The sequence below is a fragment of the Pediococcus sp. genome (genome assembly GCF_003533255.1).
Classification (GTDB): Bacteria; Bacillota; Bacilli; order Lactobacillales; family Lactobacillaceae; genus Pediococcus; species Pediococcus parvulus.
The window spans coordinates 131,134-176,778 of record NZ_DOEM01000021.1 but is presented as its reverse complement, the minus strand read 5'-3'; the positions used below and the strand labels follow the sequence as shown (position 1 = coordinate 176,778).

The window sequence follows — 45,645 nt, the reverse complement described above, 5'->3', positions numbered from 1 at the left end:
GATTTGGTGGAGAAGGCTAACCGCCGTACTAACCATCACTGGTCAAACAAGCATCGACGTTTAGCTGGTAAAAGTATTGAGGAACGTCCTAAACGTGTCGACAAACGCAAGGAATTCGGCCACTTTGAGATTGATACTGTAGTTGGTAAACGCAGTGGACATGAAAGTGTATTATTGACCTTCACGGAACGTAAAACTCGTTATGATATTGTTCGCTTGATTGAAGGCAAAGATGCTGATTCGGTATCGTATGCACTTAAGGGGATTTGTGCTGAATTTGGTGATCTTATTAAATCTGTTACTGCTGACAACGGAACGGAGTTCACAGCCTTGAATGAAGTCTTAGACGGCGTAGCTGACATCTATTATGCCCATCCGTATAGTTCCTTTGAAAGAGCAACCAATGAAACTCATAACCGCATGATTAGACGATATTTACCTAAGGGACACTCATTAGATACGATTGGTCCCAAGACGGTTTCAATGGTTGAAAGTCGTCTTAACCAATTACCGCGACGTATCTTGAAGTATCAAACCCCAAAAGAAGCTTTTCAAATTGAAGCAGCACGTATTCGTAAAGCATGTAGTGCGTAGCCATTATCTTGACCTTCAATAGATATTCTGACTTGTTCTTGCAATTTCCGAAGAAAAAATTTTAAAAAAGTTATTTTAAACAATAATAAAATATTTTTATACAAAGCAACCTCTGAGGAAATCGAAAAGTTTATTGCTTATCTTATGCAATTTGATAATAAAATTGTAACCATCTATCTATCAAAAAACTGTTATCTAATGGCCTCATTAGCATTTCAATCATACAATTCACGAGACTATTTCACTTTTGGAGAAATCGTATTGCTATTAGACAAGTTTGATTTTTCATTAATTGTTCAAAAAACATTAAACTATGTTTTTACTCTAAACAAGAGATCAGATGGTCAGTTTGGCTTCTTAGATATAGTAACAAAAGATGAAGCGCTTGAACGAAATTCAATTTTAGAAAAACAGTATATTTCTCAGACTACGTCCGTCTTTTCGTCTATTCATACTTTATTGGAGGGATACTCATGAAAAAAAGTAAACTCATACAATTATTAAAAGGTCTATCAATTAGTAAATCTCAAATCATATTTGCCAGTACTTTATCAGTTTCTTCAGCAGCAATTCTTTTGTATATGCCACTTCAGGCAAAACAGCTAATCGATAATTTTGAAAACAAATTTAATTTACCTAACATTTTAGCTCTGGGAGCAACGCTAATTATTCAAGCAATTCTATCTGCCATTTCTTATTACTTGTTAACTCGTTTAGCTGAACGAACTGTTAAACAAATTCGTGAAAAGGTTAGTAGCCACCTTCTGAATGTAAAACAAGAATATCTGGAAAACAATCTTTCTGGTGATTTGGCTAGTAGCGTCGTCACGAACACCGAAACGATCAGTCGCCTTTTATCCAGCTTACTGCCAAATGTAGTTAGTGGCTTAACTTCCGTAATTGGTGCTTTATTTTTCTTGTGTATCATGAGTTGGCAGTTAACTTTAGTTGTTTTTGGCGCCTTAGTCCTTCTAATGATCGTGATTTCACCAATTTCAAATGTTACCAATCAAACTTATGAAGCGAGCCAGGCCAAGTCCAATGGTTTAGTCGGTCAACTGACCAACTATTTTTCCGAAATTAAGCTTTTGAAAAGTTCCAATGCTCAACAAGAAACTACAGGTAAGATTAAGCAAGAAGTGACTGCTCTCTATCTTTTCGGAATCAGAATTGCGAAGATTAATTCCATTATGGATCCGCTCGTCACCACAGTCATCATGGCGACTATTTTAGTTATTTTTGGATTTGGTGGTTATTTAGTTTCAGTCAAAACAATTACAATTGGCACTTTAATTTCATTTCTTTTGTTTGTCTTTCAGATCATCACACCATTTGCCAACGTCGGAAACGTTATAAATGATTTTCAAGCTAGCAATGGAGCTGCTAAACACTTGATTGACTTGCTAGATTTAAAGGAAGAAAATTACTCAGGAAAAATCAATTTTAGCTTGAAAAACAGTTCAATTAATTTTCAAAACGTGAACTTCTCATATCATGCGGCCAAAGAAACTTTGAAAGACCTAGATTTAACTTTTAAAAACAACAAGTTAACTGCGTTAGTCGGGCCCAGCGGTGGTGGGAAATCAACTATTATTTCGCTTCTAGAACGTTTTTACGAGCCAACTTCAGGTGAGATTCTCCTTAACAATTGCAATATCGACAAGCTGAACTTAAAGAGCTGGCGTGCAAAAATTGGCTATGTCCCTCAACAGACAAGTGTTATTGGTCAAACTCTGCGCGAAAGTTTACTCTTTGGTTTAAATGATCATCAAATTTCGGATGCGGAAATTCAGAACGCTCTAAGACAGGCCTACCTATCTGATTTCATCGCTAAATTACCTAAGGGTTTAGATACACCGATTGAAGAACATAGCGCAAATTTATCCGGTGGTCAAGTACAGCGCTTAATGTTAGCACGAGCCCTCTTGCACCGACCCGAATTACTGATTCTGGATGAATTCACGTCCGCATTTGATAGTGACTCGGAAAAATTTATCAAACAGTCTATCAATAATTTACGTAGCCAAATAGGAATTGTGATTGTAGCACATCGACTCTCAACTATTAAAGATGCAGATCAAATTTACTTTATCAAAGATGGCACTGTAGCTAGATTAGGAACCCATGAAGAATTGATAAAACATTTACCACTATACCGTAAATACGTGGAAGAACAACAACTATAAACGAATAAACTACATTTCAAAATTCTTAGCTAGATTCATGGAAAAGTTTGGCAGCCGGGGTTGCCAATGCTAAAAATATATGATAATATACTTAAGTCGGTTAATGATATGGGTGGTTAGCTCAGCTGGCAGAGCAACGGACTCTTAATCCGTGGGTCCAGGGTTCGATCCCCTGACCACCCATAAATACCAATTAATCAGTAATCATGCTGCTATTCGTAGCCGTGATTGCTGTTTTTTTATACTCGTACTGTTATACAGGAACACAAGTGATTATGCAAATATTTGCTTTGAGCCAAAAAAAGAAGGAGAAATAATTTCTCCTTCTTTTTTAATCTTGATGAAGCATTGTACTAATAAGGCTAATGATACCAATTGAGGCACTTGGGAAAGCAAAAATCTTTTGGTTCAGTTGATTGGCTGATAAACGATCATCAATGATAAACGCAATTAAATTAATTAATTCAGGAGCATCATTTCCATAAATGCTAGCTCCCACCAAGTAGTTTTCTTGGTCAAAAACCAATGTAATCTCAGCATCTAACTCATTTTTATATTGAAATAAGAGTTGTTTCCCATAAGGTAACTTTTGCGTATGGTAATGGGGCGACTGCTCAGCTCCTTTAGGTGTAACTCCCATTTGGGCAATTCTTGGTAAACTATAAACCACACTTGGAATAGCGGGGTACTTAATTTCCTCTGTACTTCCTAATACTTGTTGGGCAATATAATTAGATTCAAAAGTTGCTGTCGGGGTTAAACGCGGAATCTTTTTATCAATCACATCGCCGCTCGCATAAATATTTTTAACGGCTGTCCGTAAATGATCATCGACCACAATGCCACCACGGGTTGTTTTAATACCAACGTTCTCAAGACCGAGATTTTCAACATTAGCAATCCGGCCAGTGGCATCAACCACGTAATCGGTAGTAATGGTACGCTCTTTATTCGTCAAAACTTTGTACTGATCACCATCTTTTTTAACTTCAGTAACTGCTTCATTGAAGTTAAATTGAACTCCGTTTGATTTCAATTTTTGAATAAGCTTAGCCACAGATTGTTGATCAAACGCACCTAAAGCATGGTCTGTGAATTCCACAATTTCTACGGTAGCTCCTAGTTCACTTGCCATTGTTGCAAATTCGATTGAAATAACACCAGCGCCAATGAAAGTAATATGTTGTGGCATCTGTTTAAGATCCAAGAAATCACGATTATCATGCAAATAATTTTGACTAGGGATATTCAGTTTAGCCGCCCGCTGACCAGTCCCAATCACAATATTTTGAGCTTCAAATTCTTGATCGTTAACTGACACAGTATGTTCACCAGTTATTTTTCCTTCACCCATTAAAACATCGATACCCAATTGTTTAAATAAGCCTGCCATTTGAATAGGCAATGGATCAATTGCCTTATGTTTATAATCCATTAGAGCTGACCAATCTACTTTAGGAGCATCCGAGATCCCAATCCCTTGGTACTGCTTTAACCGATCTAAAAGTTCAAATGGGCCATCTAGTAAAATTTTAGGATCACAGCCATAGTTTGTACAAGTTCCTGCAATTTTATCCTTTTCAACAATGGCGACTGTTTTACCAGCCTGACTTAAGGTAACCGCAGCATGCCAATTTGCATGTCCGCTTCCAACAAAAATAATGTCATATTTTTTCATAAAAATTCCTCCTAGCGTTAATTTAATCGTGCACGACTAATCTGATGTAGAAAAAAGAAATTTATGCCAAAATTGCTTTCAGTTGATCAACTAGCTTATTATTTATTTTTAAGGCGTCTTCGTATTCCTTAATATCAAACGCCTCGTGACTTGCACAATCGCCAATTGCCTTATAAATAGCCATTTCCTGTTGCTTAGCAAGATTCGTTAATTTAATAACCAATTGGCGATGATCATCATCCGGTTGGATCCGTTGTACCCAGCCTGAGCCTTCAAGTCGTTTCAAAAGTGGCGTTAATGTATTACTGCTCAAATGCAGCTTATCCCCCAACTCATGTAAGGTTTGCGTGTCTTGTTGCCAAAGGGAAAGTAACACTAAGTATTGTGGGTAGGTTAGTCCAAACGGTTTCAACGCTTTTTGATAGAATTTTGTAAATAATCGGCTCGCATTGTAAACCGAAAAACAAAGTTGGTTAGTTAGTTTCATTTCATCATCAATCAATTTTATTACCCCATTTCAGTCGTGCACGATCATTATAGTCTTTACTTCATTTATTTACAACTTAGCTTCATTTTAGAATAAGTCATCTGTATTTAATAATTCTTGGGTTTGTCGTTGATTCAATAAATTCTTTGTATAGGCATGTCCATACATAATAGAGAACAAAGTATCCAAAATATATTCAAATGCGATTTGAGAAGCAAACGTACCAATTTTACTTTCATTTTCGTTTTCATCTTGCGTAGAAACAATGGTTAATTTATTTTTGGTACGTACTTTAATCTGGCGATTGCCAGTCAATAAAATTGTCGGTACCTGCTTTTTTTCCAAAAAAGCCATAATCTGCGTATATTCTGGAATGTTTGCCCCATATGATATAAACAAAACACAATCCGTTTTGTGAATGTTGGAAACGACCCATTTCTCATCCACATACTCTTCGGCAATGACGGGAAAAATATCAAGCTTAATTAATTTATTTTGAAAACTGCGGGCTCGAATCTGGGAATCACCACGACCGAAGAAGAAAAGGCGTTTAGCATCTAGTAATCGCTGGGCCGCCTGCTCAAGTTGTCGCGGGTCAATCTGGGCTTGGGCACGTTTGATCGCTATGCTGGTTAAATTTGCCATATTTTTAGCAATCGTCGTAACCGAGTCGGTGGGATTAAACGGAAAATTAGCGTCTACTGCCCCTAAAGAAACCAATTGCTGAGTCAGGCTATCGCTAGCAGCCAGTTTTAATTCCCGAAAACCTCCATAGCCCAGTTTTTTAGCCAACCTCACAATGGCAGAATGCGACGTGTAAGTGTCAGCGGCCAACTGTTCAACCGTGATGGCTGGAATATCCGTCAAATGGCTTTCAATGTACGTCTTAATTCGTTTTTCGTTGTCTGTTAAATCAGGTTGTTGATCTAATCGCTCAAGTAGCGCCAAATTAACCACTCCTTTTTTAATTTTACAGTTACTAAAGTTCCTAATTTTTGGCCCAAATGTTTAATAAACTGGCTCCTCATCTCAATAATACTGATACTTTCGGCCAATCTGCCAATATCAATAGCTTTTATTCAGCTGAACTCCCTATACTGAATTTATCAAACTTAGGAGGTCATTTTAAATGATTAATGTTGCTTATATTGGCAATGGTAAAAGCACCAATCGTTACCATCTACCTTTTATTTTAAAACTCAAGGATCGATTTAACGTCAAAACAATTTATTCACCCAGTGGCAGAATTCGGTGGACTAAAATTCCTGATGTGCACTACACCACCAGTTTGGACGATATTTATAACGATCCAGAAATTCAATTGGTTGTCGTCACAACTCCTAGTCAGTTCCATTATGCCACAGCAAAGGACGCTTTGAGCCATGGAAAAAATGTCGTCGTGGAAAAACCTTTTGCCGAAACCGCAGACCAAGCCCGCGAGTTATTTGATTTGGCCAAACAAAAACATCTCTTTATTCGATGTTACCAAAATCGACGGTTTGATTCAGATTTCTTGACGGTTCAAAAAGTCATCAACAGTGGCCTTCTGGGCGACTTATTGGAAGTTGAGTCCAACTATGACTATTACCGTCCAGAAGTTCCTGAGCAAGCTCCTGGGTTCAGTAAAATCAATAGTTTTCTTTATGGGCACGGGTGTCACACTTTGGATCAAGTTCTCAGCTTTTTTGGTAATCCCGATACCGTTCATTATGATGTGCGCCAGTTGTTAGGGAGCGGTCATATGAATGATTACTTTGATATCAGCATGTATTATGGTCAAATGAAGGTTCGTGTGGCTTCCAGTTACTTTCGGATTAAACCCCGACCAAGTTTTGTTGTTTATGGTAAAAAAGGCATGTTTGTCAAGGAACGTATGGATCGCCAAGAGGAACATTTAAAGCTATTTTACATGCCGAATCACGAAGATTTTGGGATTGACCGTCCAGAAGACTATGGCACTTTGACTTACTATGATGATAATCAAAACTACCATGAACAAAAGGTCGTCACCATCAACGGCGATTACAGTCGCGTCTATGCTGGCGTTTACGCAACTTTGGCTGAAGGTCAAAAGAAACTCATTAAAGATGAAGAAACTATCCAACAAATCAAGATGTTAGAACAAGGAATTAAACAATGTCATTAGGAGGATTCAAATCATGAAACTAGCAATTTTTGGTGCCGGTAAAATCGTCAATGATTTTGCATCTATTGTAGACGATCTACCTGGACTTGTCGTCAACGCTATTTTTGGTCAAGAAAAAGATGTGCCTGCCATGCAAAAATTACAAAAAACAGCTCATATTGATGAAATTTATACCGACTTAGATAAGTGCTTAGCAACCGATACAGATACTGCTTATATTGGTTTACCTAATGCCTTACATTTTCAGTTTGCCAAGGCCGCGTTGGAGGCCGGAAAAAACGTCATCTGTGAAAAGCCATTTACGTTAAACGAGCAACAGTTAACTGAATTAATTAACCTGGCAGAATCAAAACACTTAATTCTTTTAGAAGCGATCACAAATCAATACTTAGCTAACTACAAGCAGCTTAAAGCCGATTTATCGAAACTGGGAAACATTAAAGTTATTTCTTGCAATTACTCGCAGTATTCCTCGCGTTATGATGCTTTTCGTAAAGGAACCGTATTGCCAGCTTTCAATCCCAAACTGGGTGGTGGGGCCTTAATGGATCTTAATATTTATAATATTTATTTCATTGTTGGCCTACTAGGGGCACCTACCGAAGTTCACTATCTAGCTAACGTCGAACGTCATATCGATACTTCCGGCGTTTTAATAATGAACTACCCAAAAACTAAAGTTGTCAGTATCGGGGCAAAAGACGTGGATGCGCCTGTGACAACCACGATTGAAGGTACTGAAGGATCCATCGTGGTAAGCGGCCCTACTAATGTTTTGGACCACTACACCATTAAATTACGCAATCAGCAATCACAAATCGTCGACGTTAAAGTTCATCCACATCGTATGTTCCAAGAATTCCTGCAATTTACGAAGATTGTGGATTCTCACGACTTAAAATTTGCCGAACAACAGTTACGCCAAGATGAAGTTGTCATGCATGTAATTGACCAAGCCCTAGCTGAAAGTAAAATCAAGTTAGGTTGAGGTTCAACTATATTCATAGTATACAAAAAATCGTCCTTTCTAATGAAGGACGATTTTTTAGTGGTTATATTTTTATCTTAGTACCAGCCATTTGCTTGCCAGAATGCTTTAGCAGCTGACCATGAACCGTAACGTGAAGATACGTATAAGTTAGCAACTTTTTCTTGGTTTGCAGCTGAATAATCACCATTTAAGTATGAAGCACTTAATTGGTATTTACCAACGTACTGGCCATTACGTGCTGTATATGAACCGCCTGATTCTTTGTTAGCGATCCATGCTTTAGCAGATGATGAGCTACTTGTTGTACTACTCGAACCTGTGGTAGTTGTTGTTGAAGCAGTCTTTTGTGTTGCGGGAACAGTAGCAACTTCTTTCTTAGTAGCTGCTTTAATTTCGCCGTCGCTCTTAAGCAATAACTTTTGACCAACGTAAATTAAATCAACGTTCTTAATTTTGTTTGCTTTTGCTAACTTGTTGTAGTTAGTATCATTATTAAACTTATATTCAATACCTGAAAGTGTGTCGCCTGATTTAACTGTATAAATTTGATCGGCGTGGGATACTGTAACTAGCAATGTAAGACCAAAGAATAATGCGGCCATAAAGGCTACTGCGAATTTTGTTACGTTATTTCTTAATGTCATATGTGTTTGCTCTCCTTGTGTTTTTAATCTACCTAGTACAATACACTCCAATTGTTTCAGTTATGTTTCAACAACATTTATATTCATTGACCTTCACGCAGGTTCATGTCATCTTTTTGTAATATAAGTCCCGAAAACATTTAATTTAAGTGAAGTTAATCATACTTCGTCCTTACTCACACTAAGGCTAATAAAGCTAACGATAATTTTCAATATGTTAGCATAATATTGTGTACTTTTTTAATTTTTTTAGAAAAGTTTCTTTATTAAAATAAAAATCTCATATTTGGTAAAACTTTTCAAATGGACGTTTCGGTAACGTGTCTAGTCCCTTTATAGTAAAAAATTGTGCTTCAATTTAACATCAGCAGGAAGGATTTAAACTATAAATGTATTTGGATATACTTAATTTCTTTATTTCACTCTTATATAATTTTCATGATATTTTTCACCAAATTCTCTATAATTGGATGTATACCTTTTATTAAGTTAGGAGTCCTTTCATGATATCAACAATTGCTGTTTTAGTTAGTCTAATTATTGCTTTAGCACATATTTACTTTCTATATATAGAACTATTTGCTTCCTACGAAGTCGTTGGTAAATTTTTCAACATCCCAGTAAATATTGTTAAAAATGCTATGATACAAAGATTTATTCAAAATCTTGGTTTGTTCAGTGGCTTTATTGGATTAGTTATTATCTTGACCTTGATCATTGTCCCTAGTGGCCCAATGAAGTATATGTTAATTTTCTTAAATCTATTTGTACTTCTAAACGGAATTTACGAAGGTTTTGTTTTTTCAAAACGTTTCTTCTGGTACGAAGCGTTACCGGGAGCCATCGCCATCTTGTTGGCAATTTTTATGTAATTAAAAATGATTTGCAAAGAAGAGCCAAACTGAACTTTGCAAATCATTTTTTTAATTTTAATTACTAAATCACATGGCCAGAAAAACTAGGCATAAAGCCACTGCTAAGTGACTGAACTGACACGTATTGGCCGGGGGCAGGAGCGGCAACATATTTACCATCACCTATGTAGATTCCCACGTGGTAACTTGCCCCTTGCGATCCCCAGAATAATAAATCGCCCGGTTGTGCTTGTGCAACAGTCTGTTTTGTCACATGACTTTCTTGAGCAACCGTGTAATGACCTAACGATTTTCCAGCCGCATGTGCGTAAACCCAATCTGTGAAACCAGAACAATCCATGCCACTTCTTGATTCGCCACCCCAAACGTAAGGGATATGCATCTTGGCTAAACTTAAAGCCTCTGAAACTACAGCACTGTTTCCGGTGGAACTGGTCTTCACCATTGTTTGTACAGTTTGACTATTTTCGGCAGTTTGAGTAGCAGAATATTGTTGATTACCACCATCGTTCGCATTAGCGCTGGCCACGCTAGCTGATCCTAATGTAATTCCAGCGACTCCAATTGCAAGAACAAGTGCATGTTTAAAATTTGTTTTAATCATAGACGCCCTTTCGGTTAACTTATTTCTTATCATTATAACAAGTAACATATTAACATGCACACAATACGAACATTTTTAAATCTATTTACAAGCTCCTTTCAAAATATTACAAACGATTACAATTATTTGAATCTGCCCACTTCATTGATCTACAATTTCCCCAAATAATTAACTTCATCTGAAACAAAAAAATCAGTACTTTTCAGTACTGACAAAGATTATCAACTTAATTGTATTCCGTTAACTCATGTTTACTCCGCTCAATCATTGCAATATTAACAAACAAAATTAAAGCAATAATTACAGCCGCAACCACAAACAACGAAACAAATGAGAGGGTATCGATAATTAGACTTCCTACTAGCGGACCCAATGCACGGCCAGCTGATGGAAACGAACTTGCCAATCCTTGATAGCGTCCCTTCATCCCATATGGTGATAAGAGATTAGCAATTGCCGGAATTTGTGGAAAGGTAACTGCTTCGCCAATTGTCAAAATAATCATTGCAAGCACAAATGCAATATACTGTTTGGCGAAAACCAAAATGACAAAAGAAGCAATTAAAAATAACATACCAAAATAGACTTGATGAAAAGGATCTTTGAAAATCTTTCCACCTTGCCAACTTAGTAAAGCTTGCACAATTAAAATGAAGAACCCATTCACTGTCCATAAGAAACTGTAATTTTTTAACGGAATATGCAGACTCAACATGTAAACCGAAATATTACTGTTCCACTGTTGATAAAAAATCCAAATTAAAAATAGACTAATAAACAAGGTATACATCACAACTGAATTGATATGCGGTAACTTTTCGGTCTTGGAAGCCACTTTCGCATCAGGATCCATTTGATGCTGACTCTTTGGAATTTCCCGTTTCACATGATAATTTAGCGCAGCTACGAAGAAGAAAACAACATATAAGGCAGTGGCCACTGCAAATAACGGCGCAACATTATCTTTAAACATAATTCCAACAATTGCAGTACCAACCATGACGCCCAGGTTTTGGACAAAATAAATCATATTAAACACAAAGCGCCCATCGCGGCTATGCACCGTGGTTCCTAGAGCGTTGACAAATGCCATAATCCAACCGGTTCCTAAGCCAATCAAAACAAGCATAATTGGATAGACTGGCCATTTATTTGAAAACACAAGTACCAACATGCTTAATGCCGTGAAAACAATCCCACCCAGTAATAGGTAGTAACCATCATGTTTATCAAACAATTGTCCCGCTGTAAAAGAACCAATGATACTTGCAACTGAGTTTAGTAAGAGCACAATTCCCACAATTGTGAGTGAATGACCCAAGATGTTATGCATGTAAACCGTTGTCAGGGGCCACACAAAACTCATCCCAATACTATCTACCATGGATCCCAAGAGTAAATACCGTAATTTTAATTCCTTCATCGTCCTCTCCTTTCCTGTAAAAACTAACTTAAATTAACTTAAAAAAGTGCATAAATGAACAGTTTCACATAAGGTTCCGAAGAGCTACGCAAAACTGTTTTTTGTGACTACTTAATTATTATCTGGTACATACGCAATTGGGGCAAACTTATTATATGATTTCACAAATAACAGTTTTACGGTTCCTCGCGCCCCACTTCGGTTTTTCTCAATAATGACTTCAACCGGTCCGACATCAGGTTCACCCTCTTGTTGTGGAGCTGAATTCTGATTGTCGCTATCGTCGTCTTCATCCCGATCGTAATAATCTTCACGATATAAGAACGCCACGATATCCGCATCTTGTTCAATTGATCCAGATTCACGAATATCAGACAAAACAGGTCGTTTATCCTGACGTTGTTCCACGCCACGAGAAAGCTGTGAAAGTGCCAATACAGGTACTCTTAATTCTTTAGCCAGTTTTTTTAGTTGTCGCGAAATCGCTGAAACTTCCTGTTGTCGGTTTTCTTGACCAGAGCCTTCAATTAATTGCAAATAATCAATAACAACTAAACCCAAGTTGCCCTGTTCCTTGGCCAAGCGACGACATTTGGCTCGAATTTCTGCCATTTTGATTCCCGGAGTATCGTCAATATAAATATTGGCTTTTGCAAGGCTACCCATAGCAATGACTAAGTTTTGCCACTCTTCCTCATTTAGTTGGCCAGTACGCAAATGGTTGGCATCGATACTACCTTCCGCACAAAGCATTCGGTTAACCAGTTGATCAGCGCCCATTTCCAAACTAAAAATAGCCACTGTTTTATCGGTTTTGGTACCGATATTTTGTGCAATATTCAAAGCAAAGGCCGTTTTTCCGACGGCAGGCCGGGCAGCTAGAATAAAAAGTTCATCTGGATGTAAACCCGCCGTGATTTTATCCAGTTCACTATAACCTGTTGATAAACCAGTGATTTCATCTCCGTTTTGGTAGAGCTTGTTAATCTCGGTCATGGAATCGGTCAAAACATCGGAAATTTTCTTAAACCCAGACTGATTACGATTTTCTGAAACTTCCGTGATTTCACGTTCTGCTTCATCTAAAACGGTACCGACATCTTCATCTTGTTGATAGCTCTTGGTCACAATCTTAGTGGCAGCTTTAATTAACCGTCGTAAAATGGCCTTTTCTTGCACAATCTTAGCGTAGTAAACCACATTAGCTGCAGTTGGTACCGAAGCCGCCAATTCTGCAATGTAGCTTACGCCACCCACATCATCCAATTGATTTTGAGCGGTTAGTTTATTGTTCATTGTGACGACATCAATGGCCTCATCTTCATCATTTAGCGAAACCATCGCCTGAAAAATGATTTGATGTGCCCGTTGATAAAAGTCTTCTGGGGTTAAATATTCCATTGCGTCAACTAACACATCGGAATCAAGGAAAATTGCCCCTAAAACGGCTTTTTCCGCATCACTATTTTGTGGCGGTGTTTGATTTTCTAAAATGTCATTATCCATGTTCTTACCTCTGATGACTAGGAAATGTTCCTAAACAAATTTGTGTCTGTCTAACCTGTAATCAGACAGCCAACTTCACCACAAAACAATTATTGCTATTATTTTTCTGCAACATGAACACGAATTTTGGCTGTTACTTGTGGATGTAACTTAACTGGTACATTCGTGTATCCCATTGAGCGAATTGGTTGGGTGAGTTCAATCTTACGTTTATCTAATTTTAATCCGAACTGTTTATCTAATGCTTGGGCAATTTGTTTACTAGGAATTGAACCGAACAAACGGCCATCAGTGCCTGCTTTAGCAGTCAATTCGACAACTGTCTTGTCATCTTCTAAAGTGACCTTTAATTGCTTAGCGGCTTCTAAAATTTCTTCTTCATGTTTTTCTTCAGCACGTTGTTGGCCTTTCAAACTGCTCAAAGCACCTTTTGTTGCCAATTCAGCCTTATGATTTTTAATTAAGAAGTTTTGCGCGTAACCATCAGGAACCTCTTTGACCTGCCCGCGCTTACCCTTACCTTTAACATCTTCCAAAAAAATTACTTTCATCAGATTCACTCCTTTTCATCGTCTTCATTTTCTGTATCATTTTTCTTTTCTAAAATCTCAGTTAAGGTCGCTTTAACTTCAGAAACACTTTGACCTTCAATCTGAGTTGCTGCACTACCTAAATGACCGCCGCCACCCATTTGTTCCATAATGAGCTGGACGTTAACATCCCCCGCACTACGCGCTGAAATACCAACTTGTTTTTTCGATCGACGCGTAATGACAAACGACGCTTCAATTCCTGATATCGATAACAAGGAATCGGCTGCTTGTGCGGCAGTAACCGGATCATAATCCCGATCATCTTCACCAACACAAACTGCTAAATTCTTATTAATAAATTCCACCGACTCAATTAAGTGGTTGCGCTGCAGATAACTATCAACGTTTTCCTTCATAAAGTGGCGAATGAGATTCTCGTCAGCACCAACTGATCGTAGATAACTGGCAGCATCAAACGTCCGCGTCCCAGTTTTTGTGGTAAAGGACTTAGTATCAATTTCAATTCCGGCTAACATCCCAGTTGCTTCAATTTCATTAATTGGTTCACTATCTTTAGACTGGTATTCAAACATTTCTGTAATGAGTTCACACGTTGAAGAAGCATAGGGTTCAATATAAACCAAAACCGGATTTTCTGGAAATTCTGTGCCTCGGCGATGATGATCAATAATCATAACTCGATTTTCAAGCTTCTTGTAAAGCTCAGGAGCCGTCGTTAATGATGGTTTAGAATGATCAACCATAATGAGTAAGCTTTGGCTATTGGCATTCTCTAAAGCCGCTTCAGGCGTAATAATGGACTCCTTGATAGAAGGATAGTCTTCCAAAGACGTTAACAAACGCCGCACATCAGAATGCAGGTTATCTTGATCGAGCACAATCCAACATTGTCGGTTGTTCATTTGGGCAATCCGGCGAATTCCTAAACAGGCTCCTAAAGAATCCATATCAGACTGCTGATGCCCCATCACAAAAATTTGATCAGCTTGCGACATTAATTCAGTAACCGCCTGACTAATCATCCGTGCTCTAACTCGTGTCCGTTTTTCCATTGGATTAGTCTTACCACCATAGAATCGGGCCTGGCCATCTGGTGACTTGACAACAACTTGATCACCACCACGTCCTAACGCCAAATCCAAATTACTTTGTGATAAGTCAGCCAAATTGTTTAAATCTTGATCGCCATATGCAATCCCAATACTTAAGGTGATTGGAAAGTTTTGTTTAGAGGTTGCTTCCCGAATCGTATCCAGAAGCTTGAAATTATCAGCTTCAACCTTCTGCAAGACTTCCGCATACATCAAAACAAAAAAATGATCATCATCAACTCGTTTTAAATACATGCCAAACTCTTGAGCCCAGCTAGAAATTTGATTCGTCACAAAACTGCTCAAACTGGAAACATCCGAATCGGCCATAGATTGCGTGACTTCATCGTAGTTATCCAAGAAAACTTGACCAATGACGACCTGCGAATTATCGTAGGCTTCTTCAATCTTGGCATACTTGGTAATGTCCATTAAGTACAAAACGTGGCTATCTTGTTCAACCAGTAAGGTAAACCGACGATCCCCCCAAACAACGGGAACGGTCCCTTTTTCATCCCGGTGATCTGCTAACATTTTTGCCAAGTCTTTATCGACATCAACTAATTTTTTTCCAAGCACATCTTTATCACTTAAATAGCCCTGCATATACGGATTAACCCACTGGACTTGGTCTTCATCCCCATAAATCAAAATTCCCAGTGGCATGCGCAATAGTGAATCCTGTTCACTACGTTTAATTCGAAATGACAGATCAGAAATGTACTTTGTGGTTTCTTCATTCACACGATGAAAAGTGTCGCTAATAAAAATGCTTCCCAAAATGAGAAGTACCAATAAGACGACTCCCAATACCCAGTTATAATAAAACGCAACTCCCGCGCCAACGAGTGATAACAAAATAATATAGATTGCCAACAAGCGTAAGCGGGGATTCCGCATAAACACCGGAATCCTTTCTGCTAAACGTAATTTTTTCATAGTTTCTCCTCGAATTGTGTACTAGGTTTATTTTATCACAAAGACCCCTGACAAAGAACCGTCACTACTTTACAGATCGGTAACGCCTCCTAATACAAAAACTCGGCAATGCTTTACGAAAGTGACATTTTTGTTTAAACTAAATTGATTACGGAGGTCACAACATGTTAAATAACCGTTTATTTCACTGGTTAATTATGCGAATCGAAAACCCTTTTCCGCCATTAAACTAAAACTAGTCGTCTACTTTTAGTACTCATTCAAACGAAGAAGGTAAAAATTTGGATTCACAAAAAGAGTTATCTGGAAAAAAAGTTCTATTAATGGCCTTTGCCACAGGGATCATTGTGGCCAATTTAAATTATATTCAACCAATTGAAGGTCTCATTGCCATAAGTTTTCAAGTTTCAAAAGCTACAGTCGGTGTGGTTGCCATGTTGACACAACTGGGATATGCATTCGGCTTACTTTTAATCGTTCCGTTGGGCGACATCTTTAATCGCTATCATCTTATTCAGGTGATGTTGGGATTCTCAATTTTGGCGTTGTTCATGGCCTTTTTTGCCCCGTCTATTACAATTTTTGGCGTTGCTTCCCTACTAGTGGGAATTACCTCTGTGGCACCTCAAATTATAATTCCTTACGCCGCTTATCTAGCCCCTAGCTTGCATCAAGGGAAAGTTTTGGGCAATGTCCTCAGTGGTTTGCTAACAGGGATTTTACTTTCACGCTCGGTCAGCGGATTGTTGGGGAGCGTTCTTGACTGGCAGTACGTTTACTTAATTGCAGCGTTCATCTGTACCATTTTGTTGGTGATCTTACACTTGTACTTGCCGCGTGATCCAAGACAACATCAAAGAATGAATTACGGCAAGGTTCTAGCTTCCTTGCCCAAACTTCTTGCTAAAGAAAAACATTTACAAGGTTCCGCCATTAATGGTTTTTGCCTGTTTGGTGTTTCCAATGTTTTGTGGTCAACACTTGCTTTCTACTTAGCAGATCAATATCATCTCGGGAGTGGTGTGGCTGGTTTGTTAGGTTTATTGGGCATCACTGGTGTCTTATTTGCTTCAATTATCGGCCGCTTAGTTGATACCTATTCGCCAAGAATGACGATTGGCTTAGGGATTCTCTTTTCAACGTTAGCCTTTGTTATTTTTGCTTTTATTGGCCAATTATTTATCGGTTTAATTGTAGGCATTGTGTTACTCGATTTAGGAACTCAGTTTGGTCAGGTTTCCAATCAGGCTATTGTCCAATCCTTGAGTCTCGAAGCCAGCAGTCGAAATAACTCCGTCTTTATGTTTAGCTACTTTTTAGGCGGTTCTTTAGGAACATTTTTCGCAACTCTGGCTTGGAGTCATTTAGGCTGGGTAGGCGTTTGCAGTGTCGCCGCCGTTTTCTTAATTTTGGCGCTGCTTGGTCATTTACTCTTAAAGGAACCCCAAAAATTGCAAAAGGTTGGGTAAAAAACTGACTAATCATTTTGGCATTAGTGCAAAGCTAATGCTTTTTTTGTTGCCATAAAAAAACAAGCTGGGGAAATGTTTTCCCAGCTTGACTTAAGTTTATGAACTTGTCTATTCAAAATGTGACCTGAAACTAGGTGTTTTCACCTTTTGAGTCATGCTAATTTCTATTTTACCTTTTGAGCTTGTCGTTCCTGTTCAATAGCCAACTGGGCAACCAAATTCAAATAGTTAAATGGTTCATCATAGTGTGGCTGGAATAGCATATCGACAAACGCTAAGTCATCAATGGTGTTGTTATTTTGAATACAAACCGAAATCGTGTTTGCAGATTGGGCAACTTCATGTTTGCTATAGAGTTGTGCTCCCAGAATTCGCCGATTACTGCGATCATAGACAAGCACGATGGTCAGCATGTCTGTTGTTGGCATGTAACTTGGACGATAATTGCCCTTATAAACAACTGAGGCTGCGTTTAAGCCTTCTTTTTTAGCCCCCGCTACAGTTAGCCCACTAGAAGCCAGCGTGTATCCAAACAACTCCATGGCTGATGTGGCTTGAGTTCCCATATATTTTTGAACTTCGCCAAAAATATTTTTACCAGCAAGAGCTCCTTGACGAACTGCATTCGTGGCCAAAGGAATGTAGGCATCATTATGTGCCGGATTGAAATGTGAAATACAAGCATCCCCAGCTGCATACACATCAGGATTAGAGGTTTGCAAGTAATCATTAATTAAAATAGCTCCGTGGCGGTCCATATCAACTTGTCCACGCAATAAGTCAGTGTTTGCCATAAATCCAGTACTAACAATTGCTAAATCTGCTTCATGGCTCGTTTTATCAGTTTGAATGATTACTTTATCATTTTGATCGTCACCTTGAAAGGCTTCAACCCGCTCATTCAAATAAACATGTACCCCATGCTTTTTTAGCAAACTTGTAATTTGATCAGATAAAGTTTTATCTACATAATTGTTTAGAACTTGGCCGTGCGATTGAATTAATGTCACTTCATGATCTGTATCCGCGTATGCCTCTGCCAGTTCAACCCCAACATAGCCACCACCTACAATTGTGATGTGTTTATGAGTTTGAGCTGACGTATAAATTTGTTTAGCTTGTTCATAGCTTTTACAGAGTAAAACATGCGAATCATCAATTCCCATCAATGGTGGCACCACAACATACGAACCGGTTGACATAATTAATTTGTCATAATTATCTGTAAAAACCTTTTTATTATCCAGATTTTCAACGATAAGTTGATGCGTTTTAGTGTCAATGCTTAGCACATCATGTCTAATGCGAACTTTAGCTCCTTGTTTAGCAAGATCTTCTGGTGTTGCGTAAAACATATCTTCAAGTCGTTTAACTTGGCCATTCAAATATAAAGAAATCCCACATGACAAAAAAGAGACATTATCGTTCCTCTCATAAATAGTCACCTCTGTATCCGGATGTGCTTTAAAAATTTCTGTTGCCGCTGCAATACCAGCATGCGTACAACCAACAATAACGACTTTCATAATAATGTCCTTCTTCCCTAAAAAATTTACTTAGTCTGGATCATCTGGTTTAACTTTAAGTAAATAAGGTTTGCCATAATAATAGCCCTGTCGCAAATCAATATTTAATTTATCGGCTAGTTGATCATCAGCCTTATCTTCGATTCCTTCAAGAATGAACCGTAAATTTTCCTTTTTAGCAATATCCCGCCAGTAAATAACTTTTGCTTGAATCGCTGCATCTTGGAAACTTTGCTCAAAGTTCTGGAGTGCAAATTTGAGTTCACTCACATATGGGATCAACTCTTGAATTTCTTCATACTGATTATCACCAGTTCCAACATCATCGAGACAAAGTTCCATCCCCCGTTGAATAAATCGCTGTAACATCGGTTTCAAATCAGCATTTGTAATGGATTCATCCTCAGGTTCTTCAGTGAGTTCCACATTTAATTTTAAGGGACGTAACTGATCTTGCGAGCGAATTAGAGCCGCATTGATTTTGGGATCCATCATTTGTGTGCGATTCAAATTGACAGATACTGACCCGATTTTAAACACTAGTCTACTGGTAGCTGCCGTCAACATCTCCGCGATAATTGAAACCGGAATATCGGAAAAATGCTTAGGCGGTCGCCAACCATCAGTAGTCCGCCGTCTGATCAGTAATTCATACCCAATAAGCGAGTTATTCACCTTATTTAGTTGTGGTTGAATAAAATACCGATACATTCATGTTCCCCTTTTTTTATGTATTAACTATCTATTATTATAAAGCATTTTTGTATAAAAAGTTGGTATAATTTTGAGTGGCCTGTCACTAACTAATCCCTTTATAGATACGGAAACTCCTTAATAAGCTGTGACGTTGTTATTATACACTTCTGTACTATCTCAATCTAAATAATGCTGCTAGTTTGCCCATTTTCAAGCGATTAAAAAAGACCTTCCAAATCACTATTGATTTGAAAAGTCTGAATTAATTATTCTTCTGAAACGAATGGAAGTAAGCCCATGATCCGTGCGCGTTTAATTGCAATTGTTAAACGACGTTGGTTCTTAGCACTTGTTCCGGTAACACGACGTGGCAAAACCTTGCCTCGTTCTGAAATGAATCGTTTCAGTAAATCTGTGTCTTTATAATCGATGTATTCGATATGGTTAGCAGCGATGAAGTCGACTTTACGACGACGACGATTTCCGCCTCTTCTTTGTTGAGCCATTGAAAATCCCTCCTCTAATGATTAAAATGGTAAATCATCATCGGAAATATCAATTTGTTCGCCGTTATCTGCAAACGGATCGTTAGGATTAGAACTTGCACTAGAAGCACTGCCATTGCTACTGCTCTGACTGTTATTGCTATTAGTGTTACTTCCTTGCCCAGCATCAAACGGATTGCTATTACCGGATGATTGAGGAGCATTGTCGTGAAATCCCGTATTGCCACCTTGCTGTTGACGTTGCTCAGATTGAGCACGGGATTCCAACAATGAAAAGTTTTCAACAACAACTTCTGTAACATATACTCGGATGCCTTGTTGATTTTCGTACGAACGGGTTTGAATCCGTCCATCTACTCCAACCAACGAGCCTTTATGGGTAAAATTAGAGAAGTTCTCTGCAGCTTTTCGCCAAATCACACAGTTAATAAAATCGGCTTCACGCTCTCCTTGAGCGTTCGTAAACTGACGATTAACTGCCACTGTGAAGGTAGCGACTGCAGCACCGCTGTTGGTGTATCGTAAATCGGGATCTCTGGTTAAGCGTCCAACAAGAACTGTTCGGTTTATCATAAACAATGACTCCTTTCTGAATTATTATTTCTGTTTATTTTTAACGTACAACGATCATGTGACGTAAGATACCGTCAGTAATCTTTGAAATACGGTCAAATTCGTTTAAAGCTTTGTCATCGCTTGTTTTTACATTTACGACATGATAGATACCTTCATTGTATCCACCGATCTCATAAGCAAAACGACGCTTGGACCAATCTTTTGAATCAACCACTTCTGCACCATTGTCAGTCAAGATCTTGTCAAAACGTTCTACTAAGGTAGCCTTAGCTGTTTCGTCAACATCTGGAGCAATGATATAAGTAATTTCGTATGATTTTTGTTCCATGTGTTTTACACCTCCTTATGGACTAAGTGGCTTCCTTAACAATTTAAGAAAGCAAGGAGAGCTTCTAAATTAATAGTTACTCACGAACTTAAATTATAGCATTTATACTTGTGCAACGCAATAAACAAAAATCCCAATAAAACGATACATAACTAAGTTACGTCGTTTATTGGGATTTATTTTATTAATTTAATTATTCTTCTGAAGAATTTTCAGATGAACTTTCTTCTGGAGCTTGCTCAGTGGTGTCGGTCGTTGAAGATTGTGTTGAATCATCAGGTTCTTCATCGTCTTCATGATCTACTTTAGCCATTGTGGCAACCTTTGAGTCCTCATCAATTTTAATTAAATGAACCCCCATGGTTGCTCGACCCGTTTCTGGGACAGAATCAACGGCAAAACGAATCATGACGCCACGATCGGTAATCAACATGATATCCTCTTCACCAGTTACGGTGGTCAAGCCAGCTAATGGTCCGTTCTTCGTTGTGACATTCGCAGTTTTAATACCTTTACCGCCACGACCCTTGATTGGATACTCACTAGCTAATGTTCGTTTACCATATCCTTTTTCAGTAATGACGAGAACTTTGCTTTCTGGTTGCAATAGATCAACCCCAACCACATAGTCTTCATCTCGTAAACGAATACCACGAACACCAGTTGCTGAACGACCCATGGAACGAACTGTAGTTTCTGCAAAACTAACTGCATAACCTCTATGTGTTCCGATAATGATGTTTTGTTTATTATTCGTGATAACCACGTTAATTAACTCATCATCATCCTTCAAATTAATCGCTTTTAAGCCATTACTTCGAATGTTCAAGAACTCGTTTAGGGGGGTCCGTTTGACAACACCCTTTAGTGTAGTAAAGAACAGATAACGCTCCGTTTCTTGTTCGTGATTCTGACCAGCATTGATCACGGCCTGAATACTTTCACCCGCACTAATTCCTAACAAGTTAATGACCGGAATACCTTTAGCTGTTCGCCCGTATTCAGGGATTTCATACCCCTTCATGCGGTATACTTTGCCGGCATTTGTGAAGAATAACAACACATCATGGGTAGAACTAGAAACCAGATGCTCAATGAAATCATCATCATGCACACCCATTCCTTGAACACCACGACCACCACGACGTTGAGATTTAAACTCAGACTGTGGCATCCGTTTAACATACCCATTATGAGTCAAGGTTATCATGACATCTTCTTCTTCAATCAAATCTTCATCTTCAAGACTAAGCACTTCACCAACAAGTAACTCGGTTCGGCGTTTATCACCAAACTTATCCTGAATATCAAGTAATTCCTGATAAATAATCTGATTAATCCGCTCTGTATGAGCCAAAATATCTTTATAATCAGCAATATCAGTCATTAATTTGGTGTATTCATTTTCAACTTTTTCACGTTCCAAGCCCGTTAAACGAACCAAACGCATATCCAAGATAGCTTGCGATTGTTTGTCAGATAATGAGTAGTTACTCATCAACTGATCTTTGGCAATCTCGGCAGTTTCGGAATTACGAATAATCGAAATGATTTCATCAATGTGATCTAGCGCAATTCGTAACCCTTCAAGAATATGAGCTCGCGCTTGAGCTTTCTTTAAATCAAACTCAGTCCGTCGGCGAATAACTTCTTCTTGATGCTTTAAATAGTAGGTCAAAATTTGCTTTAAGCTAAGCACTTTTGGCGCCCCATCCACAATGGCCAACATGTTAAAACTAAATGTTGTCTGCATCAAAGTCATTTTGTACAAATTGTTCAAAACAACTGAAGCACTCATATCACGACGAATATCAATCACAACCCGCATACCTTCACGGTCAGTTTCATCGTTTACGTCTGTGATTCCTTCGATTCGTTTGTCACGAGCTAATTCAGCAATTCGTTCAATTAACTTAGCCTTGTTGACCATGTAAGGAAGTTCAGTAAGCACGATTTTTTCACGGCCACTCTTTTCCTGTTCAATATCAACTTTAGCCCGAATAATAATGGTTCCCTTACCCGTTTCGTAAGCTTTACGAATTCCTGATTTACCCATAACCACACCACCGGTTGGGAAGTCAGGTCCAGGTACAGCCTCCATCAAATCAGCAGTGGTTGCTTCCGGATTATCCATCAAAATATGAATTGCGCTAATCACTTCGGCCAAATTATGTGGCGGAATATTAGTGGTCATCCCAACTGCAATTCCGGTTGCACCGTTGACAAGTAAATTAGGAAAACGAGCTGGTAACACTTTTGGTTCGCGCTCTGTGCCATCATAATTATCTTGAAAATCAACGGTATTTTTATTAATATCGCGCAGCATTTCAACGGCAATCTTACTCATTCGAGCTTCGGTATACCGCATTGCGGCAGCCCCATCACCATCAACAGAACCAAAGTTACCATGACCATCAACTAACATGTAACGGTAACTGAAATCTTGCGCCATTCGCACCATGGATTCATAAATTGCGGAGTCACCATGAGGATGATACTTACCCATGACATCCCCAACAATTCTGGCTGATTTTTTATATGGCTTTTCTGGGGTCACACCCAGTTCACTCATTCCATATAAAATACGACGATGAACTGGTTTTAAACCATCACGCACATCAGGCAAAGCTCGTGCCACAATAACACTCATCGCGTAATCTAGGAAGGATGTTCGCATTTCTCGACTCAAATTGACATCCGTTACTCGAGTCCCAATATTTTCTTCATCAGACAAATTAGTTAACCTCCAATCCTAAATTAAACATCTAAGTTTTCAACGAAGACAGCATTGTCTTCAATGAATTTCCGACGGGGTTCTACACGATCGCCCATCAACATTTCAAAATCCCCACTGGCTGCATCAGCATCTTCAGCAGATACTCGTAACAAACGACGATTATCAGGATTCATAGTCGTTTCCCATAATTGAGAAGCATCCATTTCACCTAAACCTTTGTATCGTTGAATTGCTGGTTTCGGACTTGGTGGCAACTGTCCCAAAACTTCTTGCAATTCTTCATCAGAATCAATATAACGAATCATTTTACCCTGACGAACTTGATATAGAGGTGGCTGGGCAATATAAACATAGCCCTTATCAATCATTGGTCGCATGTAACGATAAAATAGGGTCAACAATAATGTTCGAATATGCGCACCATCGACATCGGCATCGGTCATAATAATTAATTTATGATAATTAGCCTTCGTGACATCAAATTCTTCACCAAAACCAGTTCCAAGGGCTGTAAACAATGACCGAATTTCTTCATTAGCCAAAACACGATCTAAAGTTGCTTTTTCAACGTTTAAAATTTTACCTCGAATTGGCAAAATGGCCTGCGTTAAACGGGAACGTCCTTGCTTAGCACTACCACCGGCAGAATCACCCTCGACAATGAATAATTCACTAATTGATGGATCTTTGGACGTATTATCGGCCAATTTTCCAGGCAAATTATTAATTTCGAGACCACTCTTTTTCCGGGTCACTTCACGTGCTCGTTTAGCAGCAATTCGGGCTTTTGATGCCAATAAACCTTTGTCAATCACTTTCCGAGCAGTATCAGGGTTTTCCATCAAAAACTTATTGAAATGTTCCCCAAATACATCATTAACGGCGGTCCTGGCATCAGAATTACCCAATTTAGTTTTCGTCTGACCCTCAAATTGAGGATCAGGATGCTTTACACTGACAACGGCTGTTAAACCTTCCCGCACATCATCACCAGAAAGATTATCCTCATTGTCCTTTAACATGCCACTCTTATGCGCATAATCATTAACAACCCGTGTTAAAGCCCGTTTAAAGCCTTCTTCATGAGTCCCACCTTCATACGTATGAATGTTGTTGGTAAAGGTCAAGAGTTTACTTTGATAACCCTCTGTATATTGCATTGCGACTTCAACTGTAATGCCTTTTTCCACCCCTTCAACATAGATTGGGTCGGGGAAAAGAACATCTTTACCTTCGTTGAGATAGTCAACATAGTGGCGAATTCCGCCTTCGTATAAGAAATCATCTTCCGTAGGCTTTTCAGGACGCATATCTTTTAACGTGATCCGTAATCCTTTATTCAAGAATGCCAGTTCACGAATTCGTGTCCGTAAAGTTTTAATATCAAAGATTGTGGTTTCTTGGAAAATATCTGCATCTGGTAAGAAATGCACGATAGTTCCATGTTCGTGGGGCTTCGAATCCCCAATAACCGTCATGGCAGTCTTCACTTTACCGCGTGTAAAATCCATATAATAGACTTTATCATCGTGCATGGTTCGGACATCCAATTCAGTTGATAACGCATTAACAACTGAGGCACCCACACCATGAAGTCCACCAGAGACTTTATATCCGCCGCCACCGAATTTACCACCAGCATGTAAGATTGTAAAAACTGTTTCCAAGGCTGGTTTACCGGTCTTAGCTTGAATTCCGACTGGGATTCCACGGCCATTATCAGTCACGGTAATACTGTTATCTTTTTCAACAATCACGTTGATTTTATTCGCAAAGCCCGCTAAAGCTTCATCAATCCCGTTATCAATAATTTCCCACACAAGATGGTGAAGACCTTGTGCACTGGTTGAACCAATGTACATTCCAGGCCGTTTCCGAACTGCTTCTAGTCCTTCAAGAACTTGAATTTGACTTGCATCGTATTCTTCTGCTTTTTCTTCTTTACGCTCACGTGCTGTCTCAATTTCTTGGGGAGTTTTTTTCGTTTTATCTTCGTCAGCCAATCTTATTCCTCCTTATGCAAAATACCTGATTTAATTGTAAATATCCGCGGTTCATCAATTAATTGACGAGCAATACCGCTCAAACTAGTTGTTGTCAAAAAGGTTTGGACCTTATTTTGAATCGACTTTAAAAGGTGCGTTTGCCGGTCATCATCTAGTTCGGATAACACATCATCTAGTAGCAATACCGGATACTCGCCTGTTTCTTCTTTCATGAGATCAATCTCTGCCAATTTCACACTTAAAGCTGTCGTTCGCTGTTGTCCTTGTGATCCGAAAGTTTGGACATTTTTGCCATTGACTAAAAAACGAACGTCATCGCGTTGGGGACCGACCAATGTGGTTCCCTGCTGCAACTCCCGTTCCTCATGACTCGCAAACGCCTTTCTCAACTCGTCATATAGTTGATCTACGGATAAATCTTGTTTCTGGATAACTTGTGACACATACTCAAACGTCAAATGTTCTTTTCCTAGGGAAATTTGGGTATGCAACTGTTGAGCCCATTTCTCTAGTTTTTTTAGAAAAAGGCGGCGCTGAAATATAATCTCCGCACCATAAGCTGCAAGCTGATCAGACAACACACCAAGAAAAACTTTATCTTTGTTCACTTTGAACTTTAGCTGTTTTAAATACTGATTTCGTTGCTTCAGAATTGTGCGATACTGCGCGGAATTATACAGATATTTACTACTCATCTGGCCAAATTCCATGTCAATAAACCGCCGTCTAACAGCCGGTGACCCCTTAACCAAAGACAAATCCTCTGGTGCAAACAAAATGACATTTAGTTGTCCTATATACTGTGACAACTTACTTTGTTCTAAATGATTCACCTTGGCCTGTTTACCTTTAGAACTTAATTCCAGTTCTAAGGGAATTGAACTCATTCTTTTGTGTACGCGGGTTGCCAAACGAGCTGAATCAGCGCCCCAACTAATTAAATCCCGATCATTAGATGTTCGGTGACTTCTCGTTAGGGCCAACACGTAAATTGATTCCAACAAATTTGTTTTTCCCTGAGCATTTGCACCCAATAACACATTGACACCAGGAATAAATTCGGCCTCCAAATCCGGATAGTTACGGAAATTATGGAGGCTAATATTTTCCAAATACATGACTAATCCTCACGTCTTGAACGTACAATAAACAGTCCTTCATCTGGAATATTAACCGTGTCCTTTGGATATAGCTTTTTTCCGCGCCGATTCTCAGGCCCATCATTTACCTCTATAGTGTGTTCGCGAAGATACCATTTGGCTTGTCCGCCAGTTCCAATGATTGATTCTTCTTTTAAGAGTTGACCGAGCGTAATGAATGGCGTTGTAATTAAAACTTCTTTTTTCTCCAAAATTACAACCACCTTTACTAGAACTTATTTCGAATCAATTATTATTTAATTTCGTTTTTTTAAACCAAAAAATAATTTATTCAATTTTAACTAGATTCTTTACTAAATACCTATTTATTATACCTTTAAAAACCTAAAAAAACAATCTCAGAGGCTGTGTTTTGCGTTTTGAGCCATTTTGAAGATAATTAGATACTTTTGACATTTCTTGCGTATTTTTCTCAAATCCTCTTATTTTAATTTCTAGGCATAAAATAAAAACCACGCTTGTCAAAATTTAATTTGGCAAACGTGGTTATTTTTTTAAATTTTAGAATGTTCGAACAGGTGTAATCAACTGAATAAAGTTTTCTTGATCCTCAGTTGGAACCAAAGTGAATGGTCGCAATGCTGAAGTGAATGAAACTTGAATTTCAGTTTGGCCAAACGAACGGAGCGCATCCTTCATATAATCTGGGTTAAATGAAATTTCTAAATCTTCGCCCTCAACAACTTTTGCATCAAGTTGTTCCTCAACGTTTCCGACATCAGGCGAGTTTCCTGAAATAACAATCTTTTTATCAGCAGTGGTAATCGCCAATTTAACAACATTATTACGACTTTCATGGGATAACAAGGAAGCCCGTTCAATGGCTGCTAATAAAGCTGGCGCATTGAATTCTAAAGTTGTGGTTGATTCTTTTGGAATCAAACGGGATGTATCTGGATAATTTCCTTCAAGTAATCGAGAATAAAACGCTGTGTCACCTAAAGTAAAGAGAACCTGATTTTCAGAAATTCGCGTGATGACGTCTGGATTTTCTTCGCCAATCATCCGAGATAACTCAACGAGACTTTTTCCAGGGATGATCACATCATATTTTCCAGTATTTCCTTCAGGCAATTTAATTTGGCGTTGACTTAACCGGTGACTATCAGTTGCAACTGCTAAAAATTGGTCGCCATCAATACTGAAATGAACCCCAGTTAAAATTGGACGACTTTCTTGAGTTGAAACGGCCAAAACAGTTTGGCTAATTAATTGTTTAAATACGTTTCCGGAAAGTTGGATTTGGTCATTACCGTCAAGTTCTGGTAAATGTGGGTAATTATTAGCATCCAAACCGTTAATTGTAAATTCTGCGGCCCCAGATGAAATCTCTGTTTGGAAGCCTTCAGTAATTTCAACGGTCATTGAATCTTCTGGAAGTCGTTTAACGATATCACTAAAGAAGTGCGCAGGTAAAACAATTTTCCCAGGATCTGTAATTGACAATCCGTTGTCTTCATTTTTGGCATCTAAAACTGTCTCAATGGAAATATCTGCATCACTCCCAGTTAAGATAATTTGATCAGATTCCACATCAAGTTTTAAACCAGTCAAAATAGGAATTGTTGTTTTAGAAGATATTGCTCTTTGAACGTCATTTAATTTTTTAATGAACGCAGCTCGTTTTACAGTAAATTTCATTTTTAAGAATCTCCTTTGGACGAAATGTATTTATATATAATTATATATTAAAAGTAACAGTAGTAATAGGGCCTGTTGATATTGTGTAAATGTCACCTAACGCTTAGGCAGGTCGAAGATTATCTCTGTTTATAAAATGTGGATAACTTTTAAAGTAATTCACACTTGTCCACAAGCTATGGTTTGAGCTCACTTTTTAGATCACCAATTTGGCGTTGTAAATCATCATCTTTTTTAAGCGCCGCTGCAATTTTTTCGTGAGCATGAATCACAGTGGTGTGATCTTTGCCACCAAATTCAGTTCCGATTTTCGGTAAGGAGGCGTTTGTCAGCTCGCGAGAAAGATACATAGCAATCTGGCGAGGGACAACGATTGATTTCATTCGTTTCTTACCCTTTAAATCAGAAATTGAAGTGTGATAGTATTTAGCGACTTTGTCTTGAATTAGCGAAATTGAGACTTCACTAAATTTAGTACCAAAGTTCAAACTACGCATGGCTTCGGAGGCAAGATCAGTTGTAATGCTAGTACTTTGCAGATTCGCATATGCTTGAACCCGCGCTAAAGCACCCTCTAATTCTCGTACGTTTGAATCAACTTGGGTGGCGATGTAATTCAAAGTATCGTCAGGAATTTCAATTTTATCAGCCATCGCTTTTTCACGTAAAATGGCAATTCGCGTTTCCAAATCAGGTGGGGTGATATCGACCGATAATCCCCATTTAAAGCGCGAAACTAGTCGTTCCTGCAACTTAGGAATTTCATTTGGTAAACGATCTGAAGTCAGCACAATTTGTTTTTGATTACTATATAAAGCCTCGAAAGTATGGAAGAATTCTTCTTGAGTAGCTTCCTTATCAGCAAAGAACTGCACATCATCGACTAAAAGCAGGTCAACATTTCGATAAACCTCACGAAATTCTTCTTGATGTTTAGATTGAATTGCATTGATAAAATCGTTTGTGAAAGCTTCACTAGTAACATATTTAACATTCGTATCAGGATTATTTTTGAGAATTTGATGGCCAATCGCATGCATCAAATGGGTTTTTCCAAGACCAACGCCTCCATAAAAGAAGAGCGGATTGTACATAGTCCCAGGATCTTCCGAAACGACTAACGCGGCTGCATGGGCCATCTGGTTTCCTTTACCAGTGACAAATGTGTCAAATGTATATTTGTCATTTAAGGTAGTAACTTCCATAAAATCGGGTGTCGTTTTTGGTTTTTCGGCAGCCTTTTTTTCTTGTTGAACGGTTTCTTCTTGCTCACCCTCCAAAACAAAATCTGGTGTGATATCTGCTTGGGTGATCAAATAAGCATATTCTACAAATTTTGGTGCCAAATGTTGTTTCCAATAATCGCGATGTAACGGCGATGGTAATTGGATTGTCATGATATGATTTTTTAGATCGATTGGTTTAGCTACGTCGATCCAAGTTGAAAAGCCGAGGGATGAAATATCATCGTCTTTTTGAAAATCAGCTTTAATTTGATTCCAAAGATCATCCTTACTTAGCACAAAAATCCCTCCAAAGTTACGCACAGTTTATTTTTTGTGTTTTCAATTCTTAAGCGAAAGAAACAATGCATTAATTTTAGCATGAAAAAAAAAAGTTTTCCACAGGATGTGGAAAACTATCGAAAATAAATCACAGGACAGGTAAAAGTGTATCCACAAGCTGTTGAAAAAAGGCCAAATTTTCATGAAAATTTTGGTTATTCACACAAAACGGTGGATAACTATACCCCGAGAAATAAGGGGTGGCAGGAGTTATCCACTGAAAATCATGAAAATGTGGATAACTCAATCACAGGGGGTGAATATCCGGATAAGCTCGGGAAAAACGGTGCAAAACTTAGGAAAACAAATGTTTTTATCCACAAGGTATGCACCACGATAAGCTTTGAGTGTGAACAAGAATATTTATTTTTTTCTATTAAGACCTTTGCATGATGATTGATTTGTGATACTATATTATGGTAATTGTAATTAGATACTGAGTTATTTCATTAATATATAAATGAAATCTATATAAATTTCAGTGTTGCTATGGGAGGTGTACGAATTGAAAAGAACATATCAACCAAAGAAGCGTCATCGTTCACGTGTGCATGGTTTTCGTAAACGTATGAGTACAAGTAACGGCCGTAGAGTTTTAGCACGTCGACGTCTAAAAGGTAGAAGAAAATTATCTGCATAAGGCCACTGATCCCAGTGGTCTTTTATTTTTGAAGAAATTTGAAAATAGCAGACAAACAACCTTTTATATGTGAGAAACTTGATAATACGATTTATTTTGGAGAGAGAGCATGCGCAAGTCATACCGTGTAAAAAGAGAAACGGAATTTCAAAAGGTATTTGAAACTCATAATTCATATGCAAATCGAAAGTTTGTTGTTTATGTGATGGAGAAACCACATCAACCTCATTTTCGGGTGGGAATTTCTGTTGGTAAGAAAATTGGTAATGCTGTTATGCGAAACTATATGAAGCGACGCATCAGTCAAAGCGTTCTTGAATTCAAACCACAACTACGTCAAGATATTGACTTTTTGGTCATTGCACGGCCCCAAGCGTCTGGTCTTTCAATGAAAGAGACCAAACAGCAATTAAAGCACGTATTCACGTTAGCTAATATTTTAACTACTGATCAAAGTGAGGAAAAGTAAGTGAAACACAGCAAAAGAAATATAGTGATGATGGCAATTGCCAGTTTAACGCTGTTTTTAGCTGGTTGTAGTACGGCACCTATCACGAAGAATAGTACCGGATTTTGGGATCATTGGATTGTCTATAATTTTTCACGGGCAATTATTTGGTTATCACATTTATTCGGTGGTAATTTTGGTTGGGGAATTATTATTTTCACCATTATTATTCGTATTATCATCTTGCCCTTGATGATTTATCAAACAAAATCTTCAATGAAAACTGCTGAAATTCAGCCTAAGGTTCAAGCTTTACAAAAGAAGTATTCCTCTAAGGATACTGAAACACAGCAAAAATTGCGTGAAGAACAACAAAAACTTTATTCCGAAGCTGGTGTAAATCCCGTTGCTGGGTGTTTACCATTAATTGTTCAGTTACCTGTTTTGTATGCTTTGTATGCCGCTGTTAACCGGACGGAAGTTTTGAAAGCAGGATCATTTTTATGGCTGCAATTGGGAGACAAGGATCCGTACTTCGTATTACCTATCTTAGCTGCTGTATTTACCTATGTGAGTTCATGGCTGAGTATGAAGTCGCAACCAATGCAAAATGGGATGACAACAATGATGACCATTGGTATGCCGGTCATTATCTTCTTTACAGCGTTAAGTGTGCCATCAGCTGTTTCCCTGTACTGGGTGGTTACAAATATTTTCCAAGCTGGTCAAACATTAGTTATTCAAAATCCGTTTAAGATTAATCGTGAACGTGAAGCAAAAGCACAGGCTGAACGCGATAAAAAACGGGCCATTGCAAAAGCTAAGCGTAAGGCTTATAAAGGACGCAATAGAAAATAAAAATGACTGGAGATTAGAATGTTTAGTTCTGGTCTCCTTTTGCTGTACATAATCGTAAAAAGGAGGTAGCCTATGGCAAATTATAAAGGGAGTACAATTGAAGAAGCAATTGAAGCAGGACTTGCTGATTTAAATGTAACCCGTAAAAGTGTAACTGTTTCAACAATAGTCGAACCTAAAAAAGGATTTTTGGGTTTCGGCAAACGATTGGCTGAAATTGAAATGTCAGTTATTGAGGCTCCAAAATCAAACGAGACGGTCAAAGTTCCTGAAGAAAAAGCGCCAGAAACTAAACCAAAAGTTAATTCTGAAGTTCAACATAAAACTGATGAAGTAAATCATGAAAGTAAAGCTGAAGTTCAAAGGCACCCGCAAGTCAAGGATCAAGCTATAGAACCAGAAACCTCATCGCGTCCGCGTTTGAATGAAGAAATTGTTTCTCAAATGCAGGAATATTTGGCAAAGATTGTGACCCAGTTGGGAATTGAAGCTACTTCAACAAGTAAATTTCATCATCGTGACGTTTCAATAGAGTTCAGAACTGAGCAAGAGGGCATGCTAATTGGGAAGCATGGTCGAACAATTAACGCACTACAAACTTTAGCTCAAGTATTTTTGCTACATCGCGGCATTTCACATGCCAATGTAAAATTGAATGTTGAAAATTACCGTGAACGACGGACAGAAACGTTGCAACACTTGGCCGAAAATACAGCTCGTGAGGTTGTGGCAACTGGTGAACCAGTTTTCTTGGATCCCATGCCCGCATTTGAGCGAAAAGTGATTCATGCGACGCTGTCTGAGAATCATTTTGTCTCAACTTTTTCAGAAGGACATGAACCTCATCGCTATGTTGTGGTGGCCCTTGTTCAAGATGAACAGCTTTAAAATAAAAGTGTAAGAAATTGACAAATGCGCAACAAAATTTTAAGATATAATCAATTATCTAAATAGCAGGTAAAGTAGTGAAAGTACTTTATCCACGTAACCTCTTATTAAGGCGTGGACTAGGTGCTTTTTTTATTGGAATTGATTAGGAAGGAAATAGAAAATGCTAGAAACAGCTACGGAATTAGATACGATTGCTGCAATTTCAACCCCACCTGGTGAAGGTGGTATTTCCATTGTTCGAGTAAGTGGAAATACCGCGCTTGATGTGGCAGAGAAGATTTTCAAAGGTAAGGATCTGCATACAGTTAAAAGCCATACCATTAATTATGGGCATATCGTTAACCCTAAAACAAAGCACACAGTTGATGAAGTAATGGTTTCAGTGATGTTGGCACCCAAAACATATACTTGTGAAGATGTTGTTGAGATCAATTGTCACGGAGGCATTGTGCCTACCAACGATATTTTACAGCTTCTACTAAGTAACGGTGCAAGAATGGCCAAACCAGGCGAATTTACTGAACGTGCTTTTTTGAACGGTCGAGTTGATCTTTCTCAGGCTGAAGCAGTGATGGATTTGATTCGTGCTAAAACGGATCGGTCGATGAAAGTAGCTTTAAATCAATTAGATGGGGATTTATCTCATTTAATTAAGAATTTGCGGCAGGATATTTTAGACGTTTTGGCACAGGTTGAAGTTAACATTGATTATCCAGAATATGATGATGTTGAGACCATGACCAGTAAACTATTACGTGAAAAAGCTGTAGAAGTGAAAGCACAAATCAAACAACTTTTGCAAACTGCGCAAGAAGGTAAAATTTTACGTGATGGACTGGCAACGGCGATTGTGGGGCACCCAAATGTTGGGAAGTCTAGTTTGCTGAATCGAATGCTACATGAAGACAAAGCGATTGTCACAGATGTGGCTGGAACCACGCGTGATGTTTTGGAAGAGTATGTGAATGTTCGTGGTGTGCCGTTGAAGTTAGTTGATACAGCTGGTATCCGTGAAACAAACGATAAAGTTGAGAAAATCGGTGTTGAACGCAGTCGTAAAGCAATTAAAACTGCAGACTTGGTCTTGTTAGTTTTAGACAGTAGTAATCCATTGTCGGATGAAGATCGTCAGTTAATTAAAGTCACTGATGAAGCAAAACGAATCATTATCTTGAATAAAACTGATTTACCAATGCAATTAGATACTGATGAATTATTCAATTTAGTTCCTGAGGATCAGGTGATTCGAACCTCTGCAACAGAAGGGGTAGGATTGGATGATTTGAAAGAAAAAATTTCTAAGTTATTCTTCGGTGGGATTGAAAGTAATCAAAACAGTGTCATTGTGACAAATGCTCGGCATATTGGCTTGCTGAATCAAGCTGAAGAAGCATTGGATTCAGTTTTGCAAGGGCTCAAAGATGGTATGCCAGTAGATCTAGTCCAAATTGATATGACGCGTTGCTGGGAATTTCTTGGTGAAATTACTGGTGACAGTTATCAAGATGAGTTATTAGATCAGTTGTTCAGCCAATTCTGTTTGGGTAAATAATTGAAGTTCAATTAAGTTAACCATGAAACAAATTATGAAGCTACTTGAAGCTCGAAATAATGTGGAGGAAGAGTCATGACGGAAGTAAAACAGTATGCAGGGAAAGATTACGATGTGATCGTAGTTGGCGCCGGCCATGCGGGTTCAGAAGCGGCTTTGGCAGCTGCAAGAATGGGAAACAAAACCCTACTAATGACTATCAATTTGGATATGGTGGCTTTTATGCCATGTAATCCTTCAGTTGGTGGACCAGCAAAAGGCATTGTGGTTCGTGAAATTGATGCTCTTGGTGGCGAGATGGGTAAAAACATCGATAAAACTTATGTCCAAATGCGAATGCTAAATACGGGTAAAGGCCCCGCAGTTCGTGCCTTACGGGCCCAAGCAGATAAACATGCTTATCATGCTCAAATGAAAAAAACTATTGAAGATGAACCTAATTTGACTTTACGACAGGGAATTGTTGATGATTTAATCATTGAAGACGGTGTCTGTAAGGGAATAATTACTAATACTGGTGCTCGTTACCATGCCAAGAGTGTTGTTCTGACGTTGGGAACAGCTGCTCGTGGGAAGATTATTATCGGCGAGCTTATGTATTCTTCGGGTCCTAATAACTCACAACCTGCCATGAAACTTACTAAGAACCTAAAGGATTACGGTTTCGATTTGGAACGTTTCAAAACAGGAACGCCACCACGAGTTGATGGTGGCACAATTCATTATGATGAAACTGAAGAACAGCCCGGTGATAAGGAACCAAATCACTTTAGTTTTACAACGCCTGACAGTGCCTATATTGATGTGAAAAATCAGTTATCTTGCTGGTTGACGTATACTAATGAGTATACCCATAAAATTATTCGAAAAAATCTAGATCGTGCACCTATGTTTTCTGGTTTGATTGAAGGTGTTGGTCCCCGCTATTGTCCTTCAATTGAAGATAAGATTGTCCGATTTGCGGATAAGGATCATCATCAATTATTCCTTGAACCTGAAGGTCGGAATACAGATGAATGGTATGTTCAGGGACTTTCAACTTCTATGCCAGAAGAGGTTCAACAACAAATTCTTCATTCCATTAAGGGCTTAGAAGATGCTGAAATGATGCGGCCTGGTTATGCTATCGAATACGATGTGGTTTCCCCCTATCAATTGAAGCCAACTTTAGAAACTAAAGTTGTGAAAAACTTGTATACCGCTGGTCAAACAAACGGGACGTCCGGTTATGAAGAAGCAGCTGGCCAAGGTTTGATGGCTGGAATTAACGCTGGATTGCGTGCCTTAGACAAAGGTCAGTTTACCTTAAAACGTAGTGATGCTTACATTGGTGTTATGATTGATGACTTGGTGACTAAGGGAACCAAAGAACCATATCGTTTGCTGACTAGTCGTGCTGAATATCGTTTGATTTTACGTCATGACAATGCGGATTTGCGTTTAACTGAGATGGGTCATGACCTTGGTTTGATTGATAACGATCGTTACCAAGAATTCCAAGAGAAAAAAGATGATATTAAAAATGAACTTCATCGTTTAGATACCATTCGCATAAAACCTAAACAAGTTAAAGATTTCTTGATTTCTAAGGGTGGTCATGAATTAAAAGATGGTGTTTTAGCATCAGAATTTCTCCGTCGTCCAGAGGTTTCCTACAAAGACTTGCTGCAATTTATCCCTGCGCCGGATAAGAAGTTAGATCGGCGCGTGGTTGAGCAAGTTGAAATTGAAATTAAATATGCAGGTTATATCAAGAAAGCTAAAGAACGTGTTGAACGTTTGAAAAAGATGGAAGCTAAGAAGATTCCGGATCACATTGATTACGCTGCGATCAATGGTTTGGCTACTGAGGGTCGTCAAAAGTTGGAGAAAATTCAACCAGAAACGATTGCACAGGCTAGTCGAATTAGTGGGGTTAACCCAGCTGATATCGCTATTTTAAGTGTTTATATTGAACAAGGACGTATTGCAAAAGTTAAATAATTTACAAATAAGAGCTGTTTTAATAGAGATATTAAAACGGCTTTTTATTTATAATAATATTTATTTTATCGTTAAAATATATTTTATTGACATTTCTAAATAACTGGAATATAACTAAGTTATCACAAAAATAAATTTTAACGATAAAAGGAATTATTATTAAAGATTTTCTGAATACTAGTAAAGCACAACTTGTTAAAGTCGGTATTATTGCATTAATTGATGAGTTAGGAAGCAGCATGTTTAGCTTCGCATTGGGATTATTTCTCTTACGTAAAACGGGATCTGCTATGAATCTGGGAATTTCTATTTTGATTGGCCCCTTAGTATCATTAGTTTTATTGCCTGTTTCTGGAACAATTGTGGATCGTTTTAGCCACAAAAAAATCATTGTGACTTGTCAGATTGGCATTATTATCACGATGGCGTTTTTCTCAATGGAGCTTCAGCAGCTTTCAGGAACGTATCTCATTAAAATTATTATTTTGTTGGTTTTGCTAGATATCTTTCAATTGTTTATTGGCAATGTTTTCAGTGCTTCTGCGATAAATCTCGTGCCTAAAACACAGGTGCAACAACTTAACTCGATTCAACAAATGGTTCGTTCTTCAGCATCAATTTTGGCTCCTATTTTTGGTGGAATTGCTTACGGAATGATGCCATTCTTTGGTTTCACACTGGTTATGTTGGTGACTACCTCAGTCGTTATGCTGATTGTATTATCGCTGAACTTCAGATTTAATGGGGCACAACTAGTCACTAAGACCGATTTTAAAAGAAAAGTGGATTTTTTAACTTCATTTAAGGAAGGCATCATTATCTACGTCAGAAACAGGCAATTGTGATGTTGATTATAACGGCTTGTGTAATCAATTTCTTCTTTTGTGCAGTGAATGTTGGGTTACCCTTTATATTAGTTAATCGGTTTAAGTTAAGTAATATTTTTTACAGTATCGTAGAGGCTAGTACGTCAGTAGGGATGATCTTATCAGGTTTTATCTTTATGAAACAAAAGCCAGCAGAAAATCAGATTCAAATTATGTATCGTTGGGTTATCGGGATAGCTCTGATTACAAGTGGAATGGGCTTACCAGTAGTGTTGCATGTTCAATTGTTAAAATTGGAAATTACTGGTATTTATGTGGCGCTCGCCTTACTAATGGGGGTTGCGTTATTTGAAACCAATGTACCTATGGCAGGATACATGCAACTGCATATTGATTCTAGTTTTCAGGGACGGGTTTTTACAATTCAATCTTCATTGTCAATGTTGATGATGCCCGTTGGAACGATTATGTACGGTTACTTATTTGATCATTTTAATGCAGGTATTATTTTTCTAGTATCAGGAATAATTGTAATTATTTTCATCTCTGTATTCATGCAAATTAAAGTAACAAAACCGATAGGATATGCTAGAAATATAGCAGGAACGAAAAACCTAGAAAATGGGCAGAAATAGATTCTTAATTGAATAACCATGAGATTGTTACGCTAAATGGGTATAATAAGGTTATTCAAACTAACTCAAAGGAAGTTGCCTAAATGAGCTCTAATAAACTTGATAATTTAGCAAAATTACTTGCGGATCCAAAGGTAAATCGAATTTTGGAGGCGGCTAGACCCAAAAAGGGGATTACTGTTAAGCAACTCGCTAAGATTTTAAAAGAAAAGCCATCTAACCTATACTATCCAATTCAAAAAATGACAGATTTTGGGCTCTTAAAAGTTGTGGCTGAAAACGAAATTAAGAATTTAACTGAAAAAGTGTACAGTTCGGCATCATTGTATAAACGTTCTCAACAAAAGAAACTAGGCCTTAAAGAAAATGAAATTGATTTAAGTAATGAGTATGTTTTGAATCATACGGATGATCTTTTAGAGTTTTTTATGATTAATCAAAAGCGAATGCTAACAAGCTTTGAAAAAAATATGGATTTTATCCAAGCTGGTGGAAAGGTAAACGAAGTGAATTTTTCGTGGGCAATGTCCACTCTTGAGCTTTCTAAGCGAGGGCAGATAGAGCTATTAAAAAAAATAAATCAGTTAACCACTGATTTTAAGGATTCACATCCAGAAGATCCTCAATTTTCCTTTAACCTTGATATGACGTTATATTCTGATGATGAGCCAAAGGATAAATAGATTTTTATTAAGGATAAGTGAATTTAACAATCAAAGCTTTTCAATTGAATTAAAATATTTTTGTGGTTAATGAGTATATTTTGCGTAGAATGTTGATGCCTGATTAATTAAGTACTGTTTTGATATAATGTTTCACGTGAATCAAAAACATTTAGCTTTTCTTTTTCCATAGATGTTAGTAAAACAAAGTGATGATAATTTAAATTATCCGATGTGGTATAAACAGAAGCATATTTTAGATAACGTACAGGTAAATTAATAACTAAGGGGAGTGTATCTTTGTTCAGTGGCGCATTATAAAGACTTTTAACAGTGGTATCATGAGTGGAATCATGACCAATGTAATTTAGAACAATATCATTGACATTTGAATCAAAAGTAAGATTTTCTTTATCTAATTGTATGTTTAAAAAACCTGGTCCAACTAGTAAAAATTCTTCTGGAATTTTTACGCCATATATATTTTTAATAGCTAATACCACGGAGGCACTCAAACACTGCATTGCAGATTTACTTTCAGGCATGGGGTCGTCCTTTCTATTTTCTAGAAAACTTCAAATGAGCCGTTTGTTTTTTCGTACTTAATACTGTATTGGAATATGCAAACACCGATGATTAACCAAATGAAGTTGACGGCAATATAAATCAATATTAAATTCAGTGGAATACTATGTTGTAAATATATTAGTCTTGATATTTCAATACCAGAAACAAACGGAATAATGTTTTGAAGTGGGCTGAACAATGGAATAGTTATATTTCCAATTAATAACAGCGCAGTTTGAATTATTGTTGCCCGTTGTCCAACACGTTTCACGTGTACAGAGACTGCACCAAACACAAACCCAATCCCAGACATTCCAATATTTGAAAGCATAGAAATTAAAAATAGCTGTACTACTAAAACCAAGGCCTTTAATAGAGTTAACTTAATTGAAAATGAAGACAATGATATGATTACAAGAAAGTAAAATATGCCGAGAATGTTATTAACTCCACTACGAACTATAATCAAGAGCCACAGTGGGTGAGGACTTTGTAATTCAGATTCTAATATACCGGCTTTTGCATCAGACTCAATTGCATCTGATGCCGCATCCATACCTAAAACACCAGCATTCCAGTAAAGATATCCTATCAGGATTAAGACTTTTCCTGTTGTCACTGAGGTATGATAATAAGCGGCCATTGTTGGGGAGCTCGCAATGTATATAACAATAAGGTAGGTTACAGTATATATTGCAATACTACTTAAAAACTGTACTTTGTATTTTGTTCTCACTTCAAATTCTCTCAATGCTTCCATCTTAATCATTTGCATGATTCCACTCATTCTTTATCCCTCCTTTTTAAATGATTGATGATACAAATTAATTAAATCTTCATGGCTTGCAGGTGAATCCAATTTTGCAATAATATGTCCCTCTCTGATAAACACGTAACCATCGCAAACACTTGTTAAAAGGTTTACATCGTGAGAAGACACCAATACTTTTTGATTTCCCTTATTTTTGGTTAGGTTTAATACATGTTTTAATCCATCTTGTGCGTCAATATCCAATCCATTTGAAGGTTCATCTAAAAGAATTAATTTTGTTTTGAGTGCCAATGCATTTAATAAGGCTGCTGATTTTTTTGTCCTGTTGACATTTGGTCATAGTCACGATTAATTAAGTTTTCCATTTCAAGGGTCTGTGCCATACTTTCAAAATAGCTCAACCCTTTTTTATAATTAACATTTTTTAGACCGCAAAAATATCTAAAATTGTTAACCAATGAGAGCCTATTGATTAATCCTCGTTCACCAGCTGGTACATATAATGTGTTTTTCAACGCCCATTGAATATATTCAAGCTTTTTATCAGCATCATTTAGTTTTATTTTCCCAGAGTTTGGTAATAAAACACCACTTAGTACTCTCATCAAAGTAGATTTCCCCGCACCATTTGGGCCAACCAATCCTATGATTTTACTGTCTAAGTTTATTGATAAATTAATATCAAATAATACTTGTCGTGCATTATATTTTTTGTTCAAATTCTGAATGTCAATTTGCATAAAAACACCACTTTTTTTGGTTTAAAAAAACTCTATAATTCTTTTTACTACCTTATCAGTCTCTGAAAGACAGAAAATAGGCAGATCATTTAAATTACCTTTTAACTCAGAGGTTCCTCTTGACTCGACAAGAGCGAGTACTGGTCGATTGTAGTAGGATTCAATGTATTTAACTATCCTAGTAATTAAATTCGTTGAATCGGTCTTGTTAACAAGTAGAACATAACAATCTGCGTTAATACCCGTTAGGACAGATTGAGTTTCAACAGGTATAAAACCAGTATTCTTCATATTACTAGACATCACTTGCGACTGGGTTCCTGCTATAATTAGGTCATGTTTTTCATCATCAATCTTTTTCATAGTATTATTAGATCCAACAACATGTTCTTGCCATGAAAATTTGGACGCGTTATAGCCATAATGCCAGTAATGTTTACAACCAATTATTTCAGAAAATGGTTCTGTTAACATAAGGCCAACGTCGTACCCAACTTTTTTCAAAAGTCTAGTTATTTCAAGTTGTAGACTTACTTTTCCTTGCTTACTTGAAGTACCAATCACTCCAACAATTGGTGTATTAAAAGTAAATAAAGAACCGCCAAGTCTTTCTTTGTATAGTTTTTTTTCATTCTGTACTAAATCTAACGCATAAATTTTCTTGTTGTACTCATTGCATTTTTCAATAATTTCGGATAATAGGTCTTTCTTTAGTAACAATGATATTTCTTTAACATGACCAAGTACTACTGAATTAAAGTCATTGGATTCCCAATTAATATCCCTCATATCCCCTATAACTTGATTGGGTACATAACTTGTATATCCAATATCTGCCATTGATTTTCCAATTTTGGGGCTTGTGTGATAATCATAAATTGAGGCTATATGTGGAACAACAAAATCAGAGTTATTCATAAGAGCAAACACTTCTTTATTTAAGGGAAGAAATATTGCTTTATCCTTTGAGGTAAGAAAATCATTAACTATATTGTGATGATGCTTCAGATGAAAAGAATCATTACTATATTGCATTTGACTCATTTCTTTTTTGATTTCTACTATCAAGTTATCTTGACCAACTAAATCTTTTGACCACATATTATTAATTATCGCTGTAATAACAGGTGTGCTAAAACTAGAACCAATTACTTGCTCTTGTCTTTTCTTAATCTCGACGGAAAAGTGACCAGAGTATGCTAAAATATCGATCCAATTATTATAGACAACATTAAAATTCTTTATTTGTTTTATTTTGTAATCATAAAGGACAGAAAGGGTGTCTTTATAAAAAGCCGGATAGCTTATTGCTCCACTATTGTCAGCGGCACATACCAAAACAACTTTTTTCTTAACAGCATAGTTAACAGCTTGCTGCAATTCACCATCGCTATCACTTCTAGTACCCATGCTTATATTAATAATATCCGGATGGAATTCATTTATGCTTTTTTTGATACTAGAAGCTAAGTCTCTCGCCCGAATCATATGGTTATCATTAAAAACTTGTACGGAAATGATAGTACTTTCTTGTACATAATTATCAATTATTTTTGTAACCGCAGAGCCATGATTCATACTAGAAGTCTCATTTTTTGAATTGTAACTAGATGAATTATATCTAACTATTTTATTTCCGTTTTGACTTTGGAAGGAATAGCAGCCCCCGTCTAAAACAACAATTTTCAAATGCATCACCTCCAGATAGTGCCATTCTGAATACAACAAACGCCTTCAATAAAATTTTGAAGGCGTTGTATTGCTATAAATATAATTAACCAACCGTTTCCTTGTAAAGTTTTACAAGTTCATCAGCGGTTTCAACTGGTTTCTTAAGTTCCTTTTTCATTGTAATTCATCTTTTTTCTTTATGTAACTTATGACCTACTTGGAATCTTTGTAAGATTCAATAACAGGACCGGCTACAGCTACTTGTTGTTTTTGACGTAATACTAAGTTTGAAAGGATTTCTTTTAAAGCCATCAATTTATTTGTCATAAGTCTCACCTCCTTTCAATTCAATCAAATTTTTAATAATGTTTACCGTGATCTTAGGAGTGGCACCCAAAAGTTTTTGAGTACTATTGGTATCAATTACTATGTTAAAAGCAGTTTCTAATTCAATTAAAAAATTTACCATTGATAAAGAATCCATGAATACTTTCTGATTATCCTTTTGTATCACAACACCAATGTCAGAATAAATAGAGCTAATTTTTAGCTTAATTTCATTTTCTGAGATTGTTTTAATTTTAATCGCCTTCCTTATCATCATTTTCTAATTGACCACGAATTTACCATCATTATTTATCTTTGTCAAGGTGAAACGGACGCTTTTATTAATATTTGAGAACAAAAACATTAATATTTGATTAGCTGTTTTCCGCTTAAATAGGATCGTATTTGAAATTAATTATTTTAAATAACCATATAGAGAGAATATCGGTTATTGGTAATTTATATGTGTTAAAAAACAGGCTTTAAATTCTCCTTCTACTGAGAACTTAAAGCCTGTTTTTTATATTAAAAGCAAGTTAACCTGCCAAGATTAATAATTAGTGAAAGCCTGTGGTAAGTTCTTTTAACACTCACGACAGGCTTTTGCAACATTGGTTAGTCATAAATAGGAGGGGTGCCCAATGAATTCTCAATTTTCATATTTCCCCGTTAACAATAACAATGAAATTGCTAGGAATTTACTGTTTCATGCTTTTGTAAAGTTGCTTGCCAGTAAACCGATGACCAGCATTAGTGTTGTGGAAATTTGTAAAACGGCTGGTGTTGCTCGTTCAACATTTTATTTTAACTTCCATTCTAAAGAAGATATGTTTGATAAATACCTTGATAGTCAACTGTACGTTATGACGCGGCGCTTACGTAGGGCTGGTAAAAGTCCACATATCAATGGTTACAGCTATTTTGTTAGTTATTTACAATTGCACAAATTTTTAATTGACTTGCTAATCAAAAATAGAATGGAGGAAACTTTATCTGAACATTTGTCTACGATTGTAAAACAACTATTGCAACAAGATATTTTTATCAAAACTATTAATGCTAAATTCCAAGTTAGTTTTATTACCGGAGGCTTAATCGTCGTTATCATCACCTGGGCGCAACAAGGATATAAAGAAAATAATCAGCAACTCATGAATATTATCCTGAATTTACTGCAAGTCTTTAAAAAATAAGGAAGCACTGGTTTCAAAAACGGCACAAATTGTTCCTGTAACAGTGAGCAAGAATTTTTAGTAATTTCGAAACAACACATTTGGGGGTATGTATTTGAAATCCGAGATTGAAGTGACCAAAATTTTTGTCCGTTATGTTCAACAAGCCATTATGCACCGCTCGTTTACGCTGTACAGAAAGGAAAATCATAAAGTAGAAATTGTCTCTTATGAAAATTTGGTCATTGAGAAGCTACTGCATTATGAATCACCACACATGCTGGAAAAAATGAGCTTTAATAATATCTGGGAAATGGAGAACTTCATTGACAACAATCAACTAGCCATTGCAGTTGGGACTCTGAACACACGTCAAAAGTTTATTCTGTATTGGAAGTTTGTTGAAGAAGCCTCTGACGCTCGGATTGGTGACTTATTGGGAATTAGTAGCCAAGCCGTGAGTAAACAGAAGCGTAAAGCAATTGACTGTATTGTTGAACACTACTTTGATTATTACGAAAGGAACTCGACAACATGGAACCCATTAATTTAGTCCCATTAATCTTAGCTGCTCAATCTGGCGATGAATTAGCCATGGCCGACTTGTTAACGCGGTTTAACCCGCTCTGCGTAAAATATGCACGATATGGTCGCGTTAGAATGAGTGATGACTATTATCAAGAATTACGGATATGTCTTGTAGAAACTATCTATAAATTCAATGTTCAAAATTCATGACTAGCTAGCACATAAAAAAGATTGGCAAAATCGCCAATCTTTTTTTGTTTTTGGTTTCAAATTTGATTTTTTATGTGCCTGTATTAAGTTAACAGGAGTTAATCCTGTGTGCTCTTTGAAAACTTGATACTAACTGCTAAAGACATAAATCTTTAAGCGAGCCCGATTAGTTTAGCGCGATGACCAGCAATGTGAGCGATGACTGAACTTAATCAAGGTAGATTTACCACCTACTGCGTTAACCTTAAAGATGGATAATGATACTTCTGCGAAGCTCCCACGTAACGAGGAGAGGTGCGATTCCTATGTGCTTGTTGGTCACGAGCCTTTAGCGGTTTGTTGTTTCTGATTCTGATATAATGAACTTGCAAAGTCTCACTTTCAAGTTCATGCAACTATGAAAGGAGGTCTTGCTGTGCCGTTACTAGTTACTGTCACGAAAAGCGATTTAGTCGCGTTAGGTTATGGCCCGTCACGTTCAACTGATATCATCAGACTGGCTAAGGCCGTAATGGTTAACAAAGGGTTTGAATACTATCGTGCTAGAAAGCTCGGCCGGGTACCAGCATCAGCAGTTGAAGAAATTTTAGGCATTCCCATTAGTGAGCTGATTGTTCCCACAAGCGGTATCTCTACGGTTAAGGAGGAACTATCTTGACCACTAAAGATATCTTTAAAAAACAAAAAAACGGAACGTATGCATTCAGAGCTAATATCGGATTTGATTCTAAAACTGGTAAACGTGTTCAACGACGTGGCAGTGGCTACCGTACTAAAACCGAAGCCAAAGAAGCCTATCGTAAAATGATGGCCGATGGCCCCGATAAGTCAGCAGAGTTATCCCAAATGACTTTTGAGCGTTTTGTAAATGATATTTTTAAGCCGTGGTACAAAACACAAGTTAGACCACAAACTTATAAACATTGTTCAGGAATCATAAACAAGCAACTATCTTATTTCTCAAATTATCTAGTTGACCAAATCAAACCGTTAGATATTCAAAAGTGGCAGATTATTCTGTTGAAAGGCCATTCTCCATCGTCTGCACGGGCCATTAATCTAATGCTAGCAAATGTTTTAGAACGAGCGAAAACCTTAGGAATTGTGGAAACTAACCAGGCTCGAGTAATTGGGTACATCAAAAAGCAACAATCCGAAATTGATTTTTGGACCAAGGAAGAGTTTCAAAAAGTGATTGACCATACCGATAAAGCCGGTACCTATACCCAAC

Annotated in this window: 46 protein-coding genes and 1 tRNA gene (1 of these 47 only partly in view); 22 read left to right on the top strand and 25 right to left on the bottom strand. The window is 37.5% G+C overall.

The features are described from left to right. From DD627_RS05400 to DD627_RS05390, 3 genes are all read left to right on the top strand, one after another. On the top strand, nt 1–594 hold a 594-nt coding region (locus DD627_RS05400), incomplete at its 5' end, for an IS30 family transposase (protein WP_286984587.1). Nucleotides 595–1,067: 473 nt separating this feature from the next. Continuing rightward, nucleotides 1,068–2,780, top strand: coding sequence for an ABC transporter ATP-binding protein (locus DD627_RS05395; RefSeq protein ID WP_260275106.1), 1,713 nt, complete (start codon nt 1,068–1,070; stop codon nt 2,778–2,780). A 110-nt stretch (nt 2,781–2,890) separates the two neighbouring features. Continuing rightward, a tRNA-Lys gene (locus DD627_RS05390) sits at nt 2,891–2,963 on the top strand. 148 nt (nt 2,964–3,111) lie between these two features. Here DD627_RS05390 and DD627_RS05385 read toward each other — a convergent pair. The 3 genes from DD627_RS05385 to DD627_RS05375 all read right to left on the bottom strand — a co-directional run bounded on the left by DD627_RS05385 (nt 3,112) and on the right by DD627_RS05375 (nt 5,893). Further along, the gene (locus tag DD627_RS05385) at nt 3,112–4,458 is read right to left on the bottom strand and encodes a dihydrolipoyl dehydrogenase family protein (protein WP_260275107.1); all 1,347 of its coding nucleotides are present in this window, start codon (nt 4,456–4,458) and stop codon (nt 3,112–3,114) included. 61 nt (nt 4,459–4,519) lie between these two features. Continuing rightward, nucleotides 4,520–4,957: a MarR family winged helix-turn-helix transcriptional regulator gene (locus DD627_RS05380; RefSeq protein WP_084254236.1), complete on the bottom strand. Its 438-nt coding sequence runs from the start codon at nt 4,955–4,957 to the stop codon at nt 4,520–4,522. A 75-nt stretch (nt 4,958–5,032) separates the two neighbouring features. Next, on the bottom strand, nt 5,033–5,893 hold the full coding sequence (locus DD627_RS05375) for a MurR/RpiR family transcriptional regulator (RefSeq protein WP_260267913.1): 861 nt from the start codon (nt 5,891–5,893) through the stop codon (nt 5,033–5,035). Nucleotides 5,894–6,074: 181 nt separating this feature from the next. Here DD627_RS05375 and DD627_RS05370 point away from each other — a divergent pair, with 181 nt between their 5' ends. Beyond that, nucleotides 6,075–7,091 (top strand): Gfo/Idh/MocA family oxidoreductase, encoded by a 1,017-nt coding sequence (locus tag DD627_RS05370; protein WP_260275108.1) that lies wholly within the window; start codon nt 6,075–6,077, stop codon nt 7,089–7,091. A 13-nt stretch (nt 7,092–7,104) separates the two neighbouring features. Then, nucleotides 7,105–8,079 carry a Gfo/Idh/MocA family protein gene (locus DD627_RS05365; protein WP_068805322.1) on the top strand — a complete coding sequence of 325 codons (975 nt, stop codon included), beginning with the start codon at nt 7,105–7,107 and terminating at the stop codon, nt 8,077–8,079. A gap of 77 nt (nt 8,080–8,156) precedes the next feature. Here DD627_RS05365 and apf read toward each other — a convergent pair whose 3' ends face one another. Then, nucleotides 8,157–8,726, bottom strand: coding sequence for an aggregation-promoting factor (gene apf / locus DD627_RS05360; RefSeq protein ID WP_286984585.1), 570 nt, complete (start codon nt 8,724–8,726; stop codon nt 8,157–8,159). 503 nt (nt 8,727–9,229) lie between these two features. On the opposite strand from apf, the gene DD627_RS05355 reads away from it, so the two are divergent. Next, nucleotides 9,230–9,598: a DUF1304 family protein gene (locus tag DD627_RS05355; RefSeq protein WP_057784096.1), complete on the top strand. Its 369-nt coding sequence runs from the start codon at nt 9,230–9,232 to the stop codon at nt 9,596–9,598. A gap of 64 nt (nt 9,599–9,662) precedes the next feature. Here the strand turns inward: DD627_RS05355 and DD627_RS05350 are convergent, their stop codons facing one another. From DD627_RS05350 to DD627_RS05330, 5 genes are all read right to left on the bottom strand, one after another. Then, a complete protein-coding gene (locus DD627_RS05350) occupies nt 9,663–10,205 on the bottom strand; it encodes a C40 family peptidase (RefSeq protein ID WP_260267511.1) in 543 nt (180 codons plus the stop codon). A gap of 226 nt (nt 10,206–10,431) precedes the next feature. After that, nucleotides 10,432–11,628 (bottom strand): MDR family MFS transporter, encoded by a 1,197-nt coding sequence (locus DD627_RS05345; protein ID WP_057784098.1) that lies wholly within the window; start codon nt 11,626–11,628, stop codon nt 10,432–10,434. 111 nt (nt 11,629–11,739) lie between these two features. After that, nucleotides 11,740–13,134, bottom strand: coding sequence for a replicative DNA helicase (gene dnaB, locus DD627_RS05340; RefSeq protein ID WP_057784099.1), 1,395 nt, complete (start codon nt 13,132–13,134; stop codon nt 11,740–11,742). 98 nt (nt 13,135–13,232) lie between these two features. Continuing rightward, on the bottom strand, nt 13,233–13,685 hold the full coding sequence (gene rplI, locus DD627_RS05335; RefSeq protein WP_057784101.1) for a 50S ribosomal protein L9: 453 nt from the start codon (nt 13,683–13,685) through the stop codon (nt 13,233–13,235). A 5-nt stretch (nt 13,686–13,690) separates the two neighbouring features. Beyond that, nucleotides 13,691–15,718: a DHH family phosphoesterase gene (locus DD627_RS05330; RefSeq protein WP_057784103.1), complete on the bottom strand. Its 2,028-nt coding sequence runs from the start codon at nt 15,716–15,718 to the stop codon at nt 13,691–13,693. Nucleotides 15,719–15,999: 281 nt separating this feature from the next. Here DD627_RS05330 and DD627_RS05325 point away from each other — a divergent pair, with 281 nt between their 5' ends. Next, a complete protein-coding gene (locus DD627_RS05325) occupies nt 16,000–17,187 on the top strand; it encodes an MFS transporter (RefSeq protein ID WP_260274733.1) in 1,188 nt (395 codons plus the stop codon). Nucleotides 17,188–17,354: 167 nt separating this feature from the next. Here the strand turns inward: DD627_RS05325 and DD627_RS05320 are convergent, their stop codons facing one another. The 11 genes from DD627_RS05320 to dnaA all read right to left on the bottom strand — a co-directional run bounded on the left by DD627_RS05320 (nt 17,355) and on the right by dnaA (nt 29,889). Beyond that, the gene (locus tag DD627_RS05320; protein WP_260267505.1) at nt 17,355–18,716 is read right to left on the bottom strand and encodes an FAD-dependent oxidoreductase; all 1,362 of its coding nucleotides are present in this window, start codon (nt 18,714–18,716) and stop codon (nt 17,355–17,357) included. A gap of 30 nt (nt 18,717–18,746) precedes the next feature. Next, a complete protein-coding gene (locus DD627_RS05315; RefSeq protein WP_260274734.1) occupies nt 18,747–19,427 on the bottom strand; it encodes an EAL domain-containing protein in 681 nt (226 codons plus the stop codon). 251 nt (nt 19,428–19,678) lie between these two features. Next, the gene (rpsR, locus tag DD627_RS05310) at nt 19,679–19,918 is read right to left on the bottom strand and encodes a 30S ribosomal protein S18 (protein WP_057784110.1); all 240 of its coding nucleotides are present in this window, start codon (nt 19,916–19,918) and stop codon (nt 19,679–19,681) included. A 21-nt stretch (nt 19,919–19,939) separates the two neighbouring features. Next, nucleotides 19,940–20,491 carry a single-stranded DNA-binding protein gene (gene ssb, locus DD627_RS05305; RefSeq protein WP_260274735.1) on the bottom strand — a complete coding sequence of 184 codons (552 nt, stop codon included), beginning with the start codon at nt 20,489–20,491 and terminating at the stop codon, nt 19,940–19,942. 40 nt (nt 20,492–20,531) lie between these two features. Further along, nucleotides 20,532–20,822: a 30S ribosomal protein S6 gene (gene rpsF, locus DD627_RS05300; RefSeq protein ID WP_260274736.1), complete on the bottom strand. Its 291-nt coding sequence runs from the start codon at nt 20,820–20,822 to the stop codon at nt 20,532–20,534. Between the two features lie 193 nt (nt 20,823–21,015). Then, on the bottom strand, nt 21,016–23,499 hold the full coding sequence (gene gyrA, locus DD627_RS05295; RefSeq protein WP_375710191.1) for a DNA gyrase subunit A: 2,484 nt from the start codon (nt 23,497–23,499) through the stop codon (nt 21,016–21,018). An 80-nt stretch (nt 23,500–23,579) separates the two neighbouring features. Beyond that, entirely contained in the window at nt 23,580–25,523 is a 1,944-nt protein-coding gene (gene gyrB / locus DD627_RS05290; RefSeq protein ID WP_057784142.1) for a DNA topoisomerase (ATP-hydrolyzing) subunit B, read from the bottom strand. A 41-nt stretch (nt 25,524–25,564) separates the two neighbouring features. Next, complete coding sequence (gene recF / locus DD627_RS05285) at nt 25,565–26,683, bottom strand: DNA replication/repair protein RecF (protein ID WP_068805305.1); 1,119 nt, start codon at nt 26,681–26,683, stop codon at nt 25,565–25,567. A 2-nt stretch (nt 26,684–26,685) separates the two neighbouring features. Next, the gene (gene yaaA, locus DD627_RS05280; protein ID WP_260274738.1) at nt 26,686–26,916 is read right to left on the bottom strand and encodes a S4 domain-containing protein YaaA; all 231 of its coding nucleotides are present in this window, start codon (nt 26,914–26,916) and stop codon (nt 26,686–26,688) included. A gap of 310 nt (nt 26,917–27,226) precedes the next feature. Then, complete coding sequence (gene dnaN / locus DD627_RS05275; RefSeq protein ID WP_057784120.1) at nt 27,227–28,366, bottom strand: DNA polymerase III subunit beta; 1,140 nt, start codon at nt 28,364–28,366, stop codon at nt 27,227–27,229. A gap of 176 nt (nt 28,367–28,542) precedes the next feature. Then, nucleotides 28,543–29,889: a chromosomal replication initiator protein DnaA gene (dnaA, locus tag DD627_RS05270; RefSeq protein WP_057784122.1), complete on the bottom strand. Its 1,347-nt coding sequence runs from the start codon at nt 29,887–29,889 to the stop codon at nt 28,543–28,545. Nucleotides 29,890–30,036: 147 nt separating this feature from the next. Between dnaA and DD627_RS05265 the strand changes: the two genes are divergently transcribed. The 10 genes from DD627_RS05265 to DD627_RS05220 all read left to right on the top strand — a co-directional run bounded on the left by DD627_RS05265 (nt 30,037) and on the right by DD627_RS05220 (nt 38,448). Next, nucleotides 30,037–30,324, top strand: coding sequence for a hypothetical protein (locus DD627_RS05265; protein WP_057784124.1), 288 nt, complete (start codon nt 30,037–30,039; stop codon nt 30,322–30,324). Between the two features lie 112 nt (nt 30,325–30,436). Further along, on the top strand, nt 30,437–30,571 hold the full coding sequence (gene rpmH / locus DD627_RS05260) for a 50S ribosomal protein L34 (protein ID WP_084254234.1): 135 nt from the start codon (nt 30,437–30,439) through the stop codon (nt 30,569–30,571). A gap of 109 nt (nt 30,572–30,680) precedes the next feature. Next, nucleotides 30,681–31,040: a ribonuclease P protein component gene (gene rnpA / locus DD627_RS05255; protein WP_057784126.1), complete on the top strand. Its 360-nt coding sequence runs from the start codon at nt 30,681–30,683 to the stop codon at nt 31,038–31,040. Continuing rightward, nucleotides 31,041–31,877 carry a membrane protein insertase YidC gene (gene yidC, locus DD627_RS05250; RefSeq protein WP_260267498.1) on the top strand — a complete coding sequence of 279 codons (837 nt, stop codon included), beginning with the start codon at nt 31,041–31,043 and terminating at the stop codon, nt 31,875–31,877. 72 nt (nt 31,878–31,949) lie between these two features. Beyond that, on the top strand, nt 31,950–32,765 hold the full coding sequence (gene jag, locus DD627_RS05245; RefSeq protein ID WP_057784130.1) for an RNA-binding cell elongation regulator Jag/EloR: 816 nt from the start codon (nt 31,950–31,952) through the stop codon (nt 32,763–32,765). Between the two features lie 163 nt (nt 32,766–32,928). After that, nucleotides 32,929–34,320 (top strand): tRNA uridine-5-carboxymethylaminomethyl(34) synthesis GTPase MnmE, encoded by a 1,392-nt coding sequence (gene mnmE / locus DD627_RS05240; protein ID WP_068808469.1) that lies wholly within the window; start codon nt 32,929–32,931, stop codon nt 34,318–34,320. Between the two features lie 75 nt (nt 34,321–34,395). After that, a complete protein-coding gene (mnmG, locus tag DD627_RS05235) occupies nt 34,396–36,303 on the top strand; it encodes a tRNA uridine-5-carboxymethylaminomethyl(34) synthesis enzyme MnmG (RefSeq protein ID WP_057784134.1) in 1,908 nt (635 codons plus the stop codon). A 134-nt stretch (nt 36,304–36,437) separates the two neighbouring features. Continuing rightward, the gene (locus DD627_RS05230) at nt 36,438–37,148 is read left to right on the top strand and encodes an MFS transporter (RefSeq protein WP_353744028.1); all 711 of its coding nucleotides are present in this window, start codon (nt 36,438–36,440) and stop codon (nt 37,146–37,148) included. After that, complete coding sequence (locus DD627_RS05225) at nt 37,148–37,765, top strand: MFS transporter (RefSeq protein WP_260274739.1); 618 nt, start codon at nt 37,148–37,150, stop codon at nt 37,763–37,765. Before DD627_RS05230 ends, DD627_RS05225 begins: the two co-directional genes overlap by 1 nt. An 83-nt stretch (nt 37,766–37,848) precedes the next feature. Beyond that, on the top strand, nt 37,849–38,448 hold the full coding sequence (locus DD627_RS05220) for a winged helix-turn-helix domain-containing protein (RefSeq protein WP_260274740.1): 600 nt from the start codon (nt 37,849–37,851) through the stop codon (nt 38,446–38,448). A 107-nt stretch (nt 38,449–38,555) separates the two neighbouring features. Here the strand turns inward: DD627_RS05220 and DD627_RS05215 are convergent, their stop codons facing one another. Genes DD627_RS05215 through DD627_RS05195 form a run of 5 tightly spaced genes read right to left on the bottom strand, consistent with a single transcriptional unit; the run spans nt 38,556 to nt 42,195 of the window. Then, on the bottom strand, nt 38,556–38,972 hold the full coding sequence (locus DD627_RS05215) for a hypothetical protein (protein WP_068808464.1): 417 nt from the start codon (nt 38,970–38,972) through the stop codon (nt 38,556–38,558). Nucleotides 38,973–38,992: 20 nt separating this feature from the next. Beyond that, nucleotides 38,993–39,781, bottom strand: coding sequence for a hypothetical protein (locus DD627_RS05210; protein WP_260274741.1), 789 nt, complete (start codon nt 39,779–39,781; stop codon nt 38,993–38,995). Between the two features lie 3 nt (nt 39,782–39,784). Beyond that, nucleotides 39,785–40,057, bottom strand: coding sequence for an ATP-binding cassette domain-containing protein (locus tag DD627_RS05205; RefSeq protein ID WP_260274742.1), 273 nt, complete (start codon nt 40,055–40,057; stop codon nt 39,785–39,787). A gap of 5 nt (nt 40,058–40,062) precedes the next feature. Then, nucleotides 40,063–40,506 (bottom strand): ATP-binding cassette domain-containing protein, encoded by a 444-nt coding sequence (locus DD627_RS05200; RefSeq protein WP_260274743.1) that lies wholly within the window; start codon nt 40,504–40,506, stop codon nt 40,063–40,065. A 21-nt stretch (nt 40,507–40,527) separates the two neighbouring features. After that, nucleotides 40,528–42,195 (bottom strand): S8/S53 family peptidase, encoded by a 1,668-nt coding sequence (locus DD627_RS05195; RefSeq protein WP_260274744.1) that lies wholly within the window; start codon nt 42,193–42,195, stop codon nt 40,528–40,530. A 950-nt stretch (nt 42,196–43,145) separates the two neighbouring features. On the opposite strand from DD627_RS05195, the gene DD627_RS05190 reads away from it, so the two are divergent. The 5 genes from DD627_RS05190 to DD627_RS05175 form a co-directional block, all read left to right on the top strand. Further along, a complete protein-coding gene (locus DD627_RS05190) occupies nt 43,146–43,697 on the top strand; it encodes a TetR/AcrR family transcriptional regulator (RefSeq protein ID WP_260274745.1) in 552 nt (183 codons plus the stop codon). Between the two features lie 94 nt (nt 43,698–43,791). After that, nucleotides 43,792–44,229: a sigma factor-like helix-turn-helix DNA-binding protein gene (locus tag DD627_RS05185; RefSeq protein ID WP_260274746.1), complete on the top strand. Its 438-nt coding sequence runs from the start codon at nt 43,792–43,794 to the stop codon at nt 44,227–44,229. Beyond that, nucleotides 44,211–44,414 (top strand): helix-turn-helix domain-containing protein, encoded by a 204-nt coding sequence (locus DD627_RS09180; protein WP_260274747.1) that lies wholly within the window; start codon nt 44,211–44,213, stop codon nt 44,412–44,414. Before DD627_RS05185 ends, DD627_RS09180 begins: the two co-directional genes overlap by 19 nt. A 397-nt stretch (nt 44,415–44,811) precedes the next feature. After that, nucleotides 44,812–45,072 carry a DUF3173 domain-containing protein gene (locus tag DD627_RS05180; protein WP_068808450.1) on the top strand — a complete coding sequence of 87 codons (261 nt, stop codon included), beginning with the start codon at nt 44,812–44,814 and terminating at the stop codon, nt 45,070–45,072. After that, nucleotides 45,069–45,645, top strand: the 5' portion of a protein-coding gene (locus tag DD627_RS05175; protein WP_260274748.1) for a tyrosine-type recombinase/integrase. The gene runs 542 nt beyond the window's last position; the window shows 577 of its 1,119 coding nt (coding positions 1–577); its start codon is at nt 45,069–45,071; the stop codon falls past the right edge of the window. The genes DD627_RS05180 and DD627_RS05175 overlap by 4 nt, the downstream gene beginning before the upstream one ends.

Bases quoted from the DNA above. Each gene is read 5' to 3' on its own strand.
- DD627_RS05395 (WP_260275106.1), top strand. From the start codon at position 1,068: ATGAAAAAAAGTAAACTCATACAATTATTAAAAGGTCTATCAATTAGT.
- DD627_RS05190 (WP_260274745.1), top strand. From the start codon at position 43,146: ATGAATTCTCAATTTTCATATTTCCCCGTTAACAATAACAATGAAATT.
- DD627_RS05330 (WP_057784103.1), bottom strand. From the start codon at position 15,718: ATGAAAAAATTACGTTTAGCAGAAAGGATTCCGGTGTTTATGCGGAAT.
- DD627_RS05320 (WP_260267505.1), bottom strand. From the start codon at position 18,716: ATGAAAGTCGTTATTGTTGGTTGTACGCATGCTGGTATTGCAGCGGCA.
- rnpA (WP_057784126.1), top strand. From the start codon at position 30,681: ATGCGCAAGTCATACCGTGTAAAAAGAGAAACGGAATTTCAAAAGGTA.
- mnmG (WP_057784134.1), top strand. From the start codon at position 34,396: ATGACGGAAGTAAAACAGTATGCAGGGAAAGATTACGATGTGATCGTA.
- mnmE (WP_068808469.1), top strand. From the start codon at position 32,929: ATGCTAGAAACAGCTACGGAATTAGATACGATTGCTGCAATTTCAACC.
- DD627_RS05365 (WP_068805322.1), top strand. From the start codon at position 7,105: ATGAAACTAGCAATTTTTGGTGCCGGTAAAATCGTCAATGATTTTGCA.
- DD627_RS05315 (WP_260274734.1), bottom strand. From the start codon at position 19,427: ATGTATCGGTATTTTATTCAACCACAACTAAATAAGGTGAATAACTCG.
- DD627_RS05355 (WP_057784096.1), top strand. From the start codon at position 9,230: ATGATATCAACAATTGCTGTTTTAGTTAGTCTAATTATTGCTTTAGCA.
- ssb (WP_260274735.1), bottom strand. From the start codon at position 20,491: ATGATAAACCGAACAGTTCTTGTTGGACGCTTAACCAGAGATCCCGAT.
- jag (WP_057784130.1), top strand. From the start codon at position 31,950: ATGGCAAATTATAAAGGGAGTACAATTGAAGAAGCAATTGAAGCAGGA.
- DD627_RS05225 (WP_260274739.1), top strand. From the start codon at position 37,148: ATGTTGATTATAACGGCTTGTGTAATCAATTTCTTCTTTTGTGCAGTG.
- DD627_RS05385 (WP_260275107.1), bottom strand. From the start codon at position 4,458: ATGAAAAAATATGACATTATTTTTGTTGGAAGCGGACATGCAAATTGG.
- rplI (WP_057784101.1), bottom strand. From the start codon at position 13,685: ATGAAAGTAATTTTTTTGGAAGATGTTAAAGGTAAGGGTAAGCGCGGG.
- DD627_RS05210 (WP_260274741.1), bottom strand. From the start codon at position 39,781: ATGAGTGGAATCATGCAAATGATTAAGATGGAAGCATTGAGAGAATTT.
- rpsR (WP_057784110.1), bottom strand. From the start codon at position 19,918: ATGGCTCAACAAAGAAGAGGCGGAAATCGTCGTCGTCGTAAAGTCGAC.
- rpsF (WP_260274736.1), bottom strand. From the start codon at position 20,822: ATGGAACAAAAATCATACGAAATTACTTATATCATTGCTCCAGATGTT.
- DD627_RS05215 (WP_068808464.1), bottom strand. From the start codon at position 38,972: ATGCCTGAAAGTAAATCTGCAATGCAGTGTTTGAGTGCCTCCGTGGTA.
- DD627_RS05370 (WP_260275108.1), top strand. From the start codon at position 6,075: ATGATTAATGTTGCTTATATTGGCAATGGTAAAAGCACCAATCGTTAC.
- dnaN (WP_057784120.1), bottom strand. From the start codon at position 28,366: ATGAAATTTACTGTAAAACGAGCTGCGTTCATTAAAAAATTAAATGAC.
- DD627_RS09180 (WP_260274747.1), top strand. From the start codon at position 44,211: ATGGAACCCATTAATTTAGTCCCATTAATCTTAGCTGCTCAATCTGGC.
- recF (WP_068805305.1), bottom strand. From the start codon at position 26,683: ATGTATTTGGAAAATATTAGCCTCCATAATTTCCGTAACTATCCGGAT.
- gyrA (WP_375710191.1), bottom strand. From the start codon at position 23,499: ATGCGAACATCCTTCCTAGATTACGCGATGAGTGTTATTGTGGCACGA.
- DD627_RS05350 (WP_260267511.1), bottom strand. From the start codon at position 10,205: ATGATTAAAACAAATTTTAAACATGCACTTGTTCTTGCAATTGGAGTC.
- apf (WP_286984585.1), bottom strand. From the start codon at position 8,726: ATGACATTAAGAAATAACGTAACAAAATTCGCAGTAGCCTTTATGGCC.
- DD627_RS05180 (WP_068808450.1), top strand. From the start codon at position 44,812: ATGAAAGGAGGTCTTGCTGTGCCGTTACTAGTTACTGTCACGAAAAGC.
- DD627_RS05220 (WP_260274740.1), top strand. From the start codon at position 37,849: ATGAGCTCTAATAAACTTGATAATTTAGCAAAATTACTTGCGGATCCA.
- dnaB (WP_057784099.1), bottom strand. From the start codon at position 13,134: ATGGATAATGACATTTTAGAAAATCAAACACCGCCACAAAATAGTGAT.
- DD627_RS05345 (WP_057784098.1), bottom strand. From the start codon at position 11,628: ATGAAGGAATTAAAATTACGGTATTTACTCTTGGGATCCATGGTAGAT.
- DD627_RS05200 (WP_260274743.1), bottom strand. From the start codon at position 40,506: ATGCAAATTGACATTCAGAATTTGAACAAAAAATATAATGCACGACAA.